This window comes from Corallococcus sp. CA054B (assembly GCF_003611625.1).
Classification (GTDB): domain Bacteria; phylum Myxococcota; class Myxococcia; order Myxococcales; family Myxococcaceae; genus Corallococcus; species Corallococcus coralloides.
This window is the reverse complement of record NZ_RAVY01000068.1, coordinates 1-42361: the sequence shown is the minus strand read 5'-3', so window position 1 is coordinate 42361 and position 42361 is coordinate 1. Positions and strand designations below refer to the sequence as shown.

Here is a 42361-nt window from a genome sequence, read left to right as displayed (position 1 = left end):
GCCTTCCGGCGGGTGGTGGCGGACAGCCCGCTGCCGGTGGTGGGCATTGGCGGGGTGGGCCTGTCCAACATCGCGAGCGTGGCCGCGACGGGGGCGCACGGCGCGGCGGTGGTGTCCGACGCCCTGCTCGCCCAGGACATCGCCGAGCGGGTGCGGCAGCTGGCGGCGGCGTTTGACAGCGCGCGGGGGACTGGCCTCTAACCTCAAGGCAGCACCCCCACCATGAACCATCCACCTCCGCGTCATCACGGGACGACGCCGCGTCGTCCCAACATCGGCCTCAGCCCGGACTGGGCCCAGCCGGCCGACTCCGCCTTCCCCCGCTACGAATTGAAGGTGCCCTACGCGGAGGCGGTGCTGCGCGCGGGGGGCCTGCCCTTCGTGCTGCCGTACACCGACGACCCGTCCTGCGTGGACGCCTACCTGGAGCGGGTGTCCGGGCTGGTGGTGACGGGCGGCGCGTTCGACATCCCTCCGTCCGCGTACGGCGAGGAGGTGCGCGAAGGCATGGGGCCGCTGAAGGAGGGCCGCACGGCCTTCGAGGCGCAGCTCATCCGCGGCGCGCTCAAGCGCAACCTGCCGGTGCTGGGCGTGTGCGGCGGCATGCAGCTGCTCGCCGTGGTGCTGGGCGGCACGCTGTTCCAGGACATCCTGCGCGAGGTGCCGGGCGCGCGCGACCACGAGCAGAAGCACGACCGCACCCAGCCGCAGCACCCGGTGGAGGTGAAGAACGGCACGATGCTGGCGGAGGCCGTGGGGCACGGGCAGCTGATGGTGAACTCCACGCACCACCAGGCGGTGAACAAGCCGGGCACGGACGTGACGGTGAGCGCGGTGTCGCCGGACGGCGTGGTGGAGGCGATTGAGTCCACCGCGCACACCTTCGCGCTGGGCGTGCAGTGGCACCCGGAGCTGATGCTGGGGACCATCCCGGTGCACCTGGGCGTCTACAAGGCGCTGGTGCAGAAGGCGCGAGAGCACCGCCGGTGAGGCCGCGCGTCCTGCTCCTGGCGGGACTGGAGCCCACGGGCAGGGCCGGGCTCCTGGCGGACGTGGCCGCGGTGCGGGCGCGGGGCGGCGACGCGGTGGCGGTGCCCACGGCCCAGACGGCGCAGGGCTCGCACACCTTCGCGGTGGTGCCGGCGTCCCCGCGCATGCTGGCCGCGCAGGTGACGGCCGCGCGAGAGTGGGGCCCCCTGCACGCGGTGAAGTGGGGCGTGGTGCCCGGGCCGTCGCAGCTGTCCACGGCGAGGGCGGCGCTCAAGGACGCGGACGCGTGGTGGGTGGTGGACCCGGTGGTGCGCTCCTCCCGGGGGCAGGCGCTGTCACGGCTGACGCCCCGGCACTACCTGGCGCTCGCGGGCCCGCGCGTGCTGGTGACGCCGAACCTGGAGGAGGCCGCGTGGCTCTTGGGCCGGCCCGCGCTGGGCACGGTGGAGGACGCGCAGGAGGCGGCGGAGGCGCTGTGCCAGCGCGGCTTCGGCGCGGTGCTGGTGAAGGGCGGGCACCTGCCGGAAGGGCAGGGGCTGGCGGACGTGCTGGCGTATTCAGGGCGCACGGTGGTGATGCGGGGGCGCCGGTTGAAGCGGCCCCCGGAGCGCCGGGGCACCGGTTGCCGGCTGGCGTCCGCGCTGGCGGCGGAGCTGGGACGGGGCACGGGGCCGGAGGCCGCGGTGCGGGCGGCCCGTGAGCACGTCACGGGCTACCTGCGCACCGGCCGGGACTGACGCGGCGACTACTCGCTCCGGGCGCGGCTTTCGAAGCGCGTGTACTCCGCGAGGAACACCAGCTCGACGGACCCGATGGGGCCGTTTCGCTGCTTGGCGACGATGAGCTCCACGGGGATGACCGTGTTGCCTCCGCCACCGCCGCCTCCTCCGTCTCACGGTGGATGAACATCACCACGTCGGCGTCCTGCTCGATGGAGCCGGACTCACGCAGGTCGGAGAGCATGGGCTTGCCGCCCTTGCGTTCCTCCACCTTACGGCTGAGCTGGCTGAGCGCGATGATGGGCACCTCCAGCTCCTTGGCCAGCTGCTTGAGCGCGCGGGAGATTTCCGCGACTTCCAGCTGGCGGCTCTCCACCTTGCCCTTCTGGTGCATCAGCTGGAGGTAGTCGATGACGATGAGCGACAGGCGCGGGTCCTTCTGCTTCACGCGCCGCGCCTTCGCGCGCAGGTCGAACGGGGACAGGCCGCCGGAGTCGTCGATGTAGATGGGCGCGTTGTAGAGCGCGCCCGCCATCTCCTGGAACTTCTCCTCGTCGTGCGGGGACAGCCGGCCGCCGCGCAGCTTCTTCATGTCCACGCGCGCGGTGGACGCGAGCAGACGCATGAGCAGCTGATCCGCGGGCATTTCCAGGCTGAAGATGCCGACGGCCTTGTTCTCCTTCAGGGCCGCGTGCACCGCGATGTTCATGGCGAAGGACGTCTTGCCGATGCCGGGACGCGCCGCGAGGATGATGAGTTCACCGGCGTGCAGGCCGGTCAGCTGGTTGTCCAGGTCGATGTAGCCCGTGGACAGGCCCGTGACGCCCGTCGCCGCGGTCTTCATCTTGTCCAGCAGGTCGAGCGTCTGCTCCATCAGCTCGCTGACCGGACGCAGGTCGCCTTCGCGCTTCTTCTCCGCGAGGAGGAAGACCTTGCGCTCGGCCTCGTCGAGCAGGACCTCCAGCTCGCCCGTCTCCTGGCTGGCGAGGTCCTGGATCTCCCGGCCCACGTTGGCCAGGCGCCGGCGCAGCGCCTGGTCCTTGACGATGTGGGCGTACTGGACGGCGTTGGCCGCCAGCGGCACCACCTGGTCCAGGCCCATCAGGTACGCGGGGCCGCCCACCGCGACGAGCTGGCCCAGGACCTTGAGCTCCTCCGCGAGCGTCAGGTGGTCCACCTGCTTGCTCTGCTGATCCAGCCGCATCATCGCGGCGAAGATCTGCGCGTGCGAAGGGCTGGCGAAGTCGTCCGCGTGGACGACCTCCGCCACGGGCGTGATGAGCCCGTTGTCCGCCAGCACGGCGCCCAGCACCGCACGCTCCGCGGCGAGATCCTCGTGGACCCGCCGTCCTTCCCTACCGTCCAGGACGTTCTGCATGGCTGCTTGGAACCTCTACAGGCAGCGTCTGACACGTTCCAGCGGACGTCCAGTTTCCAGGCAACAGACCTGTAGCACCCGGTAGGTCCGGGAGGGATGCCGCGACCCGCCGTAGGACCTCCGCCCGGTCTCCCGGTGAACCGACCCGGCGCGTCGGGCTATTCGGCGGCGCCCCACTGCTGGAGGAAGGCCTCCCGGTAGGTGCGGCTGAGGATCACCGTGGAGCCGTCCTTGAGCACCAGGATGCCGTCCCCATGCGTCCACGGCTCCAGCCGGGCCACGGCCTCCAGGTTCACCAGGTCGCCGCGGTGCACGCGCACGAAGCGGGTGGGGTCCAGGCGCTCCTCCAGGGCCCGGAGCGTCTGGCGCACCAGGTGTTCGCCCTGGGCGGTGAAGAGCCGGACGTACTTGTCCTCCGACGACAGGCGCCACACGGTGTCCAGGCGCAGGGGCACCCAGCCTTCGCCCACCTTCACCACCAGCCGCTCCAGGGGGCGTTCCGGGCGGGCCTTCGCCACGGTGGCGAGCAGGGCGTCCAGCGCGGCGGAGCCGGGCGTGCCCGCGCTCAACAGCGCATGGGCCTTGTCGAGCGCGCGGGTGAAGCGGCCGGCGTCATAGGGCTTGAGGAGGTAGTCCGCCGCGTGGGCCTCGAAGGCCTGGAGCGCGAAGCGCTCATAGGCGGTGGAGAAGATGACGGCGGGGCAGGCGTCCGGCCCGAGCGCCTCCAGGACCTCGAAGCCGGTGAGGCCGGGCATCTGTACGTCGAGCACCACCAGGTCCGGCCGCAACGCTTCGATGCGCGCGAGCGCCTCCGTCCCGTCCTCCGCCTCGCCCACGCAGGAGAAGCGCGCGTCTGCCGTCAGCAGGCGCTTCACCTTCGCGCGAGCCGGCGCCTCGTCGTCCACCACCAGCACGCGGAACACCGTCATGCGACCTCCACCCGGGGCAGCCACACCGTCACGCGCGCGCCACCCTCCGGCCCCGCGCCGCGCTCCAGCCGGGCCCGGTCGCCGTGCAGCAGCGTGAGCACGCGCTCAAGTTGCGTCAGCCCCACGCCGGGCCCGGAGGCGGGGGAGGACGCCCCGAAGCCGCGTCCGGTGTCCTCCACCTCCAGCGCCCAGCGGTCGGCTTCAGCTCGCGCGCGGATGCGCACCTCCAGCGCTCCGCGCAGGTCCTGGTTGTGCTTCACCGCGTTCTCCACCAGCGTCTGCAGCGCGAAGCTGGGCACGCGCTGGGACTCCAGCCCCGGCGCCACGTCCCAGCGCACCTCCAGCCGGTCGCCGAAGCGAGCCGCGAGCAGCGCGACGAAGCGCTCGGTGTGGCCGCGCTCCTCGGCCAGCGTCCAGGTGGGCTCGGTGCGCTCCAGGCTCGCGCGCAGCAGCTGGCCCAGGTCGCTCAGCAGCCGGTCCGTGCGCGGCAGGTCCTCGTACATCACCGACCCGATGGTGTGCAGCGCGTTGAAGAGGAAGTGCGGGTGCAGCTGGCCCGTGAGCGACTGGAGCTGCGCGGCCCGCAGCTCGCCCTCCAGCTCCGCCGAGCGCAGCGCGCGGGCCTGCCGCTCCCGCCACTCGTGCAGGAGTGAGATGACCGCGCAGCCCAGGCCGTAGGTGATCAGGTCCTTCTGCGCCTCCATGGGGAGCGCGTACACGGGGGGCCCCAGGTCGTAGTCCCCCAGCTCCATCAGCGCGTAGACGCCATGCCGCAGCCCCGCCATCAGCGCGATGTGCAGCGACGTGAAGACCATGAACGCCGCCGCGTGGATGCCCAAAAAGCGCGCCCAGCCCACGCGCGGCGACGGCGCGTTGAGCACCGCCGTCATCAGGACGGGGAGCAGCAGCGTGACGGCGACCGCGCTGGTCATCTCCCAGATGAACGCGGGTGCCCAATGGCCCGGATGAGGCCGCATGAGCTGCATCAGCCGCACCGCGCTGCCCTGCCACACGCCCAGGACCAGCCCGAACGCCAGGACCTTCAGCGCCGGGCGCATGCGCACCCGGGGCCAACGCCACCGCGTGGATGCAACGTCGTCCCGGGCGCTCACCCCACGGCCTCCGAGGTGAGGACGGCCGGGCGCGCGGCCCGGGGCTTCATCCCGAAGAGCGGCCGGAGCCACGACACGCGGGACACGCCCTCGCACAGCCCCAGCGTGGCGGCGAAGGACAGCGTGAGCACCGCGAAGAGCATGGCCCAGGGACCCACCGGCAGCCGCAGGCACAGGTAGCCCACGCAGATGATGACCGTCTGGTGGAAGATGTAGAACGGATACGACAGCGCCTGCGCGTGCGAAAGCCACGCGGGGGCCGTGCGCACGTGGTGCCGCGCGAAGGCCATCGCCGTCAGCAGCCCGCTCCAGATGAGCACCGTGCCCCCCACGATGGCGGGCACCACCGGCATCACCGGCCACGGCCACACCAGCTCCACCCCGAGCGCCACCACCGTCACGGCCAGGAGCCCGTGGCGCAGCGCCACCAGCCGGCCCCACACGCCCGGGCAGCGGCCCAGCAGGTGCCCGTAGAGGAACAGCAGGCCGTAGTGCACGAACGTGCGCGGATCATCCAGCAGCGCGTGCGTCTCCGGGAAGTCGCGCAGGAGCACCCGGTTGAGCGCCAGCGGCACGACAAGCCACAGCACGTTCACCCCTCGCGACAGCCACGCGTCCGCCCTCGCGAGGAACCGCCCCCCGGCCTGCGTGCGCAGCGCCGCGAAGAGGGGCAGGGCCAGGAGGCAGTAGACGAACAGGTAGGCCACGAACCACAGATGGTGCCAGCTGAAGCTGCCCGCGGGGTAGGGCACGAAGTCGAACACCGTCGGGTAGAACGCGGCGTAGCTCCCCTGGATGCGGCCCTGGAACAGCCGCTCCACGTAGATCTGCGGCGGCACCACCACGAACATGCCGAACACCAGCGGCAACAACAGCCGCTTCGTCCGGTCCTTCGTGAACGCCCTCAAGGAGCGCCGCCGGAGCGCGAACGCGGTGCCCGCGCCGGAGATGACCATCAACAGCGGCATGCGCACCAGGTGCAGCACGCCCATCACCGGCTCCAGCACCGGCAGCGCCTGGGGGCTCTTGAGGTGCCACTCCCAGGTGTTGAACATCATCCCGGTGTGGAACAGGTGCAGCACCACGATGGCCAGCACCCGGAGCCAGTCCAGGTCGGGGTGGTGCGCGGCGGCGGGGCGGAGCGGGGCGCTCATGCGGCGGGGACCTCCTGACGGTGTCCGCCGCTGAAGTACCCACGCCCGTGCTCCTGGCACCACGCGGATGCCGTGAAACGGACCGCTCACGGCGCGAGCCGGACGGCCTCCTGCCCGGAGACGCGAAAAGGGCCGCCCGGTTGCCCGGACGGCCCTTCCCTTTGAAGCGATGGAGCGCTTCAGGTGAAGCGGTGGACTACTCGGCCACCACGTCGACCTTGATCTTCGCCGTCACCTCGCGGTGCAGGCGCAGCTCCACGTCGTAGCTGCCCAGCGACTTGATGGGCTCGGCCAGGTGCAGCTGGCGGCGATCCACCTGCTGGCCCTGGGCCGCGAGCGCCTCGGCGATGTCCAGCACCGTGACGGAGCCGAACAGCTTGTCCTGCTCGCCCACCTTGCGCTTGATGGTGACCTTGACGGCGCCCAGCTTCTTGGCCTGCTCGTCGGCAGCGCCCTTCAGCTTGGCGTTGCGCGCCGTCTGCACGGACTTCTCGTGCTCCAGCTGACGCAGGTTCTGCTCGCTCGCCAGGACCGCCTTCTTGCGCGGCAGCAGGAAGTTACGGCCGAAGCCGTCCTTCACCGTGACGAGCTCGCCGGACTTGCCGAGGTTGTCGATGTCCTCACGCAGAATGACCTTCATGTTCCTGTCTCCTGTGTTGCGGACCGGCGACTAGCCGACCACCGCGTTGTAGGGGAGGAGCGCGATGCCGCGGGCGCGCTTGATGGCCACCGCCACCTCACGCTGGTGCTTCGCGCAGTTGCCGGAGATGCGGCGGGGGATGATCTTGCCGCGCTCGGTGACGAAGTACTTCAGCGTCGCCTGGTCCTTGAAGTCCACCGACGCGTTCTTCTCCGCGCAGAACCGGCAGACCTTCTTGCGGCCGAAGCCACGACCACCGCGCTTGTCGTCGTCGCCGCCCATGCCGCCGCGGTCGCCACGATCACCACCACGGTCGCGGTCACCGCCGCGATCACCACCACGGTCGCCACCGCGCGAACCGCCGCCGTAGCCGCCACCGCCACCGCCACCGGGGCCGCGGGAAGCGCCCGCGCCCTGCTTGCTATCCATGCCGTTGCTCATGAACGTTCTCGTTTCCTGGAAGGTTGGGGGAAGGTCCCGTCAGAGGCGTTACGCCTCTTCGGTGGACTCCTCTTCCGAATCGCCACCCGCGAACTCGGCCGTCTCGCCGCGGAAGCCACCCTCGCGCTCGGCGGGAGCGCCCGGACGGGTCTCCTCGACATCGCCGGCCAGCTTGAGGTCCTCGAGCACCGGACGCGACTCGGGATCCACCTCGTCCGCGATCTTCACGGAGATGTAGCGCGTCACGTCGTCGATGTTGCGCAGGTTGCGCTCGATCTCCGCCACCAGCTTGCCGTCACCCAGGAAGCTCGTGTGGACGTAGATGGCGCGGGGCTGCTTGGCCACGGGGAACAGGGTCTTCTTCTTCCCCCACACCGTGAAGCGGAGGACCTTGCCGCCCTCACGCGAAACGATGCCGCGGACGCGCTCCTTGAGCTTGTCCACGTTGTCGTCGGTCACGTCCGGCTTGACCAGGAAGATGGTCTCGTACTCACGAAGCCGCTTGGCGGCCTGCGTCTCTGCCATGTTTCTCTCCCCTTGGGGTCGAGTGCCCCCCGGACCATCCGGGGAGCGGGGAAACGGCCGGAGGCCCTCGAAGGCCACCACCGGGGACGGGAAATCCTCTCGCGCGCCCGTCACCGTCGCGCCTTGGCCCGTGCGTGAACACGGGAAGCTTTGAAAGAACATCCACCGGACCGCGCGGGACGCACTCCGGGGGAAGGGGCTTCTAAGAGGACCCCTCCTGGAAAGTCAAGCTCGGGCAGGGGGGCAGGCGGCCGAGCGCCGGATGTCCGGGCGCTTCAGGCCCGGCGGTTGTGGCGGTTCATCGCCGTGGCGAGCCCGTCCCGCACCCAGCTCTCCGCCATGTCCGCCGCCTTGCCGATGAGTTCCTCCAACTGGCGGCGCTCGCCGTCATCGAAGTTGGACAGGACGTAGCCCGCCACGCGCTCCTTGGCGTTGGGCCCTTCGGGCTTGCCAATGCCCACCCGCACGCGGATGAAGGCGTCCTCGCCCAGGCACTGCACCATGCTCTTCAGGCCGTTGTGCCCGCCCGCGCCGCCGCCCGCCTTGAGCTGCAGCCGCCCGAAGGGCAGGTCCAATTCGTCGTGCACCACGAGCACGTCCTGCACCGCGACCTTGTAGAAGCGCGCCGCCTCCGCCACGGAGCGGCCGGACAGGTTCATGTACGTCTGCGGCTCCACGAAGAGGATGCGCTCGCCGCCCAGGCTTCCCTGGCCCACGCGCGCCTGGAACTTGTCCTGGGTGAGCTCCGCGCGGGCGCGCGACAGGAGCGCGTCCACCACCATGAACCCGACGTTGTGGCGGTGGCGCTCGTACTCGCGCCCGGGGTTGCCCAGCCCGCAGATGAGCTTCATGGAAGGCTCCCAAGGAGGGTGCGGGCCTGGAAGGGGCCACACCCGGAAAAAGACAGCGGGGCAGGCCCTGGAAGAGGCCCGCCCCGCGAAGAGACACCGAACGGCGGAAGAGGACTACTTCTTCGCCGGGGCCTTGGCCGCGGCCGCCGCGGGGGCCTTCGCGTCGCCCGCCTTCGCGTCCGCCTTGCCCGCCGCCGGGGCCGCAGCCGCCGCGGCCGCCGCAGGAGTCGCCTCCGCCGCTTCCGGCGCGGAGAGGACCGCGATGGTGTAGTTGACGTGCGTCTTCACGGACACGCCCTCGGGGAGCTTCACGTCGTTCACGTGGAGGGCTTCCGCGATCTTCAGGTTGGTGACGTCCACCTCGATCTGGAGCGGGATGTTGCCGGGGAGCGCCCAGACCTCCAGGTTGCGGCGAACCTGGGTGAGCAGACCGCCGTCCGCCACGCCCGCGGCCTTGCCGGTCAGCACGACGGGGAGGTTCACCTTGACCTGCTCCTTCTCCGTCACGGCGATGAAGTCCGCGTGCAGGATGTCGCGGGTCAGCGGATCCATCTGGTAGTCCTTCAGGAGGACCTGCTGATCATTGCCCGCCAGCTTCAGCTGGATGAGCGTGTTCAGCTTGTGCGGGGTGTTGATGGCCGCGCGGATGGCCTTGGGGTCCACGGAGATGTGCAGCGGCGCCTTCAGGTGCTTGCCGTAGACGACGGCGGGAACCTGGCCGGCGGCGCGCAGGCGGCGGGCAATGCCCTTGCCGGAACCTTCACGGGCCTGCGCTTCGAGGGTGCTCTTGTCGGTGGCCATGGAAATCTCTCTTTTCGGTGGGGTACCGCGGTGTTCACCGGCGTCTGGGCGCCCTCGGCATCCCACCCCCATGGTGGGCCCCGAAGACGGCGCCCGGGCCGTTTGAAGGCCCATGGAACCGGTGGAGGGGGCCGGACATGCCAGCCCCCGGGGTCCTTCGTCAAGCCGCCCGGCTTCCAGGCGGCGTTTCGCCTGGCTGCGTCCGGGCAGGCCCGGACGGCGTCAGACGAACAGCGAGCTCAGCGAGTCCGCGCGGTGGATGCGCGCGATGGCCTCCCCGAAGAGGGCGTCCGTCTGCAGGGCGCGGATCTTCGGGCACGCCTTGGCGTTGGCCGCGAGCGGCACCGTGTCCGTGAAGACGACCTCCTCCAGGACGGAGTCGGTGATGCGCTGGATGGCGGGGCCGGACAGGATGGGGTGCACCGCGTACGCGAGCACCCGGCGCGCGCCCTTGTCCTTCAGCGCGAGGGCCGCCTGGGCGAGCGTGCCCGCGGTGTCCACCATGTCGTCCACCAGGATGGCGTCCTTGCCCTTCACGTCGCCAATGAGGTTCATCACCTCGGAGGCGTTGGGGCGCGGGCGGCGCTTGTCGATGATGGCCAGCCCCGTGTTCAGCCGCTTGGAGTAGGCGCGCGCGCGCTCCACGCCACCGGCGTCCGGGCTGACGATGACCAGCTCGCTCGACTCCGGGAAGCGCTTGCGGATGTCCTCCAGGAACACCGGCGAGCCGTAGAGGTGATCCGAGGGCATGTTGAAGAAGCCCTGGATCTGCCCGGCGTGCATGTCCATGGACACCACCCGGTTGACGCCCGCGACCTCCAGCATGTCCGCCACCAGCTTGGCGGTGATGGGCGTGCGGGCCGCCACCTTCCGGTCCTGCCGCGCGTAGCCGTAGTACGGCATCACGGCGGTGATGGAGCCGGCGCTCGCCCGCTTGAGGGCGTCGCACATGATCAGCAGCTCCATCAGGTGATGGTTCGTCGGCGGGCACGTGGACTGGACGATGAACACGTCCTGTCCGCGTACGTTCTCGCCGATCTCGACGTGGATCTCCCCGTCGGAAAACGCGTCCACCGTCGCCTTGCCCAGGGGACGCTGGAGGTATTCGCAGATGCGATGCGCCAACGCCGGGTTGGAGTTCCCGGCGAACACCTTGAAGTCACGCGACGGCTGCATGGGGGCGCTGACTAACCCGTGAGCGCCCCGAATGGAAGTTCGTTAGTCGAGTTCAGCCGCCACGGGACCGAGCGTCCCGTTCTGCGCCTGGTGAAGGTGTTTCTCGTACTCGATGAGGATGACCCGCTCCATCTGGCTTCGTGTGTCCGCGTTCAACGGATGGGCGATGTCCTTGTAGGTCCCGTCCTTCCGTTTTTTCGCGGGCATCGCGATGAAGAGCCCGGTGGAGCCGTGGATCACCTTCAGGTCGCGCACGACGAAGCAGTGATCCAGGGTGATGGTGACGTACGCCTTGAGCTTGTCCTCTTCGACCGGAAACACCCGGACGTCGGTGATGTTCATGGTCCCCCCCCGAACCTGGAAGGCCGGAGCTACGGGGAAGCCTGGGACAGACTGAAGGTGAAAAGCAAGCACCCCCTACCTGTCGCGCTGGGGACCGTTCACTGCTCCCCTAGCCGTCATGCCCCGAAGGGCCAGTGACTCACCAGGTGGGTGAGGAAGGCCAGGTGGTAGACCACGATGATGGCGTAGACGACGGCGCCCGCGCGGATGGCGATGCGGCTGGCCTTGAGGCGGCGGTGCAGGCACAAGAGGCACAGGCCCGCGTTCACGATGAGCAGCTTGGAGAACATGAAGAGCAGCGGTGACTGCTCGTACGCCACGCGCATCACCGGGTTGAGCTCCTCCGCCACCCCCAGCTGCAGGAAGAGCAGGGTGAACAGCCCGTCCAGCAGGTTCAGCATGAGCAGCGCCACCGAAGCCGGTGACAAATAGAAAGAAGCCTGCTGCGCCCAACTCCCCGCCTGCACCTCATTCGCCGTCGCCGCCACGCCCCACCCCCAAGGTTCCCGTCCTGCTACCTGGGGCCAGGGCTATTCAAATCCCTTGCCAGGGCTTCCGGGACTTCATGGGAAGCAGCCGGGCAGGCGGCGCGGAGGGGGGCTTGCCGGGCTGGAAACGAAATTGACGGGAAGGGGTGGGTCGCGGAGATTGGCCCCGCCCAGCCACACCCCGACGAGCGTCCATTGCATCAATTCCCCAAAGATATCGGGTGGATAGAGGTCATCTGCGGATCCATGTTCTCCGGCAAGACGGAGGAGTTGATCCGCCGCGTCAAGCGCGCGCTGTACGGCCGGCAGAAGGTGCGCGTGTTCAAGCCGCGCATCGACACGCGCTACGACGACACGCAGGTGGTCAGCCACAGCCAGTTGAAATTGACGTCCCTGCCCATCGAAAGGGCTGAAGAAATTTTCCGGCACCTGTCCCCCGACACGCAGGTGGTGGGCATCGACGAGGTGCAGTTCCTGGGCGGAGAAGTGGTGCAGGTGTGCGAGGCGCTCGCCCAGCGGGGCATGCGCGTCATCTGCGCGGGCCTGGACCAGGACTACCAGGGGCGCCCCTTCGAGCCGATGCCGCAGCTGATGGCGGTGGCGGAGTACGTGACGAAGGAGCTGGCCATCTGCGCGGTGTGCGGGAACCCGGCCAACCGTTCGCAGCGCATCATTGGCAGCGAGGAGCGGGTGGTGGTGGGCGCGGCGGGTGCCTACGAGCCGCGCTGCCGCAAGTGTCACGTGGCGGAACCCGCGGAGGCGAGCCCTCCGCAGACGCTGAAGCTGTTCGACTGAAAGCCGAAAGCCGCCTCTCACCGGCGCGGGAGCCCCATCCGATGCGCGACACTCTCTACGCGAACGTGCCCTTCAAGTTGAACGAGATGGCCCACCACTATGGGCCCAACGTCCACCTGGTGGGAAATCCGTTTCTCCTCTCCCAGCTGGCCACGCTGTGCGCCAAGGGCACGCTGCAGCCGCAGATCAACCGGCTGGTGGAGCAGCTCTACGCGGACCTGGTGAAGACGGTCATCAACGCGGAGTTCCCGCGCAAGATGGTGACGATTCCCACCCGCATGATCGACTCCACGCCCCTGGGCATCTACCAGGGCGAGGTGGTGGACCCGCAGCTGCGCGTGGTGACGGTGAACATCGCGCGCGCGGGCACGCTGCCGTCGCAGGTGACGTATGACCTGCTCAACTTCACGGTGGATCCGTCCCTGGTGCGCCAGGACCACATCATCATGAGCCGGATGATCGACGCGGCCCAGGCGGTGGTGGGTTCGGAGATTGGCGGCGCGAAGATTGGCGGGGACGTGGACGACGCGTTCGTGCTGTTCCCGGACCCCATGGGGGCCACGGGCGGCAGCCTGTCCACGGCCATCCAGCTGTACAAGACGAAGGTGCCCGGGCGGGCCCGGCGCATCATCACGCTCAACCTCATCGTCACGCCGGAGTACCTGCGCCGGATGACGACGGAGCACCCGGACGTCATCATCTACGCGCTCCGTCTGGACCGCGGCCTGTCCCCGCCGGAGGTGTTCGGCACCGCGCCGGGCCTGCTCTGGGAGAAGGAGCGGGGGCTGGATGACCGGCAATACATCGTCCCCGGTGGCGGCGGCTTCGGGGAGATCATGAACAACGCCTACGTGTAGAGGGAGCACCCGGTGACGACGTTCCACGAGAAGGATGTCGGCGTCCTCATCTCCGAGGAGGCCGTGCAGGCGCGCGTGAAGGATCTGGGCGCGCAGATTACCCGCGACTACCAGGGCAAGGAGCTGACGCTCATCTGCGTGCTCAAGGGCTCCGCGTTCTTCGCCATCGACCTGGCGAGGGCCATCGATTTGCCGCTGACGCTCGAGTTCCTGGGCGTGTCCAGCTACCACGGCGGCACGGAGTCCACGGGCGAGGTGCGCATCACCACGGACGTGTCCAAGCCGATGGCGGGCAAGCACCTGCTCATCATCGAGGACATCATCGACACGGGGCTCACCATGAGCTTCCTGCTGGAGAACCTCCGGGCGCGCCACCCGGCGTCGGTGAAGATCTGCTCGCTCCTGGAGAAGCCCGCGCGGGCCAAGACGAAGGTGGACATCGACTACAAGGGCTTCGTCATCGAGGACAAGTTCGTCGTCGGGTACGGCCTGGACTACGGCGAGAAGTACCGGAACCTGCCGTTCATCGGCATCTGGAAGCACGTCTGAGAAACGCCTGATGGGCTCGGGTGCCCCTCCCTTCGGGGCGGGGGCCTCGGGACTGCGAGGGCCCTGTCCATGCGCCGCACGGCGGCCATGTGCAGGGCCTTCGTGCGTCGAGGGGTGCACGCATGCACAGCCTCTCCTCTGGACACCTGAGGAGGCTTGAACATGCGAGACGGGAACGTGAGGGCCGCCCGGGCGGCCTCCGCGAACGGCGATGCGATGCAGAAGTACCTGGCGGAGGCCGTCGGCACGTTCGTGCTGGTGCTCGGCGGCGTCGGGGCGGCGGTGCTGGCAGGCGACCGCATCGGCTTCCTGGGCGTGGCCTTCGCCTTCGGGCTGTCGCTCCTGGCCATGGTCTACACGATTGGCCCCATCTCCGGCTGTCACGTGAACCCGGCCGTGACGGTGGGCCTGATGATGGCGGGCAAGTTCGACAAGCGTCACCTGGCTGGCTACGTCATCGCGCAGTGCCTGGGCGCCATCCTGGCGGCGGGCGTGGTGCTGCTCATCGCGAAGGGCGCGCCGGGCGGCTACTCCGCGGGCGCGGAGGGGCTGGGCAGCAACGGCTACGGGGCGGCGTCTCCGGAAGGCTATGGCGGCGGGGCGGCCTTCATCACGGAGGTGGTGCTCACCTTCCTGCTGGTGCTGACGGTGCTGGGGGCCACGGACTCAAGGGCGCCGGTGGGCTTCGCGGGCGTGGCCATTGGCCTGGTGCTGACGCTCATCCACCTGGTGGGCATCCCCATCACCAACACGTCGGTGAACCCGGCGCGCAGCCTGGGCCCGGCGCTCTTCGCCGGAGGGGACGCCCTGCGCCAGCTGTGGCTGTTCATCGTCGCGCCGCTCTTGGGCGCGGCCTTCGCGTCCGCGGTGTACCGGCTGGTGAACCGCCCGGCGGTGCAGATCTCCGCCGCGCGCGCGGAGCAGGCCCTGGACGAGGAGCGCCGCGAGCGCGTGGCGGGCCGGCGCGACGTGGAACACCCCGTTTGAAGCACGAAGGCCGTGCCTCGCTTCTGTCGCGGGGCACGGCCTTGGCTTGTGGAGCAGGGGAGGGGGGCCTAGAAGGCGGCGTCGAAGACGACGTCGTTGGCGGCGCCCACGCCCACAGCGACCTGGTAGGACGACACGCGGCGCTCGAAGAAGTTGGTGAGCTCCTGCACGTCCTGCAGGTCCATGAAGTGCAGCGGGTTCTTGGTGTGGAAGATGGGGGCCATGCCCAACATCTGGAGGCGTTGGTCGGCCACGTACTCCAGGTAGCCGCGCATCTCCTGCACCGACAGGCCCATCACACCGCCGCTCAGCAGATCCTGGGCGAACTGCGTCTCGCACTCCACCGCGTCGCGCATCATCTGCACGACGTCCTTCTCCAGGCCCGCGTCGAAGAGGTCCGGCTCCTCCTTGCGCGCGGTCTTGATGGACTCGAAGGCGAAGGCCATGTGGGCGGACTCGTCGCGGAACACCCAGTTGGTGCCCGCGGCCAGGCCGTTCAGCAGCCCCTTGCTGCGCAGGAAGTACACGTACGCGAAGGCCGCGAAGAAGAAGAGGCCCTCAATGCAGCCCGCGAAGCAGATGAGGTTGAGCAGGAACTGGCGGCGGTCCGACTTGGAGCGGACCTGATCCAGCGCCTGGATGCTGTCCATCCACTTCATGCAGAAGCGCGCCTTGCGCTGGATGGACGGGATGTTGTCCACCGCCGCGAAGGCCTTGGCGCGCTCCGCCGGGTCCGGCACGTAGGTGTCCAGCAGCGTCAGGTAGAACTGGACGTGCAGGGCCTCTTCGTAGAGCTGGCGCGACAGGTACATGCGCGCTTCGGGCGCGTTCAGGTGCTTGTAGAGGTTGAGCACCAGGTTGTTGCCGACGATGGAGTCGCCCGTGGCGAAGAAGGCCACCAGCCGGTGGATGAGGTGACGCTCCGCGTCCGTCATCTTCGAGCGCAGGTCCACCAGGTCCGTGGAGAAGTCGATCTCCTCCACGGTCCAGGTGTTCTTGATGGCGTTGCGGTACATCTCGAAGAAGACGGGATACGCCATGGGGCGCAGCGTCAGGTTCATTCCCGGATCAAGCAGCATTGCTTCGGCACTCCCTTACGAAACGAAGGACGGGTGGGGTGGGGACGGCCAGGGACTACTGGCACGCCTCGCACGCCTCGGGGTTTTCCAGCGAGCACGCCACCGCTTCCGCCTCCGCGGTCACTGTCTGCGGCGCGGGCGTGGGGGCGGCGGTAATCGTCGGGCCACCCTGGCCCACGGTGGCCTTGGCGATGCGGGTCGCCGGGCGCGAGCGCAGGTAGTAGGTCGTCTTGAGCCCCTTCTGCCACGCGTAGAAGTACATCGAGGACAGCTTCCCGATGTTGGGCGTCTCCACGAAGAGGTTGAGCGACTGGCTCTGGTCGATGAAGGCGCCGCGGTCCGCGCCCATGTCCAGCAGCGAGCGCATGGGGATCTCCCACGCGGTGCGGTAGATGGCGCGCAGCTCCTCCGGCAGCTCCGTGAGGTCCTGCACGCTGCCTTCGGCCAGCTTGATGCGGTTGCGGGTGTTCTCGTTCCAGAGGCCCAGCTGCTGCAGGTCGCGCACCAGGTAGCGGTTCACCTGGAGGAAGTCACCGGACAGCGTCTCGCGCTTGAAGAGGTTGGACACCTGCGGCTCGATGCACTCGTAGCAGCCGGCGATGGACGCGATGGTGGCCGTGGGCGCGATGGCGATCATCAGCGAGTTGCGCAGGCCCACCTTCATGATGCGCGAGCGCAGCGCGTCCCAGCGCAGCGTGTCCTCCGGGACGATGCCCCAGCTGTCGAACTGGAGCTCGCCCTTGGCCGCGCGCGTCTCCGGGAAGGACGGGTGTGCGCCGAACTGCTCCGCCAGGTCGGAGGAGGTGACCAGCGCCGCGTAGTAGATCTCCTCGGAGATCTTCTTGGACAGGTTGCGCGCCTCCACGGAGTCGAAGGGCAGGCGCAGCTGGAAGAAGACGTCCTGGAGGCCCATCAGGCCCAGGCCCACCGGGCGCCAGCGGCGGTTGGAGTCCGCGGCGGTGGGGATGGGGTAGTAGTTGAGGTCGATGACGCGGTCCAACTGCTTGAGCGCGAGCATCGCGTTGGAGCGCAGTTGGTCGAAGTCGAACTTCCCGTCCTTCACCATGCGGCCCAGGTTGAGCGAACCCAGGTTGCACACCGCCGTCTCACCCTGGCTCGTGACCTCCAGGATTTCGGTGCACAGGTTGGACAGGTGGATGACGTTGCCGGGCTGGCCCGTCTGGTTGCTCTTGCGGTTGGAGATGTCCTTGAAGGTCATCCAGCCGTTGCCCGTCTGGGCGAGCACCTTCATCATCCGCGCGTACAGGTCGCGCGCCTTCACCTTGCGCACGGCCTGGCCCTGCGCTTCCGCCGCCACGTAAGCCTTGTCGAAGGCGTCACCGAAGAGGTCGGTGAGGTGCGGCGTCGTCTTCGGGTCGAAGAGGCTCCACTCCTGGTCGGCCTCCACGCGGCGCATGAAGAGGTCCGGCACCCAGTTGGCCAGGTTGAGGTTGTGCGCGCGGCGGGCCTCGTCACCGGTGTTGTCACGCAGCTCGAGGAAGTCCTCGATGTCCGCGTGCCACGTCTCCAGGTACACGCAGCACGCGCCCTTGCGCTTGCCGCCCTGGTTCACCGCCGCCACGGACGCGTCCAGCGTCTTGAGCCACGGGACGATGCCGTTGGAGTGGCCGTTGGTGGACTTGATCAGCGAGCCGCGCGCGCGCACGCGGTGGTACCCCACGCCGATGCCGCCGCTGAACTTCGACAGCATCGCGATGTCCGAGTACTTCTTGTAGATGGCGTCCAGCTCGTCCGCCGGCGAATCCAGGAGGAAGCAGCTGGAGAGCTGCTCGTGGCGCGTGCCGGAGTTGAACAGGGTGGGGGAGGAGGGCAGGTACTCCAGCGAGCTGAACAGCCGGTAGAGCTCGATGGCCTCGCGCGCGTTGTCGCCGGACAGGGCGCACGCCACGCGCAGGAAGAAGTCCTGCGGCGTCTCAATCACTTCGCGCGTCTGCGGGTTCTTGAGCAGGTAGCGGTCGTAGACGGTGCGCAGGCCGAAGTACTCGAACAGGTCGTTGCGGACCGGGTCGATGGCGGCGTTGAGCTTGCGCGCGTTGGCCTGGACGAAGGTGAGCAGGCGGTCCGCGATGAGGCCGTGCTTGTGGCCCGCGGCGACGGACTGGCTGAAGGACTGGATGTCCTGGTTGCTGACCTCCTTCTGGATGAAGGTGGAGAGCAGGCGCGCGGAGAGCCGGGCGTACTCGGGCTCCTCCACGATGAGCGCCGCGGCGGTCTGGATGGACAGGCTGTCCAGCTCCCGCGTGGTGGCGCCGTCATACAGGCCGCTGATGGTCTTGGTGGCCACGCGCATCACGTCCACGCGCGACAGGCCCACGCACGACTTGCCCACCGCGCGGACGATCTTGTTGAGGTCCACCGGCTCCGCCGTGCCGTTGCGCTTCTTCACCCGCATGGTGGTGGCGAAGTCGCCGGGAGCCGACGGGGCCTGCGTGGCGGGCGCCACGGCGGCGGAGTCGGGGGGCGGCGAGGCGACGGCGTTCGGCTTGAAAGGCGTCTGGACGGTCACGGGCGTCTCACTTCCAGGACAAGGCAAAGCGGAGCCACCAGGGTGGACTGACCCCGTGGGTGACGGCTCCGGTGATGGCGGGGAGGACCTGACTTGCGATCAGGATCCGAGGGCTTGGCGACAACAGCCCGACATGTAGTTACTTGTGAGGCAGAAGTGTGTGTCGGTCAAGGAAACCACACGCTGCCTCCGCGCTCCGGAGCGTCCCCCCGGGCATGGAGGGAAGCGCTCGACGGGACCCAACCTATGGGGGGTCACCCGGTGTGTCAACGCTAGATCCTGTGTAAACCCTGCGTGACGTTGGGATCGATCATTGCAATCTATGATCACTCACCGACACTCTTCTGGGCGTCTTCCGGCCGACATTTACAGGCGCGCAAATGCTGGTTGGGCCCCATGTTTTTCATAGGGTCACCCAACCCCTGGAGATCAGGGCTGGGGGCCCGCGTCGGAGGTTGGGGCGGCTGACGGAGGCGTTCCAGCCGCTTCACCGGCGGGTGGCGGGGCGGGCTGCCGGGGCGCCGGTGCTACAGGGGTGTTGTTCGGGGCGCTCTCGCTGTGGACGGCGCGGCGCAGGGCCTCCTCCAGGTCGCGGGCGGTGGGGCCCACGGTGGTGAGCATCTGGTTGGCGGCGCGGGCGTGGCGGTTCTCCGTCTCCGCGGCGAGCTTGAGCTGGGCCAGGCCCTCCGACACGAGGCGGCGGGCGTCCTCCAGCTTCTGACGCGCCTGGTAGAAGGCGACGTCGGTGAGCATGGACTGGAGGCTTCTGCGCTGCTCCTCGGTGATGCCGGAGAGCTTCTCCGCGCGGCGCAGGTAATAGAGGCCGCGCTCCACCTTGGCGGGTTCGCCGGACGCGATGCGCGGGCGGGCCAGGGTCTCCAGGAGGGGGAAGAGGGCGCGGTCCAGGTCGTCGCGGTCGGTGAACTTCTGCTGCGTCAGCAGGGTGACGTCCTGGCCCTCCAGGGGGAGGGGGGCGTAGGCGTCCGCGAGGCGCGGGTCTCCCGGGCGGTAGGCGGCGGCGCCGGTGGGCAGGGCGCGGCCCTTCATCACCACCAGCTCGCCGCCCTCCTGCACGACGGTGAAGGTGCGGGCGTTGAGCTGGCCCAGGAGGAAGACGACGCCGCCACCCAGGCCCAGGATGACGAGGAAGACGACGAGCCGGGTGAAGGTGCGGCGGGCCCGGTAGCCGAATCCCTGCGGTGAATGGGTGGTCATGTCGCCTGCTCTCCGGTCGGACGGGCGTGGGCCCGTGAGGGTCGAAACCTGAAATTGGGTCTTCTGGGACTCCAACGCTACAGTTTGCGCCCCGCCGGGATCATCATTTGCAATCCACCTTTCGTCGCATGGGGCCCAGCGAGCTGCTGCCCCGCTACATCTTCGCGGAGAGCCTGTTCGCGCGCCGACGTGTGCTCGAGGTCGACGCCGTGGCGTCCACGGGCGGCGAGAGCGCGCGCTTCCTGGTGGAGCGGGGCGCGCGCACCGTGGTGGCGTGCGACGCGGACGTGGCCGCGGTGGAGGCGGCGCAGAAGGCCCATGCGCACCCGCAGGTGCGCTACCGCGCCAACGTCTATGACGACCTGGAGGCGGGAAGCTTCGACCTGGTGCTGGTGACGGACCTGGCGCCCTACGTGCGGGCGCCGGAGCTGTTGGCGGAGCTGGCGCGGCTGGTGGCCCGGCAGGGCTTCCTGATGGGAGGCCTGCGCAACATCGCGGGGCTGGCGCTGCCGCAATTGCTGGAGCCGGAAGAGACGGTGCCGCCCACGTACGGGCAGCTCCTGGACGCGCTGACGGCGCACTTCCCCCATGTGGAGGTGGCCACGCAGTCGCCGGTGCTGGGCTACCAGCTCGCGTTCGAGCGGGGCGAAGGGCTGCAGGTGGACGGCTCGCTCGTGCGGCACAGCGAGGCGGCGTACTTCGTGGTGATGGCGGGCCTGGAGCCGGCGCGGGTGGTGGACCCCACGTGGGTGCAGCTGCCGCCGGAGCCGCTGGCCTTCACGCGCGGCAAGCTGGACGAGGTCGCGGCCCGGGCGAAGACGTGGGAGGAGCGGGCGGGGCGGCTGAAGGAAGCGGTGTCGAAGCTCCGCGCGGAGATTGGCGACCGCGAGGCGGAGGTCGTGGCGCTCAAGCCTGCGCTGGAGGGTGCCCGGCACGACATGGCGCGGCTGACCGCGCAGCTGGAGCAGGCCCGCGGCACGGTGGAGTCCGCGCGCGAGCGGGACGACCTGAGCAGCCGGCTGCGGCGCCGTGAGCTGGAGTTGCAGGTCGCGACGGAGCGGATCGCGGATGCGGACCGGCGGCTGACGGCGCAGCGCCTGGAGGTGGAGGCGGCGCAGCGCGCGCAGGCGGACGCGGGTGTGCAGGTGCTGGCCGCGCAGGAGACGCTGCGGCTGGAGCGGGCGCGGCGCGAGGAGACGGCGGCGACGCTGGACGAGTCGCGTGAGCGGCTGACGCAGGCGTACACGGAGCTGCGCGCGCTGCAGGACGAGCTGGGCTCGCTGCGCATCGACCGGGAGCGGGACCGGCTGGCGGCGGAGCGCGCGCAGGACTCGGCCGAGGACCGGCGGCGTCAGGCGGAGGCGGCTCGCGAGCGGGAGCTGCGCATCGCGGAGCAGTATTCGACGGCGCTCGCGGCGGTGGAGCACCTGAAGGCGGAGCTGGCGCGCGCGCAGGAGTCGGCGCGGACGGCGGGCGACGCGGTGCCGGTGAAGGATGCGGAGCTGGCGCGAGCGCGCCGGGAGCTCGCCGAGGCCCAGCAGCGGATGCACTCCGCCGAAGGGGCGCGCAAGGACGCGGAGGCGCGGCTCGCGGAGCGCGAGGCGTTGCAGCGCGGTCTGGAGACGGAGCTTGCCAGCGCGCGTGCGGCGGAAGAACGGCTGCGGCAGGATCTGGAGGGCCGCGCGCAGTCGGAGTCGGCGGCCCGGGCGCTGGCGGCGCGGTTGGAGGAAGAGCTCCACGCGGCCGGGCTGCGCCTGGAGTCGCTGGAGGCGGAGCAGAAGCGCGTTGAATCCGCCCAGCACGTGGCGGGGCAGCGGCTGGTGGCGGCGGAGACGGAGCGCGTCCGGGTGGAGGCCGCGCTCGTCCAGGCCATCGACGCGGAGCGGGGCCAGGCGCAGGCGCGGCTGGACGAGGCGCTGGCCCAGGCTCGGGCCGAGGCCGACGAGCGGGTGACGAACGCGCTGGCCGCCGCGCACGCCGACGCGGATTCGCGGCAGGAGCGCGCGCTGGCGGAGGCCCGCGAGCAGGAGGAGGCGCGGCTCGCGAAGGCGCTGGAGGACGAACGGGCTTTCACGGAGCTCGCGCTGACGGAGGCCCGTGAGCAGGCGGAGGCCCGGCTCGCGCAGTCGCTGGAGGAGGCCCGGGCCGACGCGGATGCCCGTGTCGAGCGGGCCCTGGCGGATGCGCGCGAGGCGGCTCAGGCGCTGGATGCGGCCCGGTCCGACGCGGATGCTCGTGTCGAGCGGGCTCTGGCCGAAGCGCGGGCCGACGCGGATGCTCGGGTGGCGAAGGCGCTCGCGGACGCCGCTGCTGAACGGGCCGCGGCCCTGGCGGAGGCGGAGCACCGACGCGAGCAGGCGCTCGCCGAGGTCCGTGCAACGGCCTCGGCTCAGCGGAGCCGGCAACTGGCGGATGTCGAGGCTCGGACCGAGCAGGCTCTCGCGGAAGCGCGTGCCGAGGCGGAGGCCAAACGGGCCCAGGCGCTGGCCGAAGCCCGCGCCGAGTCCGAGGCCGAGCGGGTCCGGCAGCTGGAGGAGGCAGAGGTCCGCGCCGCGCGGATGCTCGCGGAGGTGCGTGCCGAAGTCGAAGCCCGCGCGGCCACCGCGCTCGCCGACGCCCGCGCCGAGTCGAGCGGCCAGACGGAGCAGGTGCTCGCCAACGTGCGCGCGGAGGCGGAGGCCCGGCTCGCGGCGGCGGAGGCTCGTGCCGCGGAGGCCCTCGCGGCCGCGGTCGAACAGGCCCGTTCCGAAGCACGGGACACCCTGGCCCGTGAGGTGTGGGAACACGGGGCCCGGCTCGCGGAGTCGAACCAGGCGCGCGAAACCGCCGAGGCGAGGAGCACGGAGCTGGAGGCAACGCTCCGCTCGCTGCGGCAGGAGCTGACCGACTCGGAAGCCCTGACGGCGCTCATCCAGGAGGACCTGGCTCGGGAGCAGAAGGCCCGGGCTTCGTTGCAGGCGGAGCTCGACGCGGCTCGCGAAGCGCTGAGCAACGAGCAGGAGCGCGCGGCTCGCTGGGAGGCGTTGCTCGCCGATACGCAGGCGCAGCTGCTGTCGGAGCGTGAGCAACAGGCCCGTGCGCAGGTGGCGATCGCGAACCTCCAGGAGTCGCTCGACGCGGAGCGGGCCCTGCGCTCCAAGCTGGAGGGCTCGGAGTCTTCGTGGAACGAGGCGCAGAGCGCCCTGGAAGCGGACCGGCTGCGGCTGGATGCCGCGCTGGGCGTGGCGCGCACGGTTCTTGAGGAGGAGCGCTCGCAGCGAGCCCGGTTGGAGGCGTCGCTCGCCCAGCTCCAGCAGGACTCCGCTTCGGCGCTGGAAGAGGAGCGTGCCCGGGCTGAAGCCTCGCGGGTTTCGGCTCAGGAGGCCCGGGCGCGGCTCGAGACGGACCTGTCGGCGGCGCGTGCCGCGCGGCTGTCCACCGAGGCCGCCTTCGAGCAGACGCGCCAGACCCTTTCGGAGGTCCAGGCCTCCTTCGCCGAAGCGCAGCGTACGAACGACGCCGCGCTGCTGGAGCTGCGGCAGTCGCACGCGGCGTCGGCGGACGAGGCGCGTGGTTACGTCCGGGAGCTGGAAGAGGCGAAGAAATCGCAGGCGGCCCTGGACGCGACGGTGCGCGAGCTGCGCGCGGAGCTCACCGAGGCGCGGCGGTCCGAGGTCGAGGCGCTGTCCTCGCTCGATGATGCGCGTACGCAGGAGGCTCGCGACCGCGAGTCGCGTGCGAAGGATGATGCCGCGCTCCACTCGGAGCTGGAGACCTTGCGCGCGGAGTCCGCGGCCCAGCGCGAGCGCCTGACCGAAGCGGAGCAGGCACGGGCCGCTGTCCAGGCGCGGCTCGCGGAAGTCGAAGCCCGCCGCGCCGAACTGGAAGCGTCACTGTCGGACACCGAGTCCCGCTTCGCCGAAGAGGCCGCCCGTCTCCCCGCGATGCAGCAGGCCCTCACGGAGGCCGAGGCCCGCCTCGCGACCGAGACCGCGCGCGGGACCACGCTGGAGCAGGCCCTGGCGGAGGCGGAGGCCCGGCATGCCGCCGTGTCCTCTCAGAGGGCCGAGCTGGAGCAGGCGCTCGCGGACGCGAAGGCCCGTCATGCAGCGGATGCCGCACGCCTGACTTCGCTGGAGCAGTCCCTGGCGGAGGCGGAGTCCCAGCAGACCACGGAGACCGAGCGCCATGCATCGCTGGCGCGGACGCTCGCGGAGGCCGAGGCCCGGCTTGCCTCGGAGTCCACGCGCCGTGCTGAACTGGAAGCGGCGCTCGCGGAGGCGGAGTCCCGGCAGGCTGCCGAATCCACGCGGCGCTCCGAACTCGAAGCGGCTCTCGCGGAGGAGGAGTCCCGGCAGGCCGCTGAGTCCACGCGACGTGCTGAGCTGGAAGCGGCGCTCGCGGAGGCCGTGGCCCGGCAGACCGCTGAATCCACTCTGCGTGCCGAGCTGGAAGCATCGCTCGCGGAAGCAGAGGCCCGGCAGACCTCTGAGTCCACTCGGCGTGCCGAGCTGGAAGCATCGCTCGCGGAGGTCGACGTCCGGCAGGCCGCGGAGTCCACCCGCCGCTCTGAACTGGAAGCGTCCATCGCCTCGGCGGAGTCCACGGTCGCCGCCGAGTCTGCTCGCCGTTCCGAGCTGGAAGCTTCGTTGAAGGACGCGGAGGCCCGCCTCTCCACCCTGGAGCAGGCACTGTCGGACGCGGAGAAGCGCGCCGCCTCCGAGACTTCTCGCCGGGTCGGACTGGAAGCCTCCCTGTCAGAAGTCGAGTTCCGGCTCGCCGCGGAGACCGCGAACCTCAGCGCGTTGGAGGATTCGCTCGCGCAAGCGGAGGCCCGGCTCGCGGAGGGTTCGCAGTCGCAGGACGCGGCACGCGAGTCCGAAGCCCGGGCCGCGCGTCTCACGGAGTCCCTGACCGCGCGCGAGCAGGAGCTTCGCGAGGCCAGCGCCCTGCGGGTCTCCATGGAGGCGCAGCTGGAAGGCGCGCTCTCGCGGACCGAGCGGCAGCAGCAGGACCTGGACGAACTGCGCGCGCAGCTGGGGCTGAAGGAGCAGGAGCTGACAGGCCTGCGCGCCGAGACGGCCCGCTTGGGCGCCGCGCACCAGGAGTTGATGCGCCTGGGCTCCGAGCTGCAACGGGCACACGCCGCGCTGCATGAGCGGAGCCAGCAGGTCGGCCGGCTGGAAGCGGAGTTGGTGGACGCCAGCGACCGGCTCGCCGCGACTCGCGAGCACGCGGAAGTGCTCGTGGTGCAGCTCGAAACCGCACGCCGCTTCGCGGGCAAGGCCACGAACCTGGAGTCCGCGCTGGAAGGCCTGCGCGCGGAGCTGGAAGCCGCGCGCGCGGAAGCGGCCCGGCTCACGGAGACCGTCCAGACCGGGAACGAACGCACCGCCGCCCTGGAGGCACAGCTCGCGGACCTCACCACGCGCGCGGAGCGGGAACGGACCGACCTGGAAGCCCGGCTCGCGGAAGCCACCGCCCAGGCTGGCACGGAGCAGGCCGAGCTGGAGCTGCGCCTGACCGAAGCGCTCGCCCAGGCCGGCACGGAGCGGGCGGAACTCGAAGCCCGTCTCGCCGAACTCACCGAACAGGCCCGCGAGGAGAAGTCCTCCATCGAGGCCCAGCTCGCGGACGCCACCGCCCGCGCCGCGGCGGAGCGCGCCGAACTCGAGGCCCGCATCGCGGACCTCACCGCTCAAGCCGACTCCGCGAACGCGGAGCGCGACGCCCGTCTCTCGGAAGCCCAGACGCGCGCCTCGACGGAACAGGCCGAACTCGAAGCCCGCCTCGCCCGGTCCGCCGAACAGACCCGCGAATCCCTCGCCGCCATGGAGGCCCGCCTCGCCACGGCGCTCGAGGACGCGCGGACCGAACAGGCCGCGCTGGAGTCCCGCGTCGCCGCCCTGACCCAGGCAGCCGCCGACGCCGAGGCCCATGCCCGCCGCGCGGACTCCGAGCGCGAGCGCCTCCAGTCGGACCTGACGGTCGCCCGCGCCGCCCGCGTCCGCCTGGAGGGCCGGACCAACTCCCTGGAGACCGCCGCCGCGGATGCCGCGCGTCTCCTGGACACCGAGCGCGCTGAACGCGACCAGCTCTCCGCGCGGATCCGCGAACAGCAGGCCCGGCTGGAAGCGCTGGAGACCGAACGCGAGACCCTGATCCAGGCCCTGGAGGAAGCGAAGTCCGCCCCCCCCGCGCCCCCGGAGGACGTGCTGGAGATGGCCGCGGAGATGGAGGTCCTCCAGGCCCACGTGGAGAAGATGCAGGACCAGCTCGCCGCCCGGGAGGCCGAACTGGCCGAGCTGCGCCGCGCCAGCGCCCCTGGCGCCTCGCGCCGGGCCCTGCCTGCCCTGGACGTTCCCGCCTCGCCCAAGAAGGTCGGCGAGCGCGAATAAACGCGGGCGTCTACACTTCCCCCCGTGGACGCAAGCGAACGCATCTTCAAGTACCACGGCCTGGGCAATGACTTCGTCGTCCTGGACCGGCGCCGCACCGGCGTGGACATCGACGCGGAGCAGTCCCGCTGGCTGTGCGACCGGCGCCGGGGTATCGGCGCGGACGGGGTGCTCGCCATCCTCCCGTCGTCCCGCGGCCTTGCCCGCATGGTCGTCCACAACGCCGACGGCAGCATCGCGGAGATGTGTGGCAACGGCCTGCGCTGTGCGGTGAAGTATCTGGTGGACCACTCCGGCCAGCACCCGGCGCTCATCGACGTGGAGACCGGGGCCGGCGTCCTCACCTGCGAGCCCGGCTACGGCGACGGCGGCGTCGTCGGCGTGGACATCTCCATGGGCCCGGCCCGGCTGGTGGCCGCGAACCTGCCCTCCGGGACGACCGGCCAGCCCTTCGTGAGCGCCCCCGTGCCTGGCCATGAGGGACTGCTCGGCACCGCGGTGAACATGGGCAACCCGCACCTGGTGCTCCTGGACCAGCCCCTGGAGGCCGCCGAGCGCCTGGGCCCCGGCCTGGAGCGGCACCCCGCCTTCCCGGACCGCACCAACGTGGAGTTCGTCCGCGTGGACGAGGACGGCCTCACCGTCGTCGTCTGGGAGCGCGGCTGCGGCCTCACCCAGGCCTGTGGGACGGGGGCGTGTGCGTCCGCCGTGGCGGCCGTGCTGGCGAAGCGCCTGCCCTCGAATGCCTGGCTGCGCGTCACGCTGCCGGGCGGCGACCTGAGAATCCGCGTTCCGGACGACCTGTCCGACATCCGGCTCCGAGGCCCCGTGGCCTTCGTCTTCGAAGGCGTTGTCGCGCTTCCAAGGGCCCGATAGCCTTCGGTTTTCCTCCCTTCGCCCCCCGAGTGCCGTGGCCGGTCCCATCCTCGTCGTCGACGACGACCTGTTCTTCCGACAACTCGCCACGGACCTGCTGTCGCGCCGGGGGCACCGCGTGGTGGCGGTGGAGAACGCCACCCTGGCCCTGGAAGAGGTGGGCCGGGCGACGTTCGACCTGGTGCTCACCGACGTGGTGATGCCCGGCGTGGACGGCTTCTCGCTCACCGCGCGCCTGCGCGAACGCGACCCTGAGCAGGAGGTCATCCTCGTCAGCACGCGCGACGACGTGCAGGGCTCGGAGGTCGCGCTGCGCCTGGGCGTGGCGGACTGCCTCGTCAAGCCCGTGGAGGAGTCGGACCTGCTGCTCGCGGTGGACCGCGCCATGGAGCGCGCCCAGCTGCGCCACGAGCGCGCCCGGCTCCAGGACGAGAACCTTGAGTTCGCCCGCTTCCACAACCTCCAGCAGCGCTGCCTGGAGCTGCTCTCCCATCCGGATCTGGAATGGCTCCAGGAGCGCGTCATCGCGGACCTGGGCGCGGTGTGCGACGCGCAGAGCGCCGCGCTGTGGGTGGTGGACGACCGGGGAGACCTGGCGCTGCGCTCCTACCGGGGCCTGCTCGACAAGCAGTTCCTGCCGGAGAAGATGAGCCCGGAGGGGCCGCTGTCCCTGCGCCTGCGCGAAGCCGCTCCGTGGCTCGCGCGCGATGAGCGCTCGCCGGTGCTGTACGTGCCGCTGGTGGCCGCCGGGGAGGTGATGGGCCTGGCGCAGCTGTCCGACCCGCTCACCGGCGACTTCCGGCTGGAGCACACGCGCGACGCGAAGGTGCTGGCGGACTTCGCCGCGGTGGGCGTGAAGAACGGCCGCAAGCTGATGGCGCTCCAGCGCCTGGGCCTGCGCGACCGCGACACCGCCGCGTACAACCTCAGCTACTTCACCGACTACGCGTCCAAGGAGATCTACAAGGCGCGCAGGTACGGGCGCACGTTCTCGCTCCTGACCTTCAGCATCGACAACCTGCCGCTGGTGCGCGTGCGGCTGGGGGCGCAGGACGCGAAGAAGGCGGTGCGCGGCATCATCAAGGCGCTCAGCAAGATCATCCGCGACTCGGACGTCATCGCGAAGGCGAGCGACCAGGAGTTCTACCTCCTCCTGCCGGAGACGGACTTCTTCGGCGCGATGATGTTCGTGCGCCGCGCCGTCGCCGCCGTGCGCGACGAGCCGGATGTGCAGGACGTGGAGCAGCGCCTGCCGCTGGCGCTCGTGGGTGGGGCGAGCACGTTCCCCAAGGACGGCGAGGACTTCGACGAGCTGGTGCACCGCTGCCGCCGCCGCATGGACGAGCGCCGCGCGTCGCTCCAGCGCCGGCTGATGCTGGACGGGCTGCCGTTCTGGGACGAGGTGGACCTGCTTCTGGGCACGCCCAACAGCCCGCGTCTGCCCACGGACGACCGCGCGGAGCCCAGCCGCCGGGGCAAGGTGGCGGACGTGCTCTTCGACGAACTCCAGGTGGAGATCGCCCGGGAGCTGGTGCGCGACCCGGGCTCGCGCGGGTTGCTCTACGTGGGCGGCCCGGAGATCCGCGCGGACCTGCCCCTGGCGGTGGGCCTGGAGCAGGCGCCGCCGGACCTGTCGTCTCGCATCTACCTGCTGGGCCGCCGCGTGGACCTGGAGTCGCACGCGGCGCTCACGCCGGTGTTCCTGGAAGGGGATGAGCGGGTGGCGCGCCACGAGTTCATCCTCTGGCTGTCGGAGAGCGCGTCGTACGCGCTCATCCAGCGGCGCGGGCGGGGCGCGACGTGGGGGTTCCATACCTCGGACACCGCGGTGGTGGACGGGCTCATCTCCAAGCTGCAGGCCGAATACGACCTGCAGCCCTACTGACGTCACGAAGCGGAGCAAGCGACCTTGGCCCAGGTGCGGAAGATCCTCATCGCCGACCCCGACCTCGACTCGGTGCGCGCCCTGTCGCGGGCGCTGCGCACGAAGGGCTATCAGGTGCACTACGCGCCGGATGGCTCGCGGGCGCTGGAGGTCGCGGTGCTCCGGCACCCGGACCTGACGCTCTTCGACGAGGCGTGCCGGCTCTTGGACGCGCGCACGTTCGTGCAGATCCTTCGCACCAACCCGCGCACGGAAGACATCCCGGTGGTGCTCACCACGTCCAGCCTGGACTCGGACCGGGCGCGGGGCATGCGGGACGGCACGCTGCGCAAGCCCTTCAACCTGGACGAAGTGCTCAGCCGCATCGAGCACATCTTCCGGCGCAACGAGGCGGCCAAGGACCTCAAGAGCGAGCAGCAGGAAATCGAAGGTTCGCTCAGCCAGCTCAGCATCCCGGACCTCATGCAGATTCTGGGCATGAACAAGCGCAACGGGCGCCTGTCGCTGGAGCGCGGTTCGGAGCGCGGGGAGATCACCGTCTCGGATGGGCGCACGGTGAACGCGCGGCTGGGGAGGGTGGAAGGGGAGAAGGCGCTGTTCCGGCTGTTGGCGTGGACGGAGGGCAACTTCACCTTCACGCCCGGCACCAGCGCCGCGCGTCCGCGCATCAACCGCGCCATGGACGACGCGCTGCTGGAAGGCATGCGCCAGTCGGACGAGGTGAACCGCCTGTTGCCGGGCCTGCCGCCGCGCCACACGCGGCTGATGCTGGCGCCGGAGGTGGACCTGTCCGAGGAGCAGCACCCGGTGACGGCGCAGGTGATGGAGTTGCTGCGCCAGCCCCGCGCGCTGGGCGAGGTGCTGGACCTGGCGCCCGCGACGGACATGGAAGTGCTGGGCGTGCTGTCCACGCTGCTCCAGAAGGGCGTGGCTCGGCCCACGGAGAGCGAAGGCCAGAACCTGGGCGCGGGAGACCTCATCGGCGCGGCGGAAGTCCACGCGCTGCGCGGGCGCCTGTTGCGCACGCGGACGCTGGCGAAGGTGGCGACGGCGAAGGTCTTCGTGTGTGGCAGTGGTTCGTCCGCGGCGCGCCGCATCCTGGCGCGGGTGCCGGGGCTGGAGGCGATGTCGGCGGACCCGACCGCGGTGAAGAGCGGCTTCGGGACGCTGGGACGCCTGGAGCTGAGCGACGTGCTGAACGTGGACTTCTGCGTGCTGCCGCCCGCGGAGGCCGCGCGACCGCTGTGGCGTCCGTTCAGCGCGGGGGCCATTGGCGCGCTGTTGATGGACAACTCGGAGCCGGCGGTGCGGCTGGCGCACTACCTGGCGTGGGAGGTCCGCATCCCCATCGTGGTGGTGGGCACGGAGGTCCCGGCACCGTTGCAGGGCGCTCCGGCCGGAGTGATTGCTCCAGGGGAGGACCTCACGGAGGCCCTGCGCGCCATGCTGGTCCAGGCGCTCAACCCCGCGCCCACGCTGCCCGGTGTCACGCAGGTGCAGCGCGCTTCCGTGACGCCCCCGTGAAGCGGCGGGTTCCGGCGCTCCCGGTGTAGCGGGAGCGCACCCCGGCACCGCGGCGAGCTCAGCTCCTACGCTCCAGGTACATGGGGAGCTCGCCTTTCGGCCACAGCGTCAGGTTCGCGTTCGGCTCCAGCGTGAAGCCGGGCGCTTCGCGCAGTCGGTAATGCTGGGCCACGGTGGCCACGATGAGCTGCGCCTCCATCATCGTGAAGCCGCTGCCGATGCACATCCGGGGGCCCCCGCTGAAGGGGAAGTACGCGAAGCGGTGGCGCTTCGCCGCGGCCTCGGGGGCGAAGCGCTCCGGCCGGAACGCGTCCGGCTCCTCCCAGAAGTCCGGATGGCGCTGCGTGACGTAGGGGCACAAGTTCACCGACGTCCCCTTCGGGATGTGGAAGCCGCCGATGACGTCGTCCTCGTCCACGGTGCGGCTGAAGATGGGCACCGACGGGTACAGCCGCATCGTCTCCTCCAGCACCTGCTTCGTGTACCCGAGCTTCGGCATGTCCTCCAACGTGGGCGCGCGTCCTCCCAGCACCGCGTCCAGCTCCGCGTGCATCCGGGCCTCGGCCTCCGGGTGCTTCGACAAGAGTCCCCACGTCCAGCTCAACGCCGTGGCGGTCGTCTCATGGCCGGCGAGGAGCATCGTCATCACCTCGGCCCCCAGTTGCTCGTCCGTCATGCCCTCGCCCGTGTCCTCGTCGCGCGCGAGCATCAACATGGAGAGCAGGTCACCCGAGTCGTCGCCGCGCTCGCGCCGCGTGGCGATGATGCCCCGCACGGTTTCCTGCAGCGAGGCGCGCGCAGCGCGGAAGGCGCGGTCGTAGCGGGTGGGCAGCACGGGCGGCAGCATGCGGAAGGTGCGGAAGCGCTCGGCAATCTGCTTGCCCAGTTCGGTGAAGGCCACGCCCACCCGTTCGGTCTGGTCCTCCACGGACGTGCCGAAGAGGGCCTCTCCGACGATGGTCAGCGTCAGCCGCTTCATCTCCTCGCTGATGCCCAGGGGCGTCCCGTTCGCGGCGGCCGGCTCCCAGCGCTGGAGCATCGCCTCCGTGCGACGGACCATGCCCGCGGCCATGCCCGCGATGCGCTGCCGGTGGAAGGCGGGCTGCGCGAGCCTCCGCTGACGGAGCCAGAAGTCCCCCGTGCTCACGAGCAGTCCGTTGCCGGTGAGCCACCGGACCATGCGGTACGTGAGGTGTTCCTTCGTGTAGTTCTTCACGTGGTCCTGCAACACGTGTTTCACGCCGTCCGGATGCGCGATGAGGTGCGCGCGCTGGGGGCCCAGCCGGTAGCCCACCACGTCCCCGTACTGGCGATGAAGCGTGCTCATGCAGCCCAGGAGGTCGCGGCGCACGTCGGGCAGGATGCCCATGATCAGGTGGCCCCGGTGACCCGGAGGCCGACGGGTGACGGTGGCGGTGGCGGTGGTCATCGGGTGCAAAAGTATCACGCCGCCATGCCCCGCGTGCAGGGTCCGCGGGCGCCAACGCGCACTGCGAGTCGGTGTATCCGGAGCGCGCGTCCGTGCCGTCCCAATGAGTGCTCAGCTCCGGCGCTCAAGATACATGGGGAGCGCGCCCTTGGGCCGCAGCGTCAGGTGCGAATCCGGCTCCAGCGTGAAGCCGGGCGCTTCGCGCAGGCGGTAGCGCTGGGCCACGGTGGCCAGCACGAGCTGCGCCTCCATCATCGCGAAGCTGTTGCCGATGCACTGCCTTGGCCCTCCGCTGAAGGGGAAGTACGCGAAGCGGTGGCGCTTCGCCGCGGCCTCAGGGGCGAAGCGCTCCGGACGGAAGGCCTCGGGCTCCTCCCAGAAGTCCGGATGGCGCTGCGTGACGTAGGGGCTCACGTCCACGGAGGTCCCCTTCGGGATGCGGAAGCCGCCGATGACGTCGTCCTCCTTCACGCTGCGGCTGAAGATGACCGCGGCGGGATACAGCCGCATCGTCTCCTCCACCACCTGCTTCGTGTACCCGAGCTTCGGCACGTCCTCCACCGTGGGCGTGCGTCCACCCAGCACCGCGTCCAACTCCGCGTGCATCCGGGCCTCCACCTCCGGGTGCTTCGATAGCAGTCCCCACACCCAGCTCAGCGACGTGGCCGTCGTCTCGTGGCCGGCGAGGAGCATCGTCATCACCTCGGCCCCCAACTGCTCGTCCGTCATGCCCTCGCCCGTGTCCTCATCGCGCGCGAGCATCAGCATGGAGAGCAGGTCGCCCGTGTCGTCGCCGCGCTGGCGCCGGGTGGCGATGATGCCCCGCACGGTCCCCAGCAGCGTGGCGCGCGCGTCGCGGAAGGCGCGGTCGTAGCGGGTGGGCAGCACGGGCGGCAGCATGCGGAAGGTGCGGAAGCGCTCGGCGATCTGCTGGCTCAGCTCGGTGAAGGACGCACCCACCCGTTCGGCCTGGGCCTCCACGGAGGTGCCAAAGAGGGCCTCTCCGACGATGGCCAGCGTCAGCCGCATCATCTCCTCGTTGATGCCCACGGGCGTGCCGCTCGCGGCGGCCGTCTCCCAGCGCTGGAGCAGCACTTGCGTCTGCCGCACCATGCCCGCGGCCATGCCCGCGATGCGCTGCCGGTGGAAGGCGGGCTGCGCGAGCCGCCGCTGACGGAGCCAGAAGTCCCCCGTGCTCGTGAGCAGGCCGTTGCCGGTGATCCACCGGCCCATGCGGTACGTGAGGTGTTCCTTCGTGTAGTTCTTCACGTGGTCCTGCAACACGTGCTTCACGGCGTCCGGATGCGCGACCAGGTGCGAGCGCATGGGGCCCAGCCGGTAGCGCACCACGTCGCCATACTCGCGATGGAGGGTGCCCAGGCAGCCCAGGATGTCGCGGCGCACGTCGGGCAGGATGCCCATGAGCAGGTGGCCCCGGGGGCCCGGGGGCTGACGGGTGACAGTGGCGGTGGCGGTGGCGGTGGTCATCGGGCGCTTCCTCCTGGAGGGAGGTATCGCGCCCCACATGCCCCGCGTGCATGGTCCCGGGGCGCCAACGCATTGTCCGCGGGCGCCACCGCGCATTGCGAGGCGAGGGGACGTCAGGCCATGCTGGCCCGCGATGCGTCCCCAGACGCTCCAATCCTCGCTGTTCCGCCCCCTGTTCCAGGTGGGCCTGTCGCTGGGCATCGCCCGGGAGCGGCTGCTCGAAGCGGTGGGCGTGGACGAAGCCCTGCTCGCGCGACCGGACGTGCGGGTTCCCTACGCGGCGCTCCAGCGCGTGTGGGCCCTGCTCGTCGAGGTGGGCGGCTCCGAGCCGCTGGCCGTGCGGCTCGCGCAGGCGCTGGAGCCCACCCACGTGGGGCTCGTGGGCTACGTGCTGGTCAACAGCCCCGACCTGCGCACGTCCCTCCAGCGCTACTGTCGCATCCACGCGCTGTTGGACCCGCGCACGACATGGCGAGTCCTCCAGCTGCCCGGGATGATGCGCGTGGAGCTGGAGCTGGACCCGCAGGATGAATGGGCCTCGCGCCTGAAGCACCCCGTGGAGGGGCTGCTCGTGGCGATGGTGGCCAGCGGCCGCGAGCTCAGCGGCGAGGACTGGCGCCCCACGCGCGTGTGCGTCACGCATCCTCGCCATGCGGCTTCGCCGGCCGTGGAGGAGTTCCTCGGCGTCGGCATCGAGTACGGCGCGAGCGCCAACCTCATGCAGGGTGACGAGGCCGCCGCGAACCTCCCCATCCGCCACGCGGACATCGAGCTGGGCAACCTGCTCCACGCCCGCGCCGAAGCGGAACTGGCGCGGGTGGAGGCCCACGAGGTCCGCTCCTGGCGCGAGCGCGTGGAGGAGGTGCTCGCGGCCCAGCCCCGCACGGGGGACCTCATCCCCGCGGACGTGGCGACGCGGCTCGCGGTGAGTGAGCGCACGCTCCAGCGCCGCCTGCGGGAGGAGGGCGTCACGTTCGCGGGCCTGGAGGACGCCGTGCGCCGCGACCGCGCCTTCCAGCTCCTGCGCGACGGACAGCTGCCCCACTTCGAGATCGCCTTCCTCCTGGGCTTCAGCGACCCCAGCGCCTTCACCCGCGCCTTCCGCCGCTGGAGCGGGATGACGCCAGGACAGTGGCAGGTGTCCCAGGCCGCGAAGCCCTGAAGGAGGCAGGCGACGGAATCCGTCCCTCGCGCGGAATGTTTTCTCCATGGGCGTCCGCACACGGCCGCCCCGGAGAGGGGAACACGGATGATCAAGACGCTGAGGGACGCGGAAGAGCTGGTGCGCACGCGCCACGTCATCACCGAGGTGCCCACCCACGGGCCCACGTCCCTCGTCGAACAGGTCATGGGCGGCAGGCCCACCGGCAGCTGGCGCGACCACGCGAAGGGGCGCCTCGCGTACCGGCTGGGGCGCATGTTGCGCGCGTCGAAGGACGTGCTCGCGGTGCGGCTGGTGGAGGGCAAGGTCGCCTTCGTGGACCCCACGCTCTGGCCCGCCGTCTACCGCGTCGCCATGGAGCCCGCGCGCCGCCGCCCGTCACTCCAGGGCCTGTCCCCGGACGCACGCGCGCTGCTCTCCACCGTGGAGCGGGACAAACGCGTCCCCCTGGACAAGGAAGGCCCATGGACCAAGGCGCGCGAGGCGCTGGAGGCACGGCTGCTGGTCCACTTCTCCGAGGCGCAGGATGACGACGGCCGCCACGTCGCGGTGCTGCGCTCGTGGCGGGACTGGGCGTCACCCACGCTCAAGGCGGACGCGGCCCGGCTCTCCTACGAGGACGCCCAGGCGCGGCTGCGGGCGGCGTGCGACGGGGCACCCACGGGGCTGGGGCCCTGGGTCTTCTAGCGGCGCCGGGGCCTCAGGCCGCCTCGTCCAGGATCTCCAGCGCGTCACGGACTCCGGGCAGCCGGGCGAGCAGCTCGTACTCCGCGGGCTGGAGCATGGACACGCGGCGGCCCGCGACTCGCTCCATCCACAGCTCGATGCGGTGGTCGCCATCCGGGTTGACCTGGCGGGAGATGCGGGCGCGGCGGCCCTCCTTGTGACAGGCCAGGATGTCCTGCTGGAGGCTGCGCAGACGGCGGAACACCTTCAGCGCCATTCGACCCTCGGGGGTGTCGAACGTGTGGAAGTGCCGGTTCCGCGACAGCGGCCGGCTGGGATCATGAAGCCTCTCCACGAGGCGGCGCACGAAAGGGTCCATCGACGGAGAAGGATAACATCCGCTACCCTGTCCCTCAGCGATGCCCCCTCGATTTTTCCCCCGCCCCTGGACGCTCGTCCTGCTCCTGCCGCTTGCTTGCAAGGACCCAGAGACGGCGGCCGCGCAGAAACAGGCCGTCCAGGTCCAGAACTCCCTGTCCCAGGGCCGTGAAGCGCTCACGAAGGGACAGTACGTCCGCGCCATCTCCGAGCTGCAGAAGGCCGCCAACGCCGCGCCAGAGAGCGTGGAGCCGCTCCTCCTCCTGGCCAGGGCCCACCAGGGCGCCGGCAACCCGGGCGCGGCCATCCTCACGCTCAAGCAGGCGGAGGGCCTTATCGCGGGCACGGACCCCGTCATCCAGAAGCAGCTCTCCGACCTGTACATGGGGGAGGGGCAGATTCCCCAGGCCATCTCCACGCTCGTGTCGCTGCGGGACGAGGGCAAGCTGTCCAAGGAGGACATCCTCTCGCTGGCCCGCCTCCAGGCGCGGCAGGGGCAGCCGGACGAGGCCTTCACCACGCTGGAGCGCATCCTCCGGGAGAACCCGGACGACGCCCCCACGAAGACGGTGGAGGCCGAAATCCTGCTCATGAAGGGCGAGGAGCTGCTCGCGGCCAACCTGATGGACCGCGTGCTCCAGGGCACCCCCAGCTTCACCCCCGCGCGGCTCTTGCGTGCGCGCTACTTCCTGATGAGCGGCGTCAGCGACATGGCGGAAGCGGACCTCCAGTCCGTGCCGCCCGAGGACGCGGACACCACGGACGTGGTGGCGATGAAGGCCCGCGTGCTCATGGCGCTCGGGCGCCCGGCAGAAGCGGAGGGCGCGCTCCGCAAGCTGCTGGAGGACGACGCGGAGAACGCGGAGGCCGTCGCGTGGCTGGCGGAGATCGTCTGCGCCCAGGGCCGCGCGTCGGAGGCCCAGCAGCTGGTGGACCGCGCGCTGCACCTGCGCCCGCGCTTCGCCCGCGCGCTGTACGTGCGCGGCCGCGTGCTGGAGGAGCAGAGCGACGCGCGCGGGGCGGAGGACAGCTACCGCTTCGCCCTCAAGGCGGAGCCCGCCTTCCCGCCCGCGCTGTCACGCCTGTGGCGGCTGCACCTGAAGGCCGGCCGCAAGCCGGAGGCGCAGGAGGTGCTGGAGCGGCTGACGGGCCTGAACGAGGCGACCGTGGAGGAGAAGGCCGCGCTCGCGAACCTCTACGCCCAATTCGAGACGCAGCTGCCGCGCGGCAAGAAGCTCATCGAAGAGGCCCTGAAGCGCGAGCCGCAGAACCCCGAGTACCTGCGCATCCAGAAGGCCATCGACAAGGCGACGCCCAAGAAGAAGAAGGCCCCGACGGGGCCCATCATCATCCGCGGGCGGCGCTGACGGCGGGCGCGGAGGAGGGCAGCCCCTCCGCGTCCATGACGACCTTCTCCAGCGCCTTGTGCCCCTTGCGCTGGCCTACCGCCACCACGAGCAGGTTCTCCCGCGTGAAGTAGCGCCGGGCCACCTCCCGCACGCGCGCGGCCGTCTGGCGGTCCACCTGATCCGCGCGGTGGCCGAACGTCTCCGGCCGGCGGAACAGCTCCACCCCGCCGAACCACCCGGCCAGCTCGCCCGGCGAGTCCTGGGAGAACTCCAGCAGCATCCGGTGGCGGCGCTTGGCGCGGTTCAGCTCCTCCTCGCCCGCCTCCTTCTCGCAGAGCTCGGAGAGCACGCGCAGCGCCTCCGCCACCACGAGCGATGCCTTCTCCGGCGCGCTGGCCGCTTCAATCTCGAAGAGGCTGAGGTCGTGGTACGTGTCCAGGCCCGCCTGCACCGAGTACGCGAGGCCGCGCTTCTCCACGATTTCGAACGGCAGCCGCGACGACAGTCCGTCGTCCAGCAGGCGCCGCAGAATCTGGAGCGCGGGGAAGTCCTCGTGCTGCTCCGGCACGGCGCGGAAGGTGAGCTTGAACTCCGTCTGCGACTCGTCGTGGGAGACGAAGTGGAAGTGCGGCCCGGGGCCCAGCGGCGGCGGCGCGCTCTCCGTGGTGGCGCTGCCCTTGGGCAGGTGGGCGAAGGCGCGCTCGGCCAGGGCCAGCACCTCCGAGTGCTTCACGCTGCCCGCGGCGGACACCACCAGGTTGCCGGCCACGTAGTGCCGGGCGAAGTGCTCCAGCACCTGGGCGTGGGTGAGGGCCTTCACGGACTCGCGGGTGCCGGCGATCTTCAGGGACAGCGGGTGGCCGGGGAACAGCAGGCGCTTGGACAGGTTGTCCAGGTCGATGTCGCGCCCCTTCTCGTCCACCTCGTCGAGCATCTCCTCCAGGATGATCTGCCGCTCCACCTCCATGTCGGTGAGGCGGGGGCGGGTGAGCATGTCGCCGATGACGTCCAGGCCCACGCTCAGGTGCGACGGGTGCAGCGGCGTGTAGTAGTAGCCGTGGTCGCGGGTGGTGGCGCCGTTGAGGTTTCCGCCCACCTCCTCCACGGCCGCGTTCATCTTCACCGTGTCCGGCCAGGCTTCGCTTCCCCGGAAGAAGAGGTGCTCCAGGAAGTGGCTGACGCCGTTGTTCTCCACCGTCTCATGACGGCTGCCGGTCCTTACGTAGACGGCCAGGAGGGCGGTGTGCAGGTGGGGCGTTTCGACGGTGACGACGCGCAGCCCGGAGGGCAGCACGTCCCGGTACGGTGTAAAGCTCATGCGCGAGGAAGCCTTAACACGAAGGTCGTTCCCTGGCCGGGAATACTCTGGCAGGAGAGCGAGCCCCCGTGGGCCTGGAGGATCTGTTGGCTCACCGCGAGCCCCAGGCCGGTGCCGCCCTCCTTGGTGGTGAAGAAGGGCTCGAAGAGGTGGCTGCGGGCCTCCTCCGTCATCCCGGGGCCGGTGTCCCGAACGGTGACCTCCACGTCCCCTTCACGCGGGACGGTGGCCACGGTGAGCCGTCCCCCGGTGGGCATGGCCTCGCGGCTGTTGCGGAGCAGGTTGAGGAACACCTGCCGCAGCTGGCCCTGGTCCGCGAGCACGCGGGGCGTGCCGGGCGCGAAGTCGCGCACCACCTCCACGCCCGCGCGCACCAGCTCCTCGCGGGTGAAGTCGAGCACGCCGTCCAGCACCGCGATGATGTCCTCCGGCTCCAGGTCCGGCCGGGCGGGGCGGGCCATGCGCAGGTACTGCTCGGTGACGTCGGTGAGGCGGTCCACCTCGTGGGTGACGGCGGAGAGCAGCTCGCGCGCCTCCGTGGCGGTGTCCTGCGAGTCGAACCGGGCGCTGTCCACCGCGTCCTGGAGCAGCTCCACGTTGAGGCCGATGGAGGACAGGGGGTTGCGCACCTCGTGCACGATTTGAGCGGAGATGCGGCCGATCGCGGCCAGCTGCTCCGCGCGCATCAGCGCCTCCGCCTGCGACTTGAGCTGTGCCTCGCGCGCCTGGAGCGAGCGGGCCATCTGGTCGAACTCGCGCGCGAGCAGGGCGACCTCGTCCTCGCCGCGCACGCCCAGCTGGGCGGAGTAGTCGCCCCGGCCGATGCGGGACACGCCTTCAATCAGCGTGCGCACCGGGCGCAGCGTGCGGGCGGACCACGCGGTGACGCCCACGCCCACGCCAATGGCCATGATGGACAGCGCGATGATGGTGAGGCCCGTCCTGCGCTCGCGCTCCTCCGCGCCGTCCACGCGCTCGCGGATGCGGTTGGTCAAGGTCGCGCGCAGCACGCGCAGCTCACGGCCGATGGCGCTCTCCAGCTGGCGCAGCTCGTTGGTGGCGCGCGCCACCTCCTGGCTTTCAGGGGACTCGGACGCGAGCGCGGTGAACACGGCCTCCACCGCGTGGCCGTAGGCCTGGGAGTTGCGCGCCAGCTCCGCGAAGCGCGAGTCCAGCTCCATCACGAAGGGCACCTCGCCTTCCGGGGCGAAGGTGAGCACCTCGCGGGCCTTGGCGCGTGCGGCCTCCAGGCGCTGGGCCATCTGGGGTGCGTAGTACAGGCTCGCCAGCCGGATGAGCGCGCGGCGTGTCTCCACGCTGTTCTGCTCCAGCACGCGCTCGGTGTCCTTCTCCTGGCTGGTCTGGAAGGTCTCCAGCGCGGCGGCGTCCTGGGACAGCTGGAGGTAGCCCTGGCTGACCAGGCGAATCTCCAGCCGGTTGCGGTGCAGCTCCGCCACGCTGAAGAGGGACACCGCCCCGAACGTCAGCAGCACCAGCGCGTAGCCCAGGAAGATGCGGGTGGCGAGCGAGAGCTTCATGGAGGAGGGGACAGGACATACGTCCTGGAGCGGACGCATTACAGCGCAATCCCCACCGCGCCGCCTGCTTCCGGCCGCCTGGACTCCAAGCCTCCGGGGAGGAGGGCTGGTAGCGTCCACCGCATGGCTCCGCGCTTCGTCCGCTCCACGCTCCTCGCCGCCGCCCTGGTGTCCCTCACTTCCGCCTGTGGGGAGAAGGAGGTCCGCCCGTCCCTGGACCTGCTCACCGCCTCCTGCGCTGGCACCCAGCCCCTGGCCGGGGTGACGCACCTGCGCTTCCGCGTGACGGGGCCGGGCCTCGACACGCCTCGCGAGCGGGTGTCGACGGTGGAGTGGGCGGAAGAGGACGTGCCGGCCCTACCGCCCGGCAGCGCGAGGGTTCTGGAGGTGCGGGCCTACGTGGGGGCACCGGACCAGGGCGGACAGCTGGTGTCGCTGGGGCGCACTCCGCCGTTCGACGTGGCGGAGGGACAGGCGCCCAAGGTGCGGGTGTTCCTGCGGCGGCTGGGGGAGTTCGTGCCGGTGAACCTGGCGTCGGACCCGGGGACGTGCTCGTTGCCGGCCGAAGCGCGCGCGGCGCACACGGCCACGACGCTGCCGGATGGGCGGGTGTTGATCACCGGTGGCTACCTGCCAGAGGCAAACGGGACGAGGCCCGTGTCGGGAACGACGGAGGTGTTCAATCCGGCGGACGGCACGTTCAGCGCCGGGCCGGCCGTGGGCGCGAGGGCCTTCCACACGGCATCGCTGCTGCCGGATGGCCGCGTGTTCGTGGCGGGCGGCGCGGAGTCCTTCGCGCCTGTGTCGTTGCAGTCCACGGCGCGCCTCGTGGACGTGACGGCGGGCGCGGTGAGTGAGCTCACGCCCAAGGCGGCGCGCTACCGGCACGCGGCGGCGGTGAATACGGCGGGACAGGTGCTGCTGGTCAGCGGACGCGCGGCGGACGGCAGCACGGTGGACACGATGGAAGGCTTCGACGCGGCCACAGGGCGCTTTGTCTATTACGCCGCCCCGTATGCCTTCGTGGACGCGGCGCTGACGGTGGAGCAGGGCGGAAAGATCTTCCAGGTCGTGGGCGGAGCGACTGTCGTAGGGGCCAGGAGAGACGTGGATGCCTTTTCGTTCGGCGACGACGACATCCACTCACTGGCCGCGGGGGCTGACCTTCGTGTCCCTCGGGTGGGCGCCGCCGTGGCGCTGCTGGGCAGGGCGGACGAGGAGCCACTGCCCCTGGTCATGGGCGGCTTCGACGGCGTGGATCCGGCGCAGGGCGCGCGCCCGGTGGGCGCCTCCGAGCTCCTGAATGGCGTGGTCCACGTGAATGACGGTCCCGCGTTGATGCCCCGGAGCAACCTGTGCGCGGTGACGCTGACGGACGGCCGCATCGTGGCGCTAGGCGGGCGGGGGACAGGTTTCGGCACGACGTACGCGGTCCCGTGGGCGGAGCTGATCACCCCCCATGCGGGCGCGCAGCCCACCGTGCTGGGCCTGACGCTGATGCCGCAGCCGCGCGTGTGGCACACCTGCTCCGCGCTGCCAGACGGATCCGTGCTCGTGGTGGGCGGCGTGGATGACAGCACTGGAGAGCCCCGCGCCAACACCGAAGCCCTGGTGGTGATGCCGCCCCCGCGCGACTGAAGCTGCTACGGCTCTCAGGGGCTGGAGCAACTGGCGTTGGAGTTGTTCCGCGCGGATGGCCTGTCCCAGGCCTACCTCGTCCTGGAACAGCGTTTCATCCGGGAGTAGATCGACGCGACATGAATGCACCGCGCAAGTGGTCCCCGGCTGCCCTCGTGCTGGCCCTGTCGCTGGGCTGCACCACGACCCGAGGGGGCGTGGGGCTTCATTCGGACGGAACGCCCAAGCCCGAGGACTGCCCCGAGGATGCGCTGAACACGATGCGGATCCTCCGCCTGCGCGTGGGTGACGGAGCGAATGTCACGCTCGACATCAACCACGCAGGTGGTCGTCCGGTACTACGAGGCGCATCCACCCGACGGCGACAAGATCCCCATCTGTGCCGTGGCGAGGCTCTCCAAGGGGCAATTGCGGAAGCGGCCTGACTCCAAGCCAGGAACGGCCATCCTGGAGTTCTCCTCGGCGGGCGTCGACATCGTCGAGTCCTACCGCTGAAACACGAAGGCCCCGCGTCCCGGTGAGGGGACGGCGGGGCCTTCTTGCTTCAATCCGGGAGTCGGCTCAGGCGTTGGACGCCGGGGCCTCGGAAGGCTTCGCCTCGCCCTCGGTGGGCGCCGTCGGCTCGGTGGCGGCCGGGGCTTCCGTGGGCGTGGCCGCGGCGGCGGCGCGGGCCTCCGCTTCGGCGCGGGCGCGGGCCTGCTCGTCGCTGCGCTGGTCGCTGGCGGCGACCTCGTCCGGCGTCAGCTCCGTGCGGTCCGCGAGCATGCCCGTCTTCTTCTCCAGGTCCTTGATGGCCCGGCGAAGCAGGTCGCGCTCCAGCAGCGTGCGGTTGAGGCGCTTCTCCAGCGCCTTGTACTTGTCCTTGCCCAGGTCGGCCTCGGACTTCGTCACCGCCAGGATGCGCGCGTGCGTGTCGGCGCGGCCCTTGAGGCGGCGGACTTCCTTCTCCAGCTCCGCGGCGCGAGCACGGTCCTTGTTCGCCGCCTGCTCCAGCCGGTTCATCTTCTCGCGGTCCGCGTCGTTCAGCTCGCGGTAGCGGCGCACGGGCTCCGCCGGGGCGACGGGCGCGGGCGTCACGGCCACCGCCGCGTTCACCACGGGCTCGCTCGCGGGCGCGGCGATCTGATCCGCCGGAGCAGCGGCGGGGACGGCGGCGGGCGCGGTCGTCTGAGCGGGGG

At 70.7% G+C, this 42361-nt stretch carries 35 protein-coding genes and 2 pseudogenes; 16 read left to right on the top strand and 21 right to left on the bottom strand.

Annotated features, from left to right (window positions below; all coding sequences use genetic code 11):
• The 3 genes from D7V80_RS18440 to D7V80_RS18430 all read left to right on the top strand — a co-directional run.
• Positions 1–201, top strand: a 201-nt coding sequence (locus tag D7V80_RS18440; protein WP_199738728.1) for a thiamine phosphate synthase, incomplete at its 5' end; no start/stop codon positions are given.
• Positions 202–222: 21 nt separating this feature from the next.
• Positions 223–990: a gamma-glutamyl-gamma-aminobutyrate hydrolase family protein gene (locus D7V80_RS18435; protein WP_014395232.1), complete on the top strand. Its 768-nt coding sequence runs from the start codon at positions 223–225 to the stop codon at positions 988–990.
• Positions 987–1727 carry a bifunctional hydroxymethylpyrimidine kinase/phosphomethylpyrimidine kinase gene (locus tag D7V80_RS18430; protein WP_120589403.1) on the top strand — a complete coding sequence of 247 codons (741 nt, stop codon included), beginning with the start codon at positions 987–989 and terminating at the stop codon, positions 1725–1727. The genes D7V80_RS18435 and D7V80_RS18430 overlap by 4 nt, the downstream gene beginning before the upstream one ends.
• 8 nt (positions 1728–1735) lie before the next feature.
• Here D7V80_RS18430 and dnaB read toward each other — a convergent pair.
• The 12 genes and pseudogenes from dnaB to D7V80_RS18370 form a co-directional block, all read right to left on the bottom strand.
• Positions 1736–3087, bottom strand: a pseudogene (gene dnaB / locus D7V80_RS18425) (replicative DNA helicase).
• Between the two features lie 158 nt (positions 3088–3245).
• The gene (locus D7V80_RS18420) at positions 3246–4016 is read right to left on the bottom strand and encodes a LytTR family DNA-binding domain-containing protein (RefSeq protein ID WP_120589402.1); all 771 of its coding nucleotides are present in this window, start codon (positions 4014–4016) and stop codon (positions 3246–3248) included.
• Positions 4013–5128 carry a sensor histidine kinase gene (locus D7V80_RS18415; protein WP_199738726.1) on the bottom strand — a complete coding sequence of 372 codons (1116 nt, stop codon included), beginning with the start codon at positions 5126–5128 and terminating at the stop codon, positions 4013–4015. The genes D7V80_RS18420 and D7V80_RS18415 overlap by 4 nt, the downstream gene beginning before the upstream one ends.
• Positions 5125–6282: an acyltransferase gene (locus tag D7V80_RS18410; protein ID WP_120589401.1), complete on the bottom strand. Its 1158-nt coding sequence runs from the start codon at positions 6280–6282 to the stop codon at positions 5125–5127. Before D7V80_RS18410 ends, D7V80_RS18415 begins: the two co-directional genes overlap by 4 nt.
• 196 nt (positions 6283–6478) lie before the next feature.
• Positions 6479–6922, bottom strand: coding sequence for a 50S ribosomal protein L9 (gene rplI, locus D7V80_RS18405; RefSeq protein WP_014395238.1), 444 nt, complete (start codon positions 6920–6922; stop codon positions 6479–6481).
• A gap of 30 nt (positions 6923–6952) precedes the next feature.
• The gene (gene rpsR, locus D7V80_RS18400; protein ID WP_120564015.1) at positions 6953–7363 is read right to left on the bottom strand and encodes a 30S ribosomal protein S18; all 411 of its coding nucleotides are present in this window, start codon (positions 7361–7363) and stop codon (positions 6953–6955) included.
• 48 nt (positions 7364–7411) lie between these two features.
• On the bottom strand, positions 7412–7888 hold the full coding sequence (gene rpsF / locus D7V80_RS18395) for a 30S ribosomal protein S6 (RefSeq protein ID WP_120589400.1): 477 nt from the start codon (positions 7886–7888) through the stop codon (positions 7412–7414).
• A gap of 275 nt (positions 7889–8163) precedes the next feature.
• The gene (gene pth, locus D7V80_RS18390; protein WP_014395241.1) at positions 8164–8739 is read right to left on the bottom strand and encodes an aminoacyl-tRNA hydrolase; all 576 of its coding nucleotides are present in this window, start codon (positions 8737–8739) and stop codon (positions 8164–8166) included.
• Positions 8740–8853: 114 nt separating this feature from the next.
• Entirely contained in the window at positions 8854–9540 is a 687-nt protein-coding gene (locus tag D7V80_RS18385; protein ID WP_120589399.1) for a 50S ribosomal protein L25/general stress protein Ctc, read from the bottom strand.
• 222 nt (positions 9541–9762) lie between these two features.
• On the bottom strand, positions 9763–10716 hold the full coding sequence (locus tag D7V80_RS18380; RefSeq protein ID WP_120589398.1) for a ribose-phosphate pyrophosphokinase: 954 nt from the start codon (positions 10714–10716) through the stop codon (positions 9763–9765).
• Positions 10717–10758: 42 nt separating this feature from the next.
• Positions 10759–11058: a septation regulator SpoVG gene (gene spoVG, locus D7V80_RS18375; RefSeq protein WP_014395244.1), complete on the bottom strand. Its 300-nt coding sequence runs from the start codon at positions 11056–11058 to the stop codon at positions 10759–10761.
• Positions 11059–11174: 116 nt separating this feature from the next.
• A complete protein-coding gene (locus D7V80_RS18370) occupies positions 11175–11546 on the bottom strand; it encodes a DUF5658 family protein (RefSeq protein ID WP_043321218.1) in 372 nt (123 codons plus the stop codon).
• A gap of 195 nt (positions 11547–11741) precedes the next feature.
• Here D7V80_RS18370 and D7V80_RS18365 point away from each other — a divergent pair, with 195 nt between their 5' ends.
• From D7V80_RS18365 to aqpZ, 4 genes are all read left to right on the top strand, one after another.
• The gene (locus D7V80_RS18365; RefSeq protein ID WP_043321219.1) at positions 11742–12341 is read left to right on the top strand and encodes a thymidine kinase; all 600 of its coding nucleotides are present in this window, start codon (positions 11742–11744) and stop codon (positions 12339–12341) included.
• Between the two features lie 41 nt (positions 12342–12382).
• The gene (locus tag D7V80_RS18360) at positions 12383–13198 is read left to right on the top strand and encodes a uracil phosphoribosyltransferase (RefSeq protein ID WP_120589397.1); all 816 of its coding nucleotides are present in this window, start codon (positions 12383–12385) and stop codon (positions 13196–13198) included.
• Between the two features lie 12 nt (positions 13199–13210).
• Positions 13211–13747 (top strand): hypoxanthine phosphoribosyltransferase, encoded by a 537-nt coding sequence (gene hpt, locus D7V80_RS18355; RefSeq protein WP_120589396.1) that lies wholly within the window; start codon positions 13211–13213, stop codon positions 13745–13747.
• 162 nt (positions 13748–13909) lie between these two features.
• Positions 13910–14734: an aquaporin Z gene (gene aqpZ / locus D7V80_RS18350; protein WP_120589395.1), complete on the top strand. Its 825-nt coding sequence runs from the start codon at positions 13910–13912 to the stop codon at positions 14732–14734.
• A 68-nt stretch (positions 14735–14802) separates the two neighbouring features.
• On the opposite strand, the gene D7V80_RS18345 is transcribed toward aqpZ, so the two are convergent.
• The 3 genes from D7V80_RS18345 to D7V80_RS18335 form a co-directional block, all read right to left on the bottom strand.
• Positions 14803–15795: a ribonucleotide-diphosphate reductase subunit beta gene (locus D7V80_RS18345; RefSeq protein WP_233585479.1), complete on the bottom strand. Its 993-nt coding sequence runs from the start codon at positions 15793–15795 to the stop codon at positions 14803–14805.
• A gap of 73 nt (positions 15796–15868) precedes the next feature.
• Positions 15869–18226 (bottom strand): ribonucleoside-diphosphate reductase subunit alpha, encoded by a 2358-nt coding sequence (locus D7V80_RS18340; protein WP_199738736.1) that lies wholly within the window; start codon positions 18224–18226, stop codon positions 15869–15871.
• 543 nt (positions 18227–18769) lie between these two features.
• The gene (locus D7V80_RS18335; RefSeq protein ID WP_120589392.1) at positions 18770–19555 is read right to left on the bottom strand and encodes an IF-2 protein; all 786 of its coding nucleotides are present in this window, start codon (positions 19553–19555) and stop codon (positions 18770–18772) included.
• A 128-nt stretch (positions 19556–19683) separates the two neighbouring features.
• Between D7V80_RS18335 and D7V80_RS18330 the strand changes: the two genes are divergently transcribed.
• From D7V80_RS18330 to D7V80_RS18315, 4 genes are read left to right on the top strand one after another with little or no spacing between them, the layout of a single operon-like run.
• The gene (locus D7V80_RS18330) at positions 19684–25932 is read left to right on the top strand and encodes a methyltransferase domain-containing protein (RefSeq protein ID WP_233585477.1); all 6249 of its coding nucleotides are present in this window, start codon (positions 19684–19686) and stop codon (positions 25930–25932) included.
• Positions 25933–25956: 24 nt separating this feature from the next.
• Positions 25957–26808 (top strand): diaminopimelate epimerase, encoded by an 852-nt coding sequence (dapF, locus tag D7V80_RS18325; protein WP_120589390.1) that lies wholly within the window; start codon positions 25957–25959, stop codon positions 26806–26808.
• Between the two features lie 34 nt (positions 26809–26842).
• Positions 26843–28693 carry a response regulator gene (locus tag D7V80_RS18320; protein ID WP_014395255.1) on the top strand — a complete coding sequence of 617 codons (1851 nt, stop codon included), beginning with the start codon at positions 26843–26845 and terminating at the stop codon, positions 28691–28693.
• Between the two features lie 24 nt (positions 28694–28717).
• The gene (locus D7V80_RS18315; RefSeq protein WP_014395256.1) at positions 28718–30217 is read left to right on the top strand and encodes a DUF4388 domain-containing protein; all 1500 of its coding nucleotides are present in this window, start codon (positions 28718–28720) and stop codon (positions 30215–30217) included.
• Between the two features lie 58 nt (positions 30218–30275).
• Here the strand turns inward: D7V80_RS18315 and D7V80_RS18310 are convergent, their stop codons facing one another.
• Both D7V80_RS18310 and D7V80_RS18305 read right to left on the bottom strand, forming a co-directional pair.
• Positions 30276–31646 carry a cytochrome P450 gene (locus D7V80_RS18310; protein ID WP_120589389.1) on the bottom strand — a complete coding sequence of 457 codons (1371 nt, stop codon included), beginning with the start codon at positions 31644–31646 and terminating at the stop codon, positions 30276–30278.
• 111 nt (positions 31647–31757) lie between these two features.
• Positions 31758–33134 (bottom strand): cytochrome P450, encoded by a 1377-nt coding sequence (locus D7V80_RS18305; protein ID WP_120589388.1) that lies wholly within the window; start codon positions 33132–33134, stop codon positions 31758–31760.
• A 133-nt stretch (positions 33135–33267) separates the two neighbouring features.
• On the opposite strand from D7V80_RS18305, the gene D7V80_RS18300 reads away from it, so the two are divergent.
• Together D7V80_RS18300 and D7V80_RS18295 are read left to right on the top strand one after the other, a co-directional pair.
• Positions 33268–34296, top strand: coding sequence for an AraC family transcriptional regulator (locus tag D7V80_RS18300; protein WP_158616659.1), 1029 nt, complete (start codon positions 33268–33270; stop codon positions 34294–34296).
• Between the two features lie 87 nt (positions 34297–34383).
• Positions 34384–34983 (top strand): RNA methyltransferase, encoded by a 600-nt coding sequence (locus D7V80_RS18295; protein WP_120589386.1) that lies wholly within the window; start codon positions 34384–34386, stop codon positions 34981–34983.
• Positions 34984–34996: 13 nt separating this feature from the next.
• Here D7V80_RS18295 and D7V80_RS18290 read toward each other — a convergent pair whose 3' ends face one another.
• Positions 34997–35341 carry a hypothetical protein gene (locus D7V80_RS18290; RefSeq protein WP_014395261.1) on the bottom strand — a complete coding sequence of 115 codons (345 nt, stop codon included), beginning with the start codon at positions 35339–35341 and terminating at the stop codon, positions 34997–34999.
• 40 nt (positions 35342–35381) lie between these two features.
• Between D7V80_RS18290 and D7V80_RS18285 the strand changes: the two genes are divergently transcribed.
• Entirely contained in the window at positions 35382–36707 is a 1326-nt protein-coding gene (locus tag D7V80_RS18285) for a lipopolysaccharide assembly protein LapB (RefSeq protein ID WP_120589385.1), read from the top strand.
• Here the strand turns inward: D7V80_RS18285 and D7V80_RS18280 are convergent.
• Both D7V80_RS18280 and D7V80_RS18275 read right to left on the bottom strand, forming a co-directional pair.
• On the bottom strand, positions 36688–38007 hold the full coding sequence (locus D7V80_RS18280; protein ID WP_120589384.1) for a pitrilysin family protein: 1320 nt from the start codon (positions 38005–38007) through the stop codon (positions 36688–36690). The genes D7V80_RS18285 and D7V80_RS18280 overlap by 20 nt on opposite strands.
• Complete coding sequence (locus D7V80_RS18275) at positions 38004–39545, bottom strand: HAMP domain-containing sensor histidine kinase (RefSeq protein ID WP_120589383.1); 1542 nt, start codon at positions 39543–39545, stop codon at positions 38004–38006. The genes D7V80_RS18280 and D7V80_RS18275 overlap by 4 nt, the downstream gene beginning before the upstream one ends.
• 123 nt (positions 39546–39668) lie before the next feature.
• On the opposite strand from D7V80_RS18275, the gene D7V80_RS18270 reads away from it, so the two are divergent.
• Positions 39669–41183 carry a kelch repeat-containing protein gene (locus D7V80_RS18270; protein WP_120589382.1) on the top strand — a complete coding sequence of 505 codons (1515 nt, stop codon included), beginning with the start codon at positions 39669–39671 and terminating at the stop codon, positions 41181–41183.
• A 297-nt stretch (positions 41184–41480) separates the two neighbouring features.
• On the top strand, positions 41481–41678 hold the full coding sequence (locus D7V80_RS43955; RefSeq protein ID WP_370452510.1) for a hypothetical protein: 198 nt from the start codon (positions 41481–41483) through the stop codon (positions 41676–41678).
• Between the two features lie 66 nt (positions 41679–41744).
• Here the strand turns inward: D7V80_RS43955 and D7V80_RS18260 are convergent.
• Positions 41745–42361: pseudogene (locus tag D7V80_RS18260) on the bottom strand (cell envelope biogenesis protein TolA); the annotation flags it as partial.

Excerpts from the sequence above, each read along its gene's own strand:
- D7V80_RS18420 (WP_120589402.1), bottom strand. The coding sequence starts at position 4,016 with ATGACGGTGTTCCGCGTGCTGGTGGTGGACGACGAGGCGCCGGCTCGC.
- D7V80_RS18340 (WP_199738736.1), bottom strand. The coding sequence starts at position 18,226 with ATGCGGGTGAAGAAGCGCAACGGCACGGCGGAGCCGGTGGACCTCAAC.
- D7V80_RS18330 (WP_233585477.1), top strand. The coding sequence starts at position 19,684 with ATGGGGCCCAGCGAGCTGCTGCCCCGCTACATCTTCGCGGAGAGCCTG.
- D7V80_RS18310 (WP_120589389.1), bottom strand. The coding sequence starts at position 31,646 with ATGACCACCGCCACCGCCACCGTCACCCGTCGGCCTCCGGGTCACCGG.
- D7V80_RS18295 (WP_120589386.1), top strand. The coding sequence starts at position 34,384 with ATGATCAAGACGCTGAGGGACGCGGAAGAGCTGGTGCGCACGCGCCAC.
- D7V80_RS18360 (WP_120589397.1), top strand. The coding sequence starts at position 12,383 with ATGCGCGACACTCTCTACGCGAACGTGCCCTTCAAGTTGAACGAGATG.
- D7V80_RS18345 (WP_233585479.1), bottom strand. The coding sequence starts at position 15,795 with ATGAACCTGACGCTGCGCCCCATGGCGTATCCCGTCTTCTTCGAGATG.
- rpsR (WP_120564015.1), bottom strand. The coding sequence starts at position 7,363 with ATGAGCAACGGCATGGATAGCAAGCAGGGCGCGGGCGCTTCCCGCGGC.
- D7V80_RS18270 (WP_120589382.1), top strand. The coding sequence starts at position 39,669 with ATGGCTCCGCGCTTCGTCCGCTCCACGCTCCTCGCCGCCGCCCTGGTG.
- rpsF (WP_120589400.1), bottom strand. The coding sequence starts at position 7,888 with ATGGCAGAGACGCAGGCCGCCAAGCGGCTTCGTGAGTACGAGACCATC.
- D7V80_RS18410 (WP_120589401.1), bottom strand. The coding sequence starts at position 6,282 with ATGAGCGCCCCGCTCCGCCCCGCCGCCGCGCACCACCCCGACCTGGAC.
- D7V80_RS18380 (WP_120589398.1), bottom strand. The coding sequence starts at position 10,716 with ATGCAGCCGTCGCGTGACTTCAAGGTGTTCGCCGGGAACTCCAACCCG.
- D7V80_RS18435 (WP_014395232.1), top strand. The coding sequence starts at position 223 with ATGAACCATCCACCTCCGCGTCATCACGGGACGACGCCGCGTCGTCCC.
- D7V80_RS18335 (WP_120589392.1), bottom strand. The coding sequence starts at position 19,555 with ATGACCACCCATTCACCGCAGGGATTCGGCTACCGGGCCCGCCGCACC.
- rplI (WP_014395238.1), bottom strand. The coding sequence starts at position 6,922 with ATGAAGGTCATTCTGCGTGAGGACATCGACAACCTCGGCAAGTCCGGC.
- aqpZ (WP_120589395.1), top strand. The coding sequence starts at position 13,910 with ATGCGAGACGGGAACGTGAGGGCCGCCCGGGCGGCCTCCGCGAACGGC.
- D7V80_RS18305 (WP_120589388.1), bottom strand. The coding sequence starts at position 33,134 with ATGACCACCGCCACCGCCACCGCCACTGTCACCCGTCAGCCCCCGGGC.
- D7V80_RS18285 (WP_120589385.1), top strand. The coding sequence starts at position 35,382 with ATGCCCCCTCGATTTTTCCCCCGCCCCTGGACGCTCGTCCTGCTCCTG.
- spoVG (WP_014395244.1), bottom strand. The coding sequence starts at position 11,058 with ATGAACATCACCGACGTCCGGGTGTTTCCGGTCGAAGAGGACAAGCTC.
- D7V80_RS18290 (WP_014395261.1), bottom strand. The coding sequence starts at position 35,341 with ATGGACCCTTTCGTGCGCCGCCTCGTGGAGAGGCTTCATGATCCCAGC.
- D7V80_RS43955 (WP_370452510.1), top strand. The coding sequence starts at position 41,481 with ATGTCACGCTCGACATCAACCACGCAGGTGGTCGTCCGGTACTACGAG.
- D7V80_RS18300 (WP_158616659.1), top strand. The coding sequence starts at position 33,268 with ATGCGTCCCCAGACGCTCCAATCCTCGCTGTTCCGCCCCCTGTTCCAG.
- pth (WP_014395241.1), bottom strand. The coding sequence starts at position 8,739 with ATGAAGCTCATCTGCGGGCTGGGCAACCCCGGGCGCGAGTACGAGCGC.
- D7V80_RS18385 (WP_120589399.1), bottom strand. The coding sequence starts at position 9,540 with ATGGCCACCGACAAGAGCACCCTCGAAGCGCAGGCCCGTGAAGGTTCC.
- D7V80_RS18280 (WP_120589384.1), bottom strand. The coding sequence starts at position 38,007 with ATGAGCTTTACACCGTACCGGGACGTGCTGCCCTCCGGGCTGCGCGTC.
- D7V80_RS18275 (WP_120589383.1), bottom strand. The coding sequence starts at position 39,545 with ATGAAGCTCTCGCTCGCCACCCGCATCTTCCTGGGCTACGCGCTGGTG.